Raw genomic sequence first — 56,035 nt, 5'->3', positions numbered from 1 at the left:
CGTGGTCAACGCCGGCGACATCGACCTCGTCATCGTGCGGGAGAACGTCGAAGGTGAGTACAGCACCGTCGGTGGCCGGATCTATCCCGGCGACGCCCGCGAGGCTGCGGTCCAGCAGACGATATTCACCCGCATCGGGGTGGAACGGGTCGCCAGGTTCGCCGGGGAGCTCGCCGCCCGCCGCCGGGGGCTGGTCACCTCCGCGACGAAGTCGAACGGCATCATCCACACCATGCCGTTCTGGGACGAGGTCGTCGAGCAGACTCTACGTGAGGTGCCCGGTGTACGGCTCGACAAGGAGCTTGTCGACGCGCTCGCCGCCAAACTCGTCCGCGACCCGGCGTCGTTCGACGTGATCGTCGCGTCTAACCTGTTCGGCGACATCCTGTCCGATCTCGCCGGTGCCGCCGCTGGTTCGATCGGCATCGCCCCGAGCGCCAACCTCAACCCCGAACGGGCGTTTCCGTCGATGTTCGAACCGGTGCACGGCTCCGCCCCAGACATCGCCGGTCAGGGCGTCGCGAACCCGATCGGGCAGATATGGGCCGGCGCCCTGATGCTGGAACACCTCGGTGAGTCGGCCGCCGCCGCAGAACTCATCGCTGCGTTCGAGGCCTGCCTTGCCGCCGGGGTACGGACCCGGGACCTCGGCGGCACCGCCGACACTCGAGAGTTCACCGATGCCGTCGTTGCTCACCTGCGGGCGCTTCCTGCACCGCTGATTGCGTCCGCCTGACTCGTCCGACCCGCCGGGCGGGGGCTGGTCAGTGGTGGTGCTTGGTCAGCTCGACGAAGGAGCGCCAGGCGGACGGGCCGAAGGCCAGGGTGCCGCCGTCGCGGTCCTTGGTGTCCCGGACCAGCACCCGGCCGGGCAGGTTGTCGGCCACCTCGACGCAGTTGCCGGATGAACCGTTCGACCGCGACGACTTCCGCCATGCTGGTTCATTGATCACTGGATCATCCCTAACATCAGGTCTCGGGTCTGGTCGGCGGACAGCGCCAACTCGTTGACTGCCTCCCAGACTAGTTCCAGTTCGAGTACGTCACCAGCGGTGGTGGCGACGCGTCCTCGCAGCAGATCGTCCAGATAGCCGACCCGCCTCCCGTCGCTCATGGTGGCCAGCGCCAGCGGCCCACCGAGGCCAGCGTGGAGCCCGGCCGACTCGGGGACCGCACGGATCCGGATGTTCGGCCGGTGCCCGAGGTCGACCAGGTGGGCAAGCTGATCCTTCATCACCTCGCGCGGACCGCGACGCAACGCCGTCTCCTCGACCAGGGCCACCAGATCCACCGGGGGATCGCGGTCCAGCACCGCGCGCTGTCGCTCCTGACGGGTCGCGATTACCTCCTCGAACCGGACCCGGTTGGACGGCACGGCAGCGAAGACCTGCCGCATGTACGCCTCGGTCTGCAGCAGCCCAGGGACCAGGGTCGGCTCCCAGGCCCGCAGCAACACCGCGCGTCGCTCGTGATCGACCCAGGAGCGCAGCCACGGCTGGCGGTCCTCTCTGCCCTCCCTCGACAGCTGTTGAAGCTGGTCACCGGAGTTCAGTAATTTGTCGAGATCCTTCGCGGTGTCCTCCTTCGGCACCAGCCGGCCGGTCTCGAAGCTGGCGATGAGCGACTTCGACACGCCTACCGCTTTGGCCAACTGGGTCTGGTTCATGCGCTGAGACAGCCGGAGCCGTCGAAGCTCTCCAGGTAGTTCAGTCATGTTTATAACCTCCAATAACTCGGGCTCATCTTTATCTCTGCGACTTTCATATTGCCCTATGTTCGGGTGGGAGTCCAGGGTGGATTGCGACGGGAAATTGACTCGATGAGTGAGGGGGCGACGGTGGAGGTGGGGGCGCTCCTCGGGGCGGCGCTGCTCGGCTTCTGTGCCGGGCTGTGGTCGTTCAAAGTGAAGTCCAGATGGTGCCCCAGCTGTGGGCGTGCGACCTGGCCGATGGAGCGCGGTGCCGACGGCGTCCAGCGGCCACGCGGCGATGGAAGGCCCGATGGGTAGCCGGCTGCTGCGGACGCCGGAGCCGAAACCAGGGGACGTGCTGTTGATCGGCCAGGAAGCGAGCATGCAGTTCGCCGGCGACCGGAGAATTCGATTTCGGGTCATCTCGGTGGACCGGAAACCGACCTACGACGGTTGGATCTGGCTCACCGGCTACGTCATAGACGAACGCGGATACGCCGCCGAGCGGCGGGAGATCTTCGTGCAACGCGACGGACTCTACCGACTGGCCAAACGGCAGTCGACGTGACAATTGATCAAGGAGAGAAAGATGATCACAGAGATGGTACGGGACTGGTGGCTGCGCTGGCTCGACTGGCGCTCCGGCCGGTCGACGGCGTCCAGGCGACTCGAATACCTGCGCCGCGAACGGCACGGACAACACCAACGCGGCCGTACGACGGCCCGGCACCGCCGGCTCGACGGCAACCGGGGACGCCACTGGTCGGCGGAGGCTACCGTCCTGGTCCCGACGCTGCGCCCACTGATGACGTACGGCCAACAACTCGGCTACCGGCTGCCGCCGCACGGCATGACCTGACCGGCGGCGTACCGCCGGATGATGAGTGGAGGGTGCGGGATGATCAGGGCAGGGCGCGGCTGGTTGCGACGGCGGCGTACCGGGCGGTGCTCGGCTTCGGGGTCCGAGCGAACGTCTCCCGGTCGACGGTGTGCAGGCCGAAGTGGAAGCGGTAGCCGGCGGCCCACTCGAGGTTGTCCAGCAGCGTCCAGTGGCAGTAACCGAGCACCGGTACGCCGTCGTCGCGATCGCGTCGAGCAGACCGGCCAGCGACGGTTCGATGAAGTCCGCCCGCAGGGCGTCGTCGTCCACACCGACGCCGTGCTCGGTCACGAAGACCGGCACCCCGCTGACCTGGTACGCGTACCGCACCGCGCCGCCGAGTGACGTCGGGTCGATCACCGCGCCAGCTGATGGAGCCCGGCCGGATCGTTCGGCGAGGACCGTCGGCGTGACGTGCTCCAGGAACCAGGTGTCGCTGGTGTTGTCGCCCTCGGTCTGGTGACCGGAGGTGGCGACACCGAAAAGGAAGCCGTCCGGGAAGCGTCTCATGGATGGACATTTCCGTGGCCGGCTCAAGATCACATGACGAAAAACTGGGACGCCACCGGCGTGTCGCCCGAATTTTCGTCAAGTGATCATGGAGTCAGGTGAGCTGCTGTACAGCGGACTGGATGGCGCGGTGCACCGTCGGGTACGCGTAGATCATGTGCCGCAGGCTGGTCAACGGCACCTCGCCGTGCACGGCGACGGCGAGTGCGCCGAGCACCTCGCCGCCGGTCGGTCCCGCCGAGGTCGCCCCGACCAGCACGCCCCGACTCGCGTCGGCGACCAGCTTGATGAAACCGTCGTTACCCGGCCCATGGATCCAGCCACGCGACGACTCGGCGACGTCGGTCACCGCCACCGCGACGTTCACGCCCTGCTCGCGGGCCTGGCGCTCGGTCAGGCCCACCGCGCCGATCTCCGGGTCGGTGAAGGTGACCCGGGGGACCGCCCGGTACTCGGCGGCCGGTCCGCCCTGGTCGAGGATGTCGCGCACCGCCACGTCCGCCTGGTACATGGCCAGGTGGGTGAAGGCGCCGTGGCCGGCGACGTCACCGACCGCCCACAGCCCGTCGGCGACCCGCGTCCGCTCGTCGGTGACCCGCATCCGCTCGTCGACCGGCAGGTGCCGGGCCGCCGGGTCCAGTCCGACGGTGTCGAGGCCGAGTCCGCCGAGGTCGCTGCGCCGGCCGGTGGCGACCAGCAGCCGCTGTCCGTTCTCCGGGCCGCCCTGCGACAGGTGCACGGCGAACGTGTCGTCGCGGTGCTCGACCCACTCGGCGCGGCTACCGAGCCGGAGCCGGATCCCGTCGTTACCGAGGGCGCGGGCGGCCAGCGCCGACGACTCCGGCTCCTCCCGGGACAGCAGCCGCTCACTGGGCTCGACGATGGTCACCCGTACGCCGAACCGGGCGAATACCTGGGCCAGCTCCAGCCCGATCGCGCCGCCGCCGAGCACGACCAGCGACTCGGGCAGGTCGGTGACCTCGATCGCTTCCTTGTTGGTCCAGTACGGCGTGCCGGCGAGCCCGTCGATCGGCGGCACCACCGGGACGGTGCCGGTGGCGAGCACCACGCCCCGGCGGGCGGTGAACACCTGCCCGTCGACGTCGACCCGCCCGGGTCCGGTGAGCCGGGCGGTGCCGTGCAGCACCCGTACCCCTTTGCCGGTGAGCCGGTCGACGGCGGCCGTGTCCGACCAGTCGGCGGTGGCCTCGTCGCGGATCCGTCGGGCCACCGGCGTCCAGCCCGGACGGATGTCGGCGGTGCCGGCCAGGCCGTCGATCCGGCGGCCCTCAGCGAGTGCGTTCGCCGCCCGGATCATCATCTTGCTCGGTACGCAGCCCCAGTACGGGCACTCGCCGCCGACCAACCGGCGCTCCACACCGACCACGTCCAGCCCGGCCTGGCTGAGCCGGCCGGCGACCTCCTCACCGGCCACGCCCAACCCGACGACGACGACGTCCACCTGTTGCGGCTCACTCATCCGGCCAGCATGTCACCACCGCCGGCAACCCGCAGACCGGGCGGCCCGCTGACCGGACGCCGACTCAGCGGTCCGACAGTGGCGGCGGGTAGTCCAGGCCGGCGCGGACGGCGAGCGGCAACCGCCACGGCTCATGCACCGCCGCCCCGGCGACACCGGCCAGCTCCGGCACCCACCGCCGGACGTACTCCCCGGCCGGGTCGAAGCGGTGCGCCTGGCGCAGCGGGTTGAAACCCCGGTACGGACGGGTGTCGTTGCCGGTGCCGGCGACCCACTGCCAGTTGCCGGAGTTGTTCGGCAGGTCACCGTCGAGCAACCAGCGATCGAACCAGCCGAGGCCGTCCCGCCAGTCCAGGCCGAGCTCCTTGGTGAGGTACCCGGCGGTGATCAGCCGGGCGCGGTTGTGCATCCAGCCTTGCGCCTGCAGTTGCCGCATGCCGGCGTCGACGATCGGCACCCCGGTGCGGCCGGTCTGCCAGGCGTCGAGGGCGTCGGCGTCGTAGCGCCACTGCTCGGCGGCCCCGCGCCGGTACGCGGTGGTCGCCAGGTCGGGGAAGGCGTTCGCGACCTGGTAGTGGAAGTCCCGCCAGCACAGTTGCCGGACGAACGGACCGGCGCCGTCCCCGGCGGCGGTGGCGACCTCCAGCGGCGACAGACAGCCGAACCGCAGGTAGGGGCTGAGCCGCGAGGTGGCGTCGCCAGCCAGGTCATCGTGGCTGTCGCCGTACCGATCGAGGCGGCTGCTGCCGTACCGGTCGAGGTCACCCAGCCAGTCGTGCAGCCGGCGCCGCCCGGCGGTCTCGCCCCCGGCGGCGGCCTGCGGCGACTCACCGTCCGGCAGGGCCGGCAGCCGTCCGACGGCGGGACCGCCGGGCAGCCGGATCCGCGCCGGACCGGCGCTTTCGGCACGCCAGTCGGCGCCGGCCCAGGCCCGGAAGTACGGCGTGAAGACCTTGTAGTGGTCGCCGTTGGTCGGGGTCAGCGCGCCCGGGTGGACGACGGTCAGCCCGGGAAAGGCGCGGTACGCGATCCGGTGCCGCTCGCATTCGTCGGACAGCCGCCGCTGCCGGTGCCGGGCGTAGTGGCTGACGTCGGCGGAGATGGCGACGCCGTCGGCGTCGACCTCGCGGGCCAGCCGGATCGTCTCGGCCACCGGGTCGCCGCGGCGGATCAGCAGGTCGCCGCCGAGCCCGCGCAGAGTCGCCCGCAGGTCGGCGAGGCTCTGGTGCAGGAACCGGTCGCGGTTGGCCGACCGGCCGGCCAACCGTGGGTCGAGGACAAACAGCGGCACCACCTGTTCGGCGGTGGCGCAGGCGGTAGCCAGCGCCGGCTGGTCGTGCACCCGCAGGTCGCGGGTGAACAGCACGACAGCGGTACGCACGGCGCTACGGTGCGGTCGGCGTGGCGGCGGTCGGCCTTGGGGCTGGCGCCGGCGTCGGCGGTGCGGGGACGTCGACCGGGCCGGGCAGGGTGACCGGGGTGCCGGCCGGGGTGAGCAGGGACCGTAACGCAACAGCGGCCCGGCGACGGTTGGGAACGGTGGCCCGGCGACGGAACACGTCGTAGCCCTGCGCGGCGATTTCGTCGAGGATGCCGCCGTACAGCGCGTACGCGGTGCGGATGCAGGCCTGCGACGCGGGTTCGAGCAGGATGACGCCGGGGGCGGCCGCCGCGTAGTGGCCCCTGGCCCGGCCGACCTCGTAGCGGATCAGCTCGATGATCGGCGGAGTCGCCCGGCGCTGTCGGGCGGCGTCGACCAGGTCGGCCCGGGTGATCCCGAACCGCGCCAGGTCCTCGTCCGGCAGGTAGGTACGGCCACGGTCCAGGTCCTCGGCGACGTCCCGGATGAAGTTGGTGAGCTGGAAGGCGAAGCCGAGCTGCCGGGCCGGCTCCCGGGCGGCGGCCCGGTCGGTGCTGCCCAGGATCGGCAGCATCATGGTGCCGATCACCGCCGCCGAGCCCTCCATGTAGTCGAGCAGGTCGGTGTAACGCGGGTACGAGGTGACCGTCAGGTCCATCGTCATGCTGCGCAGGAACGCGGTGAAGTCCGCCTTGTCCAGGTCGAACACCGCGATGGTGTGCAGCACGGCGGGCAGCAGCGGATCGTCGACCGGGGCACCGTGCAGGCCGGCGAGGAACCGCTGCCCCCACTGGTCGAGTGCGGCTGCCCGGCCGGCGGGTGGCAGTTGGTCGGTGCGGTCGACGATCTCATCCGCGTACCGGGTAAATCCGTATAAAGCATGAACATGCCGGCGTTTCCACTGCGGGAGCAGCCGGGTCGCGAGATAGTAGGTGCGCCCGTGTCGTCGGTGCAGGTCACGGCAGTTCCCGTAGGCAGCGGACAGATCGACGTTCATCGGGCCTCCTCGGCTATCGACGCAAGAATCGACGCAACTTCTGGCCCTAGGGTACGCTCGATCGCGTGGCCAATCACACAGTTGCCGACACCGACCGAAGCGCGTCGGTCGACGAGCCGGCCGGGTCGGCCACCCCCGGCTCGCCCCCGGCCCGCCGCCGTGACCTGCTGACCGCAGCCGTCGACGACACGTTGATCGATTTCCTCTCCGCCGAGATCGACGCGCTCGACCGCATCGATCCGGCGCTGCGCCCGTTCGCCCAGATCGCCCGGGACACCGTGCTCGCCGGCGGCAAACGGCTGCGGCCGGTCTTCGCCCACTGGGGCTGGCGCGGGGTGGCCGGCCCGGACGCGCCGCTGGCTCCGGTGCTGCCGGCGCTGGCCGCGCTGGAGCTGCTGCACGCGTTCGCGCTGGTGCACGACGACGTGATGGACGGCTCCGCGACCCGTCGCGGCCGCCCCACCGCCCACCGCCGGTTGGCCGGGCAGCACCGGGCGGCCGGCCGCGACGGCGACCCCGACCGGTTCGGCGACGGTGCCGCCGTGCTGGTCGGTGACCTCTGTCTGGTCTGGGCCGACCGGCTGCTCGGCCAGGCCGGCGTGCCACCCCGGACCCTGCTGGACGTGCGGCGCCGCTACGACCAGATGCGGGTCGAGACGATCGCCGGGCAGTACCTGGACGTCCTCGGCGAGACCGAGGCCGACACCTGGTCGGTCGACCGGGCGCTGCGGGTGGCCCGGCACAAGACCGCCAGCTACACCGTGCTGCGGCCGCTGCACCTCGGTGCGGCCCTCGCCGGATCCGGCGCCGACCCGGCGATCCACGAGGCATACCGGCGCTACGGCATGAACGTCGGCGAGGCGTTCCAACTGCGCGACGACCTGCTCGGCGTCTTCGGTGACCCGGCCACCACCGGCAAACCCGCCGGCGACGACCTGCGGACCGGCAAGCCGACGGTGCTGCTGCTGATCGCCCGCGAGCTGGCCACCGAGGCCCAACGCGCCGAACTCACCCGGCCGCCGTCCGGCGCCGGACGGGAGTCCGGCCGGGAGATCGATCGACGGGTAGGCCGGCTGGCCGAGATCGTCGTCGAGACCGGCGCCGCCGACCAGGTGGAACAGCTGATCGAGCAACGGGTACGGGACGCGGTCGACGCACTGGGCGACGCCCCGATCGACGCGGCCGCCCGTCGTGTGCTCACCGGCCTGGCGGTGACCGCCACCACTCGGCAGGCATGATGTGAGCGGCGTTCAGAAGAAGGAGGTGGTCGCGGCATGCGTACCGTGACCGGGGCGACCGAACGCGTCGTCGTGGTCGGTGCCGGGCTCGGCGGGCTCGCCTGTGCCCTGCACCTGGCCGGTGCCGGACGGCAGGTCACCCTGCTGGAACGCGAGTCGGTGCCGGGCGGGCGGGCCGGTCGGCTGGCGCTCGACGGCTACGAGTTCGACACCGGGCCGACCGTGCTGACCATGCCCGAACTGATCGCCGAGGCGCTCGGCGCGATCGGCGAGGAGCTCTCCGACTGGTTGGAGCTGATCCCGCTCGACCCGGCCTACCGGGCGTACTATCCGGACGGATCCACCCTGGACGTCGTTACCGACACCGCCCGGATGGCGGCCGAGGTGGCCCGGGTCTGCGGCCCCCGGGAAGCCGACGGCTACCTGCGCTTCGTCGACTACGCGCGGCGGCTGTGGCAGCTGGAGCGGGCCGACTTCATCGACCGCAACCTCGACAGCCCGCCGGACCTGCTCACCGGCAACCTGCTGCGGCTGCTGGCAGCCGGAGCGTTCCGGCGGATGCAGACCAAGATCGGGCAGTTCTTCACCGACCCCCGTACCCAGCGGATCTTCTCGTTCCAGGCGATGTACGCCGGGCTGGCGCCACACGACGCGCTGGCCATCTACACCGTCATCGCCTACCTGGACTCGGTGGCCGGGGTGTCGTTCCCCCGGGGCGGCATGCACGCGGTGCCCCGGGCGCTGGCCGGCGCCGCCGAGAAACACGGCGTACGGATCCGCTACGACACCACGGTGACCCGGGTGGAGACCGCCGGTGGTCGGGCGCGCGCGGTGCTCACCGCGGACGGTGACCGGATTCCCGCCGACGTCGTGGTGCTCAACCCCGACCTGCCGGTCGCCTACGCCGAGCTGCTGCCGCCGGCCCGCCGCCGGCGGCTGCGCTACTCGCCGTCCTGCGTGGTGCTGCACCTCGGCGCCCGGCAGGGCTACCAGCAGATCGCCCACCACAACATCCACTTCGGCCGGCTGTGGAAGGGCACCTTCGACGAAGTCATCCGCCGGGGCGAGCTGATGAGCGACCCCTCGCTGCTGGTCACCAACCCGAGCCGGACCGACCCGTCGGTGGCCCCGCCCGGCGGGCACACCTACTACGTCCTCGCTCCGGTGCCCAACCTGGACAGCGGCCGGCTGGACTGGCGCGGTGACCTGCCACAGCGGTACGCCGACCAGCTGATCGCCACCCTGGCCGAGCGCGGCTACCGGGGCCTGGCTGACGGGATCGAGGTCCGCGAAGTGCTCACCCCGGCCGACTGGGCCGACGCCGGAATGGCCGCCGGGACACCGTTCGCCGCCGCGCACACCCTGTTCCAGACCGGCCCGTTCCGGCCCGGGAACCTGCACACCACCCTGGAGAACGTGGTCTTCGTCGGCTCCGGCACCCAACCGGGGGTCGGCGTGCCGATGGTGCTGATCTCCGGCAAACTGGCCGCCGGTCGGATCACCGGTGCGGGGGGTGCCCGATGACCGGGACGTCGCGGGAAAGCCATCTGGTCGAGTTGGTCGACCGGGCCGGGCGACCGGTCGGATCGGCCACCGTCGCCGCTGCCCACCAGCCGCCGGGCCAACTGCACCGGGCCTTCTCGGTGATCCTGGTCGACCCGGCCGGCCAACTGCTGCTGCAACAGCGGGCTGCGGTGAAGACCCGGTTCCCGCTGCGCTGGGCGAACACCTGCTGCGGCCATCCGCTGCCCGGCCAATCGGTGACCGAGGCGGCCAACCGCCGGCTCGGCGAGGAGGTGGGCGTCGCGCCGGTGCCGTTGACCGAGCTCGGCGTGCACACCTACCAGGCCACCGACCCGGTCACCGGCCGGACCGAGTACGAGTACGACCATGTGCTGCTGGGGGAGCTCGATCCGGCCTCCCCGCTGCGGCCGGATCCGGCGGAGATCGCGCAGCTGCGCTGGATGCCGCCGGATGAGCTGCGGGTCGGCCTGACTGACGACCCGCACGCCTACGCCCCGTGGCTGGCCGGCGTGGTCGACCAGTTGTTCGCGCCGGGCCGGCGGGACCACGACGCGGCTGCGGAGCGGAACGGCGCGAACGCGGAGCGGCACGGCGGGGCTGCGGAGCGGCCAGGTGAGCGATGACGCGCTGAGCGCGGGCAGCGTGGCACGCCGGCTCGGCGTGGCGGTGACCACGCTGCGCACCTGGCACCAGCGGTACGGGCTCGGCCCGACCCGGCACGTCAAGGGGCATCATCGCCGGTACAGCCGGGAGGATCTGGCCCGGCTGGAGGTGATGCGCCGGCTCACCGCCGAAGGCGTGTCCCCGGCCGAGGCGGCGCAGTGGGCACGCGGCAACGCGGCGTCACCCACCGCTGAGCCTGGTCGGGCCGGCGGCGGGCACACCATCGCGGTCGGCACCGCCGGCCCGGCCGCCCGTGGCCTGGCCCGGGCCGCCGTACGCCTGGACGACCTGGCCATGCGGGAGATCATCGAGCGTGGGCTGCGTACCGACGGGGTGATCTCCACCTGGGACCGGGTGGTTCGCCCGGTGCTGGCCGGCGTCGGTGACCGGTACGCGGCCACTGCCGGCTTCGTCGAGGTGGAGCATCTGCTGTCCCGGTGCGTCTCCGCCGCGTTCGCGTCGGTGACCGGGCCGGCCCTGCCGGCCGCGGCGGGTCATTCTGCGGACGGCCCGCATGACGGCGGCGGCCCCGGAGCGCTCCTGGCCTGCACCGACGAGGAGCAGCACTCCCTGCCGCTGGAGGCGCTGGCCGCCGCACTCGTCGAGGTCGGCGTGGTCGCCCGGTTGCTCGGTGCCCGGGTACCGGCGACCGCGCTGGCCGCCGCGGTCGACCGGACGGGGCCGGCCGCCGTCGTGCTCTGGTCGCACACCCCGGCGACCGCAGATCTCGGGCAGCTGCGCGTGGCCCGATCCGGACGGCACCGTCCGGTGCTGGTTCTCGCGGTCGGGCCGGGCTGGCCGGTCACCGAGCTGCCGGACGGGGTCCGGCATTGCGCCGACCTGACCGACGCGGTGACGCTCTGCCGGTCCGCCGACCGAGTCGTCGCCCAGCAGCACGGCCCGTAGCTTTCTGTGGTACTGCCCGTCACAGCCGGCGGTCGGCGGCGCTCAGATCCGATGTGCGGGTTCGAGTTGAGCGGATTGATCGACTAACGTGTGCTTCGCTCGATCTCCGTCCACCCCCTCGCCCGGAGTCGACATGTCGAAACGCACCGTGTCGAAACGTGCCATGGTCGCGGCAGGCTTGGCGGTGTTCGCGCTGCTGGTCGGCAGCGAAAGTATCGCCGCGCTGCGTGGTGCCCGGCAGGCGCCGACTCAGGTGCCGGCCACCGCCGCACTCGGTGTCGCGCCGGACCGCGCTGCTCCCACCCCTGAGCCGGTGCCCTCACCCGGCCCCCGCGACCCGGTGCCGGCACCGACCGCTGAGCCCGCCGACCAGCGATCCTCGGCCACCGAGACCGGCGGCTCACCCGAGGCGTCCGCCCGGCCCGCCGTCGACGAGAGCCTGCTGCAGCGGCGTACCGGTGGCCGGCAGGTGGCGTTGACCTTTGACGACGGCCCGCACCCGAAGTGGACACCGCTGATCCTCGACGAGCTGCGGGCGGCCGGGGCGCGGGCCACCTTCTGCGTCGTCGGTGCCCAGGTACGGCGGTACCCGGCCCTGATCGCCAGGATGGTTCGGGAGGGGCACGCCCTGTGCAACCACACCTGGAGCCACGAGCTCGATCTCGGGTTGCAGCCGCCCGACGAGATCCGGGCCAACCTGCTGCGGACCAACAAGGAGATCCACAAGGTGGTACCCGGCGTGCCGATCGAGCACTTCCGGCACCCCGGCGGCCTGTGGACGCCAAAGGTGGTCACCGTGGTCGAGGAGCTGGGGATGGTCCCGCTGGACTGGGACGTCGACCCGCAGGACTGGCGTAAGCCCACCAAGGAGGAGCTGGTGTCGCAGGTCACCGACGGGGTCCGGCTCGGGTCGATCATCCTGCTGCACGACGGTGGCGGTGACCGGTCGGCCACCGTCGCCGCGCTGCCGGTCGTGGTTAAGGAGCTGAGGCAGCGGTACGGCATCACCCTGCTCGGTGCTAGCCTTTCCCCCTGATCCGTCCGGTTCGCCGATCTGGTTTGGTCCGGGGCATACTCGTCACGTATGCTTTCGCAAGCTTCCGGCGGGGCCGGATGGGAGCACTACCGTCGGAGTCGCGATGTGCGATGATGACGGGGCCGCCCTCATCGTCTAGCGGCCCAGGACGCCGCCCTTTCAAGGCGGTAGCACGGGTTCGAATCCCGTTGGGGGCACCACCGGCCGACCGACCGGCCGGAGCAAGACCGAGGTCCTGTGGAGCAGTCGGAGTGCTCGCCGCCCTGTCAAGGCGGAGGTCGCGGGTTCAAGTCCCGTCAGGACCGCGCAACGCCGATCGCCGTGCGTTTCCCACGCGCGGCGTTTCGTTTTCGGGGCCGACCCGACCGGTCCGGGTGTTCTCACCGGCAGGCGGGTATGATGTCCCGGACACCCGGCCAGGTAGCTCAGTTGGTACGAGCGTCCGACTGAAAATCGGAAGGTCGGCGGTTCGACCCCGCCCCTGGCCACAAAGCCTCTCGCCGGGCTTCAGCAGCGCCCAATCGCCTCCTGCGGTTGGGCGCTTCGCTGTCGGACGACGCGTCGTGGCTCCGTCTGCGCCGGGGACTGCCCTTGACATTCCGCGACGGGCCGTGAGACTGCCGGCATGGCCGAACACGACGGCACCGGCCCCGCCGCGGCGCCCCCGCCCGCCAATTCGCCACCCCGGCGGGTGCGGGTCGTGCTGGGCGAGGTCGGCCGGCGCGGGGACGCCGACCGGCTGCGTACCGACCTGGCTGAGCAGACGCAGATCGGCGAGGCACTGGTGCGCGGCCTGGTCCGGGCACAGTTGGCGTTGGCGATGCGGCTGGCGGTGGTGGTCATGGTCGGCCTCGGGTCGCTGCCGATGCTGTTCGCGATCGCCCCCGGCGTCGCCGAGATCAAGATCGTCGGCGTCAACCTGCCGTGGCTGCTGCTCGGGGTGGCCGCGTTCCCGTTCCTGGTGGCCGTCGGCCTGACCTACGTTCACCTCGCCGAACGCAACGAACAGGACTTCGTCGCGCTGGTCCGCCGGCCGGAACGCTGAGCGGCGCCGATGACCAACCCGTACGTGATCCCGGCGCTGGTCGTGGTCACTCTGGTAACCGTCGCGATTGGCTTCTACGGGCTGAAGCTGGCCCGGACCACGTCCGACTTCCTGGTCGCCTCGCGTACCGTCAGCCCGTCCTGGAACGCGGCGGCGATCAGCGGCGAGTACCTTTCGGCCGCGTCGTTCCTCGGTATCGCCGGCCTGATCCTCAAGTACGGCGTCGACGTGCTCTGGTATCCGGTCGGCTTCGCCGCCGGCTACCTGGCCCTGCTGCTGTTCGTCGCGGCCCCGCTGCGCCGGTCCGGGGCGTTCACCCTGCCGGACTTCTGCGAGATCCGGCTCAGCTCCCGCCGGCTGCGCCGGCTGGCCACCGTCTTCGTGATCTTCATCGGCTGGTTCTACCTGCTGCCCCAGCTGCAGGGCGCCGGGCTGACCCTGGCCACGGTCACCGGCGCGCCCTACCCGCTGGGAGCGTTGCTGGTCGGCGGGGTGGTGACCGCCAACGTGGCGCTCGGCGGCATGCGGGCGGTCACCTTCGTGCAGGCGTTCCAGTACTGGCTCAAGTTGACCGCGCTCGCCGTACCGGCGGTCTTCCTGGCCATGCAGTGGCAGTCCGACGGACGGCCGCCGGTCAGCCCACCGGACGGGTTGACCTTCACTCAGGCGACCACCGTGGTGGTCGAGCGGTCCGCGACGCTCAACTACGCCGACGGGCGGACCGAGCAGGTGACCCCGGGCACCGAGCTGACCTTCGCCGCCGGGGACCGGGTCCCCGAGGTGTCCGGGGCCGAAGCCTATTGGGGCGCCGCCTGGCTGCTGCCCGGTGACCCGGACCGAGGTGACCAGGGGCTGTTCGCCACCTATTCGCTGATCCTGGCTACCTTCCTCGGCACGATGGGGCTTCCGCACGTACTCGTGCGGTTCTACACCAACCCCGATGGTGCCGCCGCCCGCCGGACCACCCTGGTGGTGCTGGCCCTGGTCGGCCTGTTCTACCTCTTCCCCACCCTGTACGGGGTACTCGGTCGGGTTTACACGCCGCAACTGCTGATGACCGGACGCTCGGACGCGGTCGTGGTGCTGCTGCCGGAGGCGGCGCTCGGCGGCGGACTGCTCGGTCAGCTGCTCGCCGCGCTGGTCGCCGCCGGGGCGTTCGCCGCCTTCCTGTCCACCTCGTCCGGGTTGCTGACCAGCGTCGCCGGGGCCGTCTCGACCGACGTGCTGCGGCGCAACTCGGTACGCGGGTTCCGGCTGGCGGCCCTGGTCGCCGGCGCGGTACCGATGGTCCTCGCGCTGAACGTCTCCGGCCTGGACGTATCGCAGGTCGTCGGGCTGGCCTTCGCGGTGGCCGCGTCGAGCTTCTGCCCGCTGCTCGTGCTCGGCATCTGGTGGCGTGGCCTGACCGACGCCGGTGCCGCCGCCGGCATCGTCGCCGGTGGTGGCGCCGCCGTCGGCGCGGTGCTGTGGACCGTGCTGGGTCCGCCACTGACCGGCTGGCCGGCGGTCCTGGTCGCCCAGCCGGCGGCCTGGACGGTGCCGTTGGCGTTCGCGGTGATGATGCTGGTGTCGGTGGTCACCCGGCGGCGGTTGCCGGGTCAGGTGAACGCCCTCATGCTGCGACTGCACGCGCCGGAGAGCCTGCGCCCGTGACATCCTGCGTCGGTGTCGCCGTCGCCGTCGTACCCGGGTAGGAGAGCCGGATCCTCCCTCAGCGGGAGCGTATCCGGGATGCCGGTAGTTACCGTCGGACCATGACAGATGCTGCCCAGCCCGGCGGGCCGGCGCTCGTCCTGCGCGGCCTGGCCAAACGGTTCGACGACAAGGTCGCGGTCGCCGGGGTCGAGCTGGACGTCCCGGTCGGCTCCTTCTACGGCCTGCTCGGCCCGAACGGTGCCGGCAAGACCACCACGTTGTCGATGGCGGTCGGGCTGCTACGGCCGGACGCCGGCCACGCCCACGTCCTCGGCCACGACGTCTGGGCCGACCCGGTGCGGGCGAAGCAACTGCTCGGCGTACTGCCGGACGGGGTGCGGCTGTTCGACCGGCTCACCGGTGCCGAGCTGCTCGCGTACCACGGTCTGCTGCGCGGCATGGACCCGGCGGTGGTCGACCAGCGGGCCGGCGAACTGCTCGACGTGCTGGCGCTCGACGACGCCGGACGCACCCTGGTGGTCGACTATTCGGCGGGCATGAAAAAGAAGATCGGGCTGGCCTGTGCGCTGCTGCACGGACCCCGGCTGCTGGTGCTCGACGAGCCGTTCGAGGCGGTCGACCCGGTCTCCGCCGCGCTGATCCGCGACATCCTGCAGCGGTACGTCGGCGGCGGCGGCACGGTGATCTTCTCCAGCCATGTGATGGCCGTGGTCGAGCGGCTCTGCAGCCACGTGGCGATCCTCGCCGACGGAGTCATCAAGAAGGTCGGCACGTTGGACGAGGTACGGGCCGGGCGGTCGCTGGAAGAGGTCTTCGTCGACGTCGTCGGTGGTCGTACGGCCACCGGGGAGGAACTGGCATGGCTGTGACCGGGCCGGGAACCGGCGGTGCGGTCACCGGGTCGACCGCCGACGCGCCCGCCGTCGCCGGCCGGCGCCCGGTACGGGCCCGGCACTTCGTCCGCCTCAAGCTGCGGGTGATGGGCAACAACCTACGTGGCCAGGGCTGGCGGATCGCGTTGTTCATCGGCGGGATCATCGCCGGGCTGTGGTTCGCCGGCAACGGTTTCCTGATCCTCGCCGCGCCGGGGTTCGTCGACAGCGAACAGGGCATGCTGCTGGCCGCCGGGTTCGGCGGCACCCTGCTGGTGCTCGGCTGGCTGCTGTTGCCACTGGCCTTCTTCGGCGTGGACGAGACGCTCGACCCGGCCCGGTTCGCGCTGCTGCCGCTGCCCCGGCGGACCATGGTCACCGGGCTGCTGGTCACCGGACTGATCGGCGTACCGTCGATCGCCACCGGTCTGGCCACCCTGGGGCTGGTGCTCAGCGCGGCGCTGCTCGGCGGCCCGCTGGCCGGCACGGTCCAACTGGTCGGGGTCGCCGCAGGTCTGCTGCTCTGCGTCCTGGGTAGCCGGGCGATCACCAGCGCGTTCGCCGGCATGCTGCGGTCGCGCCGGGTGCGTGACCTGGCCGCGGTGCTGCTCGCCGTGCTGGCCGCCCTGCTCGGTCCGCTGCAACTGCTGGTCATCGGCGGGCTCGGCAACGCCGACTGGGACCGGCTGGCTGAGGTGGCGGGAATCCTCGGTTGGACTCCACTGGCCGCCCCGTACACGATGGGTTTCGACGTGGTCGCCGGGCGGCTCTGGGCGGTACCGGTGAAGCTGGCGGTCACCGCCGTCGCGTTGGCCGGCCTGTACCGGTGGTGGTCGAGGTCGCTGGAGTCGGCGATGGTCGGCACCGCGAGCGGCGGCCCGGCCAGGTCGGTGGCCGCTGCGTCCGGAACCCCGGTGAGCCAGTTGTTCCCGCGGCTGCTTGCCCGGACCCCCCGCGACCGGTACGGCGCACTGGTCGCCCGGGAGGTGCGCTACTGGTGGCGGGACATGCGGCGGCGGGCAAACCTGATCACCGTCGCCGTGGTCGGGGTGTTCATCCCGGCGCTGATCAACGCCGGCGGTTTCAGCGCCTTCACCTACGATCCGGACGGTTCGGTGGGCACCGGACCGTCCGCGTCGGCGACCAGCGTCAGCATCTCGATGCTCTTCGTCGGCGCGCTCGCCGCCGTGACCCTGGCCAACCAGTTCGGATTCGACGGCAGCGCGTACGCGGCGAACGTGATCGCCGGGGTGCCGGGTCGGCTGGAGCTGCGTGCCCGGGTGGTCGGGTTCTCGGTCTACATCGGGCCGCTGCTGGTGGCGATCTCGGCCGGCTTCGGGTTGTTCCTGCGCGAACCGGGCTGGATCCCGGTCGCCGCCGGGACGCTGTTCGCCGCGTACGGTGCCGGGCTGGCGGTCAACCTGATCGTCTCGGTGGTCGGTGCCTACTCGCTGCCGGAGACGTCGAATCCGTTCGCGCTGAACAGCGGTGCCGGCGTGGCGAAGAGCATGCTGGCGCTGGTGGCGATGGTCGCGTCGGCGGCGGCCGCGGTGCCGATCGTGCTGGCCACCGCGCTGCTCGGCGAGGTCTGGTACTGGTTCGCCCTGCCGGTCGGCGTCGGATACGGCCTGGGTGCGGTGGCCCTGGGCCTGTACATCACCGGTGACCTGCTGGACCGACGGATGCCGGAGCTGGTCGCCACGGTGACGCCGCGCCGGTGACTCCCGACTGGGTCACAATGTTTCACGTGAATCATCCCGAGCCCGGTGCCGAGATCCACTATCGCGACCCGTTCGCCACGGCGAGTGAGGACCGTTCGCCCGCGCGGCGGCTACGTGGCCGGCTGGCCGTCCCGGTAACGCTGTGGACGGCCGGTGGTGGGTCGGCTCCACTCGCCGGATTGACCGTGTCGTCAACGGTGCTGGCCGACGGTGACCCGCCGCGACTGCTCGGGCTGCTCGACGAGGAGTCGCAGCTGTGGGAGGTGCTCCGCGAGTCGGGCAGGTTCGCGATGGTTCCGCTGGGTCCGGCGCATCGGCAGCTCGCGGACCGGTTCGCTGGGCTGATGCCGGCGCCGGGCGGACCGTTCAAGGCAGCGGACTGGCAGTTCACCGAGTACGGCCCGGTCCTGGCGGGGGCAAGCGGGTGGGCGGGCTGCCGGCTCGACGACGCCCGACCGTACGGGTGGGCGATGCTGGTGGAGGCGACTGTCGAGTCGGTCACGGTCGGCGACGAAGGCGACGCCGGGCCGCTGATCCACTACCGCGGCCGGTACCGCGAACTCGGCGAGCCGCGCGGCCGGTAGCTCGGTCCGGGCCGACCCGGGTGGCAACCGCTGGCCGGCCGGGGCGCTACCACTAGGCTCGGGAGCATGCTGCCTGTTCCCCGATTCGGCGACGGCCATCGAGTGTTGGTCACCGGAGGTGCTGGTTTCGTCGGAAGCCACCTCGTCGACCGGTTGGTCGCGCGTGGTTGTGCGGTGGTGGCGGTGGACAACTTCGTCACCGGCTCCAAGGAGAACGTCGCCCACCTCACCGACGAACCTCGGTTCACCCTCGTCGAGGCGGACATTTCGGACGGATTGCCGGATCATCACCCGGCGTTGCGTCAGCGGTTCGACGCGATCATGCACCTTGCCTCGCCAGCCAGCCCGACGGACTTCGCCACGCTGCCGATCGAGATCCTCCGGGTCGGCTCCCTCGCCACGTTGCACCTGCTGGACCGGGCGGTCGCCGACCGGGCCCGGTTCATCATGGCGTCGACCTCCGAGGCGTACGGCGACCCGTTGGTGCACCCGCAACCGGAGACCTACTGGGGCAACGTCAACCCGATCGGGGTGCGCAGCGTCTACGACGAGGCCAAGCGGTTCGCCGAATCGGCGACGATGGCGTACCACCGGTACCGCGGGCTGGACGCCGGCATTGTGCGGATCTTCAATACGTACGGGCCCCGGATGCGGCCGGACGACGGCCGGGCCATCCCCACCTTCATCAGCCAGGCGCTGCGCGGCGAGCCGATCACCGTGCACGGCACCGGCGGGCAGACCAGGTCGATCTGCTACGTGGCGGACCTGGTGACCGGGATCGTCGCACTGCTCGACTCCACCGAGACCGGGCCGATCAACTGCGGCACCGAGCATGAGTTGACCATGCGGGAGCTGGCCGAGCGGATCGTCCAACTGGTGGGCAGCTCGTCGACGATCAACCTGGTCGCCCGATCCTCGGACGACCCGGAGATGCGCCGTCCGGACCTGACCCTGGCCCGCACCAGGCTCGGTTACCAGCCGACGGTCGATCCGCAGGACGGGCTGCGCCGCACCATCGCCTACTTCCGCCAGCGACTCGGCTGATCGGCGGCGACTCGGCTGATCGGCGGCGGCCCGGCAGTCGAGTCATCGGCGGGCGAGCGCCCGGTACGTACGCTGGAGGCATGCCAGCCAGCAACCAGCACGGTGACCGGTCAGTCAGCAGCCGCCCCGGTGGCCGGGCCGTCCCCGGCCGGACGACCGGTCCGGCCGGCACCGCCTACGGGTCCTCGAGCGGCCGGGCGCAGGTGCCGGTCGGCGGTCGTGCCGGCAACCAGTACGGTGGCCCGCCACGCCGGCTGCGGCCCCGCTGGGGGCGCATCGCCCTGGTCGGCGGGGTGGCGTTGGTGGTGCTGGCGCTGCTCGCCAGCGGTGGGCTCTGGGCGTACGCCCGTGGGCTGGACCAGGATCTGGGGCGGACCGATCCGTTCTCGCAGATCACCGAGGGGCGGCCGCCGGCCGCAGTCGACGGCGCGCTGAACATCCTGCTGATCGGCACCGACTCGCGGGATCCGGACGCCCCGGTCGACCAGGCCGGCAAGTGGCGGGCGGACACGATCATCGTGATGCACATCCCGTCGTCACACGACCGTGCCTATCTGGTGTCGATCCCGCGTGACCTGTACGTGCCGGTCCCGTCGGACGCCGCTGCGGCCTGCGAGACCGGCGAACGTGCCAAGATCAACGCCGCGTTCGCCTGGGGCGGGCTGCCGCTGGCGGTACGCACCGTGGAGTGTTTCACCGACGTGCGGATCAAACATGTGATGTCGATCGACTTCGCTGGTTTCGTCGAGGTCACCGACGCGCTCGGCGGGGTCGACCTGACCGTCGAGCAGGACACGACGTCGATCCACAAGCCGTACCGGCAGTTCAGTGAGGGCGTCAATCACATGAACGGCACCGAGGCGCTGGACTGGGTCCGCCAACGCAAACAGTTTCCGGATGGTGACTTCGCGCGTATGCGTCACCAACAAGAGTTCCTCCGCGCACTGATGGACAAGGCTGTGAGTTCCGGCACACTGTCGAACCCGGTCAAACTGAATGCGTTTCTCAAGGCGACGACCCAGGCGGTGACGGTCGACCAGGGCTTCTCCCTGGTCGACATGGCGCTGCAGTTCCGCAAGCTCAGGGGAGAGAACCTGCACTTTCTGACCAGTCCGCACAACGGCAGCGAGACGATCAACGGCGAATCGGTGGTGGTCTCCGACCGGGAGAAAGCGTTGTCGATGTACCGGGCGATGGCGGCCGATCAGATGACCGCCTGGGTCCAGGCCAACGTCACGCCCAGTCCGGGTGCCAGTGACTGACAGCCCTGATCCGGTGACTGAGTGGATATTGCCGGTCGTCACCGGGTGACCGGTCAATCCGACACAAATCTGAAACCCGAGCAGGGTCGATAAGTCGACCAAGTTTCCGTACAGTGGGCTCGCCCTATTGTCACGCCCCCCAGGAGCAGGCATGCCGGTTCAGACCCGCCGACGTTCGACGTCGACCGAGTCGGGGAACCCGCTCGCCACCCGCGGCGCGGCCGGACGTCGGTCGAGCGGCCGGTCGGGTCCGGGCTCCGGCCGCAGCGGCTCGGGCCGGCGGCCCCGCCGCAAGGACCCGGTCTGGGCTCGCACGATGGTCGTGCTGGGTGCGCTGCTGATGATGCTCAGCGGCACCACGATCGTCGGCAGCAAGTGGCTGATCGCCCAGGCGACCAGCGGGATCGAGCAGTCGGACCTGCTCGGCGTCGCCGGCAAGACCGACGCTGAGGGCGGCGACAGCCTCGAAGGCCCGATCGACATGTTGCTGCTCGGCATCGACCACCGGGCCAGCTGGGCGGAGTCGGACACCCGGGCCGACACGATCATTATCCTGCACATCCCCGCTACTCACGACCAGGCCTACCTGATCTCCGTCCCCCGGGACACCGAGGTCGAGATCCCGCCGTTCGACAAGAGCGGGTGGCCGGGCGGGGTCGGCAAGGCCACCGAGGCGTTCTTCCACGGCGCACAGAACGGTGCCGGGCACAAGGGCGGTGCCCAGCTGATGGCAGAAACGATCAAGAACCTCACCGGGGTCAGCTTCGACGGCGCCGCGATCATCAATTTCAGCGGCTTCAAGTCGGTCATCGACAGCCTCGGCAGCGTCCGGCTCTGCGTCGATGAGGACACCCCGTCGATCCACATGACCCTGGTCGACGGCCAGCCGATGTGGAACTCCGACGCCGACAAGGTCAGCGGGGAGAAGCAGCAGGTCGTGCACAAGAAGGGCTGCCGCGAGATGCAGGGCTGGGAGGCGCTGGACTTCTCCCGGCAGCGATACGGGCTGGACAACGGCGACTACGACCGGCAGAAGAACCAGCAGAAGCTGATCAAGGCCATGGCCAAGAAGGCGATGTCCAACGGGGTGATGACCAACCCGCTCAAGCTGAACGAGCTGATCGACGCGGCCGGCAAGGCGTTCGTGCTGGACACCGGCAAGGTGCCGCTGCCGGACTTCGTCTTCACCCTGCGTGGGGTGGCCGCCAACGACCTGGTCATGCTGCGGACCAACGGTGGCAGCTTCAACGGCAACGACGCCGGCCGGGAGAACATCGATCCGCTCAGCCAGGAGATGTTCCAGGCGGTCAAGAACGACAACCTCGCCGAGTTCATCCTCGCCAACCCGTCGGTACTGGCGGGCCAGGAATAGGCTGTTCGGCATGCATGGGCCATCGATCCCCACCGTTGACGTCCCCGACGTATCCGCCGACGCGTACCTGCTGGACGTCCGCGAGCCCGAGGAATGGGCGGCCGGGCACGCGCCGGGCGCCCACCACCTGCCGATGATGGAGATCCCGCACCGGTTGGCCGACGTCCCGCAGGAGGGCGACGTGGTGGTGGTGTGCCGGTCCGGCGGCCGGTCCGGGCAGGTCGTCGCCTACCTCAACCAGCACGGCTGGGACAACGTCCGCAACCTCACCGGCGGCATGCAGGACTGGGCGGCGCACTCCCGACCGATGGTGAGCGAGTCCGGCGAAGCGCCCCGGGTCCTCTGATCGGCGGCGCGGCGCTGGCGGCCCGGCACTGCCCAAATCCGCCGGCACCGGGCAGACTCGAAGCATGCCGGAACGCCCCGACTATCCGAGTCTGATCGCTGGACACACCGTCGTCCTCGATATGATCAACAGCGGTGAGTCGGGGCTGCCGATCCTGCACCACCTGCTGCGACTCGCGCAGCGTGCGCTCGGCGCCGCCGGGACCTCGTTCGCCGAGTACGGACCACACAGGGGTCGGATCATCGCCGCCACCGGTGCCGCCGAATGGTCGGTCGGCCGACCCGTCGACCTCGACGAACCCGCCACCGCCCGGCTGCTCACCGGACCGCGGACCGTCGAGTTCCCGGTGACGGCGCTCGCCGCCGGCCCGGCCGACCAGATCGCCGGCCGAGGCCTGCATCGGATGCTGATCGCGCGCGCCGAGATCGGCGGGGTGCTGATCGGCAGCCTGCACGCCTACTACCCGGATCCGGACCGGAGCGCCGGCCCTGACCATCACACGCTGATCGCCTACCTGGCGTCCTGCATCGCCAACATGTACGGCGACCAGACCGGGCTGCCGGTGCACGGCGACGGGCCAGTGGTCGCCGCGCTCGCCGACGGACTGGCCATCGTCGATGACGAATCCTGCGTGCGGCTGTGGAACCCGGCGGCTGAGCGACTCACCGGCAGCACCGCACAGGACCGGCTGCACCGACCGATCCCGTTCCCGGTGCCGCCCCCCGGACAGGTCGTGGACCATCAGCAGCCGGACGGCCGGTGGCTGCGGATCACCTCCGGGGAGCTACCGGGCTTCGCCGCCTCCCGGGTGGTCACCTTCCGGGACATCACCGACCAGCACCACCGCGACCACGACGTCGACCTGTTCATCGCGGTCACCAGCCACGAGCTACGCACCCCGGTCACCGTGATCAAAGGGTACGCGGAGACCCTCAGTGATCACTGGGAGTCGTTGACCGACCGGGACCGACGGGAGGCCGCCCGGGTGCTCGGGCAGCGGGCCACCGAACTGGCCCGGCTGGTCGACCGGCTACTCTCCGCCGCCAATGACTCGGGACCGGCAGCCGGCACGCCGTCCGCCCCGTTCGATCTGGTCGAGGCACTGCGGGCCACTGTCGAGAATCTGCCCGCCGGACTGCGTCAGCGGCTCACCGTCGAGCTGCCCGACGACCTGCCGAAAGCGGTCGGAGACCGGGCGAGCCTGATCACCGTACTCACCGAACTTGCCACCAATGCCGACAAGTACTCGCCATCGGGCAGCCCGATCGAGGTCACCGCCATCGCCGACGAACGCTCGGTGGCCTTGCGGATTAGTGATCGCGGCATCGGGGTACGTCCGGAACACGTGGAACGAGCGTTCGATCGGTTCTGGCAGGGCGAGTCGGGCGACCAGCGCCGTTACCCCGGCGCCGGACTCGGCCTGTACCTGGTCCGACAGATCGTCGAGCGCCAACACGGCTGGGTGTCCCTGCGGCCCCGTGACGGCGGAGGTACGGTCGCCGAGGTGCGGCTGCCCCGCAGTTGAGAGGAGGCGGCGTGACCTCGGCACTGGCGGGACGGGTGTGGAGCATGCTGGTACCGCACCATGCCAGCGGTGCCCGGTTCGCCCGTCACCAGCTCGCCCGGACGTTGGCCGACCGGATCCGCCCCGACTTCCTGTCCGACGTGATGACGGTCGTGGCCGAACTGGTCGGCAACGCCGTACGGCACGCCCGGCCGCTTCCGGACGGAACGATCCGGGTGACCTGGCAACTGACCCCGCGCCGGCACAGCCGCACGGTCCTGCTGCGGGTGACCGACGGCGGGTCCGAGGACGTTCCGCAGGCCCGGACCGCCCCGTCGGATGCGCTCAACGGCCGTGGCCTGGGCATCGTCGCCGCCCTGGCTCGCCGGTGGGGGGTAGAGCCCGCCGGCTCCGGCCGTTGCGTCTGGGCAGAGATCGGCGAGCCGGATTCGGGCTGAGCCGGGCCGGGGGCAGATTCCAGCGGTCGCAGACCCGGGGGCCGGGCGGATCCCCCGGTGGCGGGCCGGTTCCTCTAGGCTGTCTGGCCGTGGGCAAGCGCCGAAAGCAGGACCGGGCCGCCAGCGGCGGCAAGCGGGAGAAGATCCGCGACGTATTCGTGCCCCGGCCGTTCGCCGGGCTGGCCGACGAGCCGGACTGGGTCGCGCTGCGCGAACTCGTCCCAGCGGCCACCGCGCCGTTGATCCTCGAAGCCGAGCTGGCCGGCAAGTACGCCGACCGGACGGTGACGCTGGCCACCGTGCTGCCGATGGCGGCCCCGGCCGTCGTCCGAGCCGACGGCCAGGTCATGATCGGGCTGCAGCGGCACGCCCAGTCCGGGGACGTCTCTCGCGACCTGGCGGCGGCGTTGCTGGCCGCGCTGGAGACCGAGCCGGGCGACACGGTGCCGGTGCCGCCGCTGCCCGGCCCCGGCCCCCGGCTGCAGGACGTGCTCGCCGACGGGGCGCTGACGGTCCAGGTGCACGACAGCTTCGCGTTCTGGGTGGAGCCCGAAACGGCCGCCAACCCGGCGGTGCAGGCCTCCCTGGAACGGGCCGACGCGTCCATCTATCCGACGACCCGGATGGCGGCGGCGCCCGCCGCGTACTGGTGCCGGGTGGGGGAGCGGGCGCACGTGCGCTGGGTACTGCCCGGAGACGAGGACCGGACGCTGGACACGCTGGCCCGGCTGAGCGCCGCCGGTGACCTGCCGATCGGGCCGCAGACCCGGTTCGCCGGGATGTTCCGGGCACACGGGCTGCTGGTGCCGGTGTGGGACCTGCCGTCCGGGCCGGAGGCCGCCGAGTGGGAGCAGCCGTTGGCCGAGTTCGCCGAGCGGCTCGCGGCGGCGGCCAGCGTCACCGATCCGCTCGACGCCGCCGCCCGCCGGTCCCGGCAGGGGCTGCTGGGCCGGCAGCTCACGCTGCGCTGACCCGGCGGCCGGTCAGTCGGGCCGGAGCGGATCCCGGACCAGGGGTGCCGACATGCACCGTGGGCCGCCCCGGCCGGACCCGAGTTCGGCGCTGGGGATCGTCACCACCTCGATCCCGGCCCGGCGCAGCTGCGTGTTGGTCGCCGTGTTCCGCTCGTACGCCACACACACCCCGGGAGCCAGCGCCAGGGTGTTGTTTCCGTCGTCCCACTGCTCCCGTTCCGCGGTGACCGGGTCCAGCCCGGTGCCGACCAGCCGGAGCCGGTCGATGTCCATCGCGTCGGCGGCAGCCCGCAGGAACGGCGCGGGTCCAGCGACCTGCAGGTCGCCCGAGGCGGTACGGATCACCGTGTACGCGGCGAGCTCCTCGGCCATCGGCGGGTACATCAGCACCGCGTCCACGTCAACCAGCGTGCAGATGGTGTCCAGGTGCATGGTCGCCCGTCGTTGGGTGATCGGCACCACCAGGACGGTGTGGGCCAGCCCGTCGCCGAGCACCCGCCGGGCCAGTCGCTCCACCCCGGCGGGTGTGGTCCGTTCGCCGACGCCGACGGCCAGCACGCCAGGGGCGAGCAGCAGCACGTCGCCGCCTTCGACGTGTTCCTGGTCCGGCCGGTGGATCAGCTCGGTCCCGGCGAACCGCGGGTGGTGCCGGTAGATCAGGTCGGTGAGCCGGCCCTCCCGGCGGCGGGCAGGCATCGCCAGGCTGGTCACCGCCACCCGGTCGCGGATCCAGACCGATGAATCGCGAGTGAACAGCAGATTGGGCAGCGGGTCGATGATGAAGTCGTGCTCGCGCAGCAGGGCATGCACCAGCCCGGCCGGCCGGTCGTCGCGGCGGGAAAGTTCGCCACGGGCCAGGCCGGCGACGAGCACCCGGGCCAGTCCGGCCGGGTCGAGGTAGGCGAGCTGCTCGGCGACCCGGTCGCGCAGGGTTTCGCCCAACCGGCGGCCGGCCAGTACGGTCGCCACGGCCTCGGCGCGGGCCGGGGCGGCGGCGAGCGTCTCAGTGAGCAGTTGTTCGAGGTAGAGCACCTCGACACCGCGCTCGCGCAGCACGGCGGCGAACGTGTCGTGCTCGGCCTGGGCGCCGGCGACCCAGGGGATCGCGTCGAAGAGCAGGGCACCGGTGTTGCGGGGGGTCAGCCGGGCCAGCTCGCTGCCCGGACGGTGCAGCATGACCACCCGGAGGTGGCCTACCTCACTGTCGACGTAGTGCGTCACACTCGCAGCCTATGGCAGTCGTTTGGCACCATCTGTTGAAAGAGTCGTGGGGTGAATAGGGCATTCATCCCTACTCACTCCGGCCTGGTGTCTTGCTTTAGTACCGGTGTCGCCACGTACGGTAGTTGGTAGTCCATCGTCCAGGGGACCTTTGCCGGAGGTCGTGATGACTGTCTTCCATGAGCGCCGCGTGCTGCCCGCCCAGCGGGCGCTGCCCCGACCGGATGAACGGGCGATGGAGGAGTCCGCACCTGGCACGTTGGAGGCCATCCGGCCGTCGCCGATGGAGTGGGCCCGACGCCGTCGGGCCGAGCGTGGCGCCAAGCGGATCGAGGCGGCCGGTGCCCGTGCGCTGAACCGTCTTGATCAGCTCGGCCCGTCCTGGCACGTGGTGAACTGGCCGCGTACCGACAGCCCGGACCGGGTGCTTGGGCTGGAGACCGCCGGCCGCGAGGAACGTGCCGGGTTCCTGGCCATCGGGCCCAGCGGGCTCTTCGCGGTCACCGTCGTCGACCACGGCCGCAGCCGGGTCCTGGTCGCCGGTGACGTGGTGCAGATCAACGGCAAGCGACCGACGTACGTCGCCGAGGCCCGCCGGGACGCCAAGCGGGCGAGCAAGGCGATGTCCGCCGCGGTCGGGCACACCATCCCGGTCGCTCCGGTGCTCACCTTCGTCGGTTCCGGGGTGATCAGCGTGTACGGGCTGCCCAAGGAGTGCATGGTCACCACCCATCGGGAGCTGGATCGGCTGCTCATCGCCGGGGGCACCCGGATCAGTTCGGCCACCGCCGAGAAGCTGTACCAGGTGGCCCGGCACCCGGAGACCTGGCTGAACGCTCCGTACCGCTCGGCGACCGACTACCGGTGGTACGGGGCCGGCCGTTCAGCCGCTGACAAGCCGACCAGCCGGCGGTAGCCTTCGGGGCGAAGGCGCTGACGACCTCACTACGGCGTACGTCCCGCTGCCGACCAGCTTATGACGACTGCACCCGTTCACCCCGGTCTGTCCGATCCTGAGCCTGCTCGGCATCAGTCGACGGACCCGGCAGAGACCGGATAGCGTTGCTGTTGTCCGGTTGAGTCAGGGGAGGCGCGGGTGGCGCACGTCGAGCTCTCGATCTCGGAACCGCTGGTCCCTCAGGCCCGCGAGCCGATCGAGCCGATGCGCGTGGACAACTTTCAGCTGTGGGCGGCCACCGCCGCTACCGCGCTGGAGCCGTGTCTCGTCCTGCGCCAGGACCTGACCGTCGCCGCGATCTCCCGGTCCTGCTGCGACTTGCTGGGCCTCGGCGAACCCGGCCGGGTCGAAGGCCGGCCGCTGCTGGCCGGCCTGCGGCTGGTCGACTTCACCGCGCAACGCGGCGAGCTCGACGAGACCGAGATCGACAAGATCCCGCCGCTGCTCGCGCTCAGCTCCGGGCGGCTCGCCCGCGGCCTGCTGCGAGTCGACAGTGACGCGGCCACTGCCCAGGGCGACGGCACGGTGGACGCGATCGCCACCCCGGTGTGGACCGGCAAGAAGGTGACCGGGTCGCTGACCTTCTTCGCACCGATCACCACCGCGTACTCGGCCGGATGACCGGCCCGCCGGTCGACGCCTCTGCCGTACGCTGCCCTCATGCTCGACCTGGACTTGCTGCCAGCGGAGTACGCCGTCTGCCGCCTACCGGCCGGGTCCTCGCTGCCGGCCGAATACCTGGCCGGCCCCACCGCCGGGGTCGTCTCGGTCACCTGGACCGAGGACGAGGTGTCGGTGATCTGCCGCACCGACCGGGTGCCGCCCGGTGCCAAAGTCGAGACGCCGTGGCGCTGCCTGCGGGTGGTCGGCCCACTGGACCTCGCGCTGACCGGGGTCCTCGCGTCGCTCGTCGGTCCGCTGGCTGAAGCCCGGGTCAACATCGTGGCATTCTCGACCTTCGACACGGACTATCTGCTGGTGCCGACCGTCCGGCTGTCCGAAGCTCTGGCCACGCTGACCGGCAGCGGCCACCGGGTCGCCGGCGCAGCCGTACCATGAGTTGGTGCTGTCCGCACGTCGACGGTCCCGGGCCGGCAGCCGGCACCCCGGCCGGCGCGCCGGCTTCGGACTGCTGCTGATCAGCGCGGCACTGCTCGGCGTATCGATGGTCGCCGGTTGCGGTCGGCCGCCCGGGGTCGACGCCTCAACGGCGGACGCGGCGCCGGCGCCGGCACTGACCGGCACATCGCCGCCGACCGCACCGCCAGGTACGCCCACGCCGACGCCGGCCAACCCGCCGTCGGCCACCCCGAGCAGCTCCCCGACGGCCGACGGCTTCCCGGTGGCCGTCGCCGTCGACTGCGCCGGGCGGCCCACCGCCGCCCAGGTGGTGGCGCTGCTGCGCCGCACCGACGGGCTGCTACCAGCCGGCGCCCAGGTCAGCGTGCCGGTGGCACCCCGGTGCGCCGGCAGTTGGCAGTACACGGTGGTGCAGATCCCGTCCCGGGAGCCGTTGCAGGTGGTCACCGAAGGGTCGCCGACCTCGTTCACGTTGGTCACCGCCGGTACGGACGTCTGCGTCATCCCGGTCCGGGTCGTCGCGCCGGCCGGGATCCGTACCCTCGCCTGCGAGTCGGTGCCGATCCCGCCGACCACTCCGTAAGCTGGCCGGCATGTCCGTCCCTGCGCCGACCCGATTCGCCTTCCTCGGCCCCGAGGGCACCTTCGCTGAGCAGGCCCTGCTGACCATCCCGGCGGCCCGGCAGGGCGAGCGGGTCGTGGCCCGCAGCGTGCCGGAGGCGCTCGACGCGGTCCGGGCCGGCAACGTCGACGCGGCCCTGGTGCCGCTGGAGAACTCGGTCGGCGGAGCGGTCGGCGTCACCTTCGACGAGTTGACCAACGGCAAGCCGCTCGTGATCACCCAGGAGGTGGTGCTGCCGGTCGACTTCGTGCTGGCCGCACCCGCCGGCACCACGTTGGAACAGGTCCGCACCGTCGCCGCCCACCCGCAGGCGTCCACCCAGTGCCGGTCCTGGCTCCGCCGGCAGGTGCCGAACGCCGCCGTGGTCGACGTACTGTCCAACGGCGCGGCGGCCGTCGGCGCGGCGGCCGGTGAATACGACGCGGCGATCTGCGCGCCGATCGGCGCCAGCGGCCACCGACTGACCGTGCTGGCCGACAAGATCGCCGACCACGTTGACGCGGTGACCCGGTTCGTCCTGGTCCGGCGCCCCGGACCGCCGCCGGCCCCGACCGGCGACGACATCACCACCCTGGCGGTCTACATCGCCCACGACCGGGTCGGCGCCCTGCTCGCGGTGCTGATGGAGCTGGCCGTCCGGGAGGTCAATCTCACCCGGATCGAGTCCCGGCCGACCGGGGAGGCACTCGGCCGGTACGCCTTCTTCCTGGACTGCTCCGGGCACGTCGCCGACGACCGGCTCGGCGACGCGCTGCGCGGGCTCCGCCGGGTCTGCGCCGACGTACGGTTCCTCGGCTCCTACCCGCGGCACGACTGGCCGCCGGCGGCCGGCGCCCGCACCACGGGCGGGCCGGCCGGCCGGCACGACGACGAGTACGCGCAGGCAGCCGCCTGGCTGGCCCGGATCCGCGCCGGCCAACTGGACTGAGCCGACCGGACACCGCCAACGGGGTCAGTCACCCGGCGCGTCCCGCGCGTCGGTCGGGCTACTGGGGGACCTGGCCGGCGCCGCGCACCGGCGGCTCCTCGGACGGCTGGACGATCACGAAGCCCTGGCCGGCGAAGCTCATCGTGAACGCCTCCCCGGTACGCCGGCCGAGCAGCGTACCGATGCCCAACTGTTCGGCCCGGTGGTAGCCGGTCTGCAGGCTGGCCGACCAGCAGACGGCGGCCTGCGGGTCGACGTAGGTCGGCTGGTCGACGGAGAGCACGACCGGAGTGCCCTTGGTGGTGATGGCCAGCCGTCCCTGCCCGGTGAAGACACAGTTGAACAGGCCGGAGGAGGAGGCGAAGCCCATTCCCTGGACCATCCGGATGTCGTACTGCAGCGTGGAGTCGAAGGCCAGCACGCTGGAGCCGTTGATGGACAGCGCGTCGCCCGGCTCCAGATCGATCAGGTGCACGTCGGCGGCCTCGTTGGCGAGGAACACGTCACCCTGGCCGGTCAGCTTCATCAGCGGTACGCCTTCGCCGGTGAGCTTCTGCTTGATGAAGTTGCCGAGACCGCCGGAGCCGAGCGCCTGGAACTGCACGTGGCCCTGGTAGGCGACCATCGAACCGGTCCGGGCCATCGCTTCGCCGTTGAGCTCGATCTTCAGCAGTTTGGAGTTCTGCAGCCGCAGCCCGGGCTGGGCGGACTCCTTCTCCAGGTGATCGGCGGAGAACAGGGCACTGCGCATGGGTTCCTCCTGGTCAGGTTGATCGACCGAAGGGTAGGTAACCCGCGCAACCGCACGTCATCGCCCGGCCGGACCATCCTTGGTCAACCCCAGCCCAGATCGTGTAGCCGTTCGTCGTCAATGCCGAAATGATGGGCGATCTCGTGCACCACGGTGATCGCGATCTCGTCGACCACGTCGGCCTCGGTCGCGCAGATCCGCAGGATCGGGTGCCGGAAGATGAGAATCCGGTCCGGCAGTACGCCGGCGTAGTCCCAGCCCCGACTGGTGAGGGCGTGTCCCTCGTACAGACCGAGCAGCTCCGGCTCGCCCGGCGGGGTCTCGTCCTCGACCAGGATCACCACGTTGCTCATCAGCCGCAGCAGCTCCGCTGGGACCTCGTCCAGCGCCTCCCCGACCAACTCCTCGAAGCGCTCGCGGCTCATGTCGACCGGCATCGGTCCATTCTGCCGCACACCGGCTCCCCGGGGCGTTTTCCGGGCCTGCCGGGTATCGATCACCGGGCTTGCTTCGGTATCGATCCCGGGCTCGTCCAGACACCGGCGAACGTGAGATCGGTCGACGGCGCCGGACAAGCCCAGGATCGTCAGGGTGGCGTCGTGGGCGGGCGGTCAGACGGAGAGGCTGGCGTTCAGGGTGATCTCGGCACCCGGCGACAGCAGGCGGGAGATCGGGCAGTTCGCCTTCGCCGCCTCGGCCAGCTTCTGGAAGGTCTCCGGGTCGACACCGGGTACCTCGCCCACCGTCTCCAGGTCGATCCGGGTGACGGTCATCCCGGCGTCCGTCTTGTCCAGGTGCACACTTGCGGTGGTCTGCACCGACGTCGGGGTGAACCCGGCGTCCGCCAGACCCTTCGAGAACGCCATCGAGAAGCAGCCGGCGTGGGCGGCACCGATCAGCTCCTCGGGGTTGGTGCCCTCGCCCTCATCGAAGCGGGACCGGAACGAGTAGTTTCCTTCGTACCCGCCTTTCCCGGTGCGGATAGTGCCAGAACCCTCGGTCAGATTGCCCTGCCAGCGGGCAGATGCGGTACGGATAGGCATGGGCATGACGCTAGCTCACCCCGATGCCCGACGCGACGATGCCCGTGCAAGGTCACCGAGGAGGCTCGGACCCGATGCCCGACGACGGCCGCCGTACCGGCGCGGAACCCGCCCTGCCCCGCCCGCCGGCCGACCAGCCGGCGGTGATCGAGCTCGGCGGCGACGACACCCCGCTGGCCGACGGCCCAGGTCCTGGGTCCGAACCGAGCCCTGGCCCCGGCAGGTGGACCGTCGTCGCTGAGCGGCTGTCCGGCGCGACCGCCGCGACCGTCGACCGGGCCCGTGCCGCTGCCGTAACCCGGTTCGGCTCGGCTGGCCGCGGCAACCTGCCGAGCCTGCTGCTCGCCGCCGTCGGGGTGCTCGCCGCAGCCGGCTCGCTCGGCGGCGTGTGGCTGACCTTCGAGATCCCCGGAATCGACGTCGGAAACGGCGGTCCCTATGCCGCCGCCGTGCGGCTCGCCGAACTCGGTGCTTTCGGCACCGGGTACCTGCTCGGTCTGCTGGCGTTGCTGGTCTGTGCGGCCCTGACACTGTTCGGCTCCCACCGCAACCGCCCCGACACCCGGATCGCCGGGCTGACCATCGGTGCCGGGCTGGTCGCCCTGCTGGTCACGGTGATGCTGAACGGCGACGAGCTGATCCGATCGTCGTTGCAGGTTCCCGCCGAGATGGAGGTGCTGGTCAGCCGTGGTACGGCGGTGACCGCCGGCCTGGTCGGCGTCGGCGCGTTGCTGCTGGCGCTGTACCTGGCCGGGCGGACCGCGGCCGGCCGTAGCGGGACCACTGGGAGTGGCGGTGCCGACATCGAAGGCGGTGTCGACCATGGTCGGGGGCTCGACGGGAGCGAACGACCCGCGACCGGCGACCCGGCGGGTCCGGCGCCCGCCCCGACCGACCTGCCGTGGCGTCGGCCGCGGGACACCGCTCCGGAACCGGGCGGGGGTGCACCCGCCGATTTGACGGTCGGGCCGACCGCCCCGTTCGTCCGGCCGGACAACCCGCCGCACCAGACACCCCACTGGTGAGGACGCACCGCTGGCGAGCCGGCCGAAAACCTGCGCGCGGGCCGACGCGGTGGGCCGGTATCGTTGACTTCCGTGATCGATCTCCGACTGCTCCGTGACGACCCGGACCTCTTCCGTGCCAGCCAGCGTGCCCGCGGCGAGTCCGAGTCCCGGGTGGACGATCTGATCGCCGCCGACGAGACGCGCCGCGCGGCGGTGCAGGCCTTCGAGGCGCTGCGCGCCGAGCAGAAGCAGCTCGGCAAGCGACTGCCCCGGGCGGAACCGGCTGAGAAGGCCGAGCTGCTGACCCGTACCAAGGAGTTGTCGGCCCAGGTGAAGGCGGCCGAGACCGCCGCCACCGAGGCCGAGCAGACGCTGCGCCGGGCGCAGTTGGCCTTCCCCAACCTGATTGAGGTCGGCGCGCCAGCCGGCGGCGAGGACGACTACGTCGTCCTGCGGGAGGTCGGTGAGCGCCCCGACATCGACGCACCCCGCGACCACCTGGCGCTCGGTGAAGCGCTCGGCGCGATCGACGTCGAACGAGGCGCGAAGGTCTCCGGCAGCCGCTTCTACTACCTGACCGGCGTCGGCGCGCTGCTGCAGCTCGGTCTGCTGCAGCTGGCCATCGCCCAGGCCGTCGAGTACGGCCTCACCCCGACGATTACCCCGGTGCTGGTCAAGCCGGAGTCGATGGAAGGCACCGGCTTCCTCGGCGAGCACGCCAGCGAGATCTACCGGCTCGAAGCCGACGACCTGTACCTGGTCGGCACCAGCGAGGTGCCGCTGGCGGCATACCACTCGAACGAGATCCTGACCCTCGATGGGCCGGTGCGCTACGCCGGCTGGTCGTCGTGCTTCCGGCGGGAAGCCGGCTCGTACGGCCGGGACGTGCGTGGCATCTTGCGGGTGCACCAGTTCGACAAGGTGGAGATGTTCTCCTTCTGCCCGCCGGAGCAGGCCCATGACGAGCACCTGCGGCTGCTCGCCTGGGAGGAGGAGATGCTGGCGAAGGTGGAGATCCCCTACCGGGTGATCGACGTCGCCGCCGGCGACCTCGGCACCAGCGCGGCCCGCAAGTACGACTGCGAGGCGTGGGTGCCGTCGCAGGGCCGCTACCGCGAGGTCACCTCCACGTCGAACTGCACCACCTTCCAGGCCCGCCGGCTGAACATCCGCTACCGCGACGCTGACGGTCGTAGCCAGCCGGTGGCCACCCTCAACGGCACCCTGGCGACGACCCGGTGGCTGATCCCGATCCTGGAGAACCACCAGCAGCCGGACGGCTCGGTACGGGTGCCGAAGGCACTGCAGCCGTACCTCGGCGGCCGCGACGTCCTGGAACCCCTGGCCACCGCCTGACGTCCCGCCCTGCCAAGGGAGCGACGGGTGCGGCGTTCACCAGTCGAGGTGCCGTTCCGGCATTTGCCGGTCGACCAGTCCGACGTCAGGTACCGGCACGGCCCCGACTCGCTACGCCAACCACCTGGTGTCCCGGCTGGCCGGACCATCGAGTCGACCGGACAGACAGCGCCATCTACCCGGGTACGGTGCGCAAGTTCTGGGTGCACCTGCCGGCGCATTCACAGCCGACACAGCCGGCGGCGTTGTTGGTGTTCCAGGATGGCTGGTGGTACCTGGATCCGGCCGGCGGGGTGCGGGGCGCGATCGTGCCGGACAACCTGATCCAGCACGGCGACATCCCGCCCACGGTCGGCGTCTTCGTCGACCCCGGGGTCATCACTGACGATGGTGCTGGCGTTGACGGTGCTGGTACTGGCACTGGCGGCGGTGGAGGCACCGCGTTCGGGCCGGTCCGGCGGTACCTGATCATGCTCTGACGTCGGACACCGATGCCTGGTCAGTGTGCACGCGGTCGTCGCTTGGAAGTCATGGTCAGGTCACGGTATGCGAGGTACGGTTGCTGCCCCGTCGACCGAGGAGATCATCGACCACGGAGATCGTCGACCACGGGGGGATCAAGGAGGACAGCATGCCGCGCCCCGGTCTACCCAAGTTGATCGCGACCGACCTCGACGGCACTCTGGTCCGCAGCGACGAGACCGTCTCCGCGTACACCCATGAGGTGCTCGACCGTGCCCGCGACCTCGGTATCCCGGTCGTCGGGGCGACCGGCCGCGGACCAAGGCTGATGGAGTTGACCCGCAACGACATCCGAGCCGCCGACTACTTGGTGATGGCCAGCGGCGGGCGGGTGGTCGACCAGAGCGACCCGACCGGCGTACGGGTGCTGCGCGACGAGCGGCTGCCCGCCGACGTGCTGGCCCAGCTGATCACCGAGTTGGAGGCGGCAGTCGGTCCGCTGATCGTAATGGTCGAAGCGTCCGACGAGCACGAGGCGCCGCTGTGGGGCGACTTCGACCCGCAGTGGCGCTACCCGGAGCGGTTCGAGGCTCGTACCCGGGAGCAGTGCCTGGCCACCGACGTGATCAAGGCGTTCGCCCGGACGCCGTCGCACGACGTGGACGCGCTGCTCGCCGCCGCGGTGCAGGTCGTCCCACCGACGCTGGCGACGGTCACCCAGGCCGGGCTGGGCTTCATCGAGATCTCTCCGCCCGGTGTCGACAAGGCCAGCGGTCTGGCGGTCGTCGCGGAGTCGCTCGGCGTCGACCCGGCGGACGTGCTGGTCTTCGGCGACATGCCCAACGACCTGCCGATGTTCGCCTGGGCCGGGTGGTCGCGGGTGGCGGTGTCGAACGCCCATCCGGCAGTACGCCGTGCCGCCGATGAGGTTACACTGCGTAATGATGATGACGGCGTAGCGATTTACCTCGACCGGCTACTGTCCGGAGATGGAAGTGCATCCACGTCTGGTCGCCACCGACCTCGACGGGACACTGCTGCGGCCCGATAAGTCGCTCAGTGCCCGGACCGCCGCCGCGCTCGACGAGTTCCAGCTGCGCGGCGGGCAGGTGGTGCTGGTCACCGGCCGGCCGGTGCGCTGGCTGTCGGCCGTCTACGAACAGCTACAGGCCCCGGTGCCGGCGGTCTGTGCCAACGGTGCCGTGGTCTACGAGCCGCGTACCGACACCGTGCTGCGCGCCGACCCGCTCGCCCCGGAGATCATGGCCGAGGTCGCCCGGCGACTGCGCGCCGAAGTCCCGGATGTGGTCTTCGCCGTCGAGGTGGAGGATGGCCGGTTGATGCGGCACGGCACCGACTGGCCGGCGCACTGGAACAGCGATCACCCCACCGCCCGGCAGGTCACCGACTCGACGGAGCTGCTCACCGCGCCGGCGGTGAAACTGCTGGCCCGCAGCAGCCACGATGACCCGGAAGTGTTCGTCCGGATCGTCGCCGGAGCGCTCGCCGGGCTGGCCGAGGCCACCCACTCGTCGAAGTCCGGGTTGGTGGAGATCTCAGCTGCCGGGGTCACCAAGGCGGCCGGGCTGGCCTGGCTCTGCGCCCGTTGGCAGATCGGCGCCGCCGACGTGGTCGCCTTCGGCGACATGCCGAACGACGTCCCGATGCTGACCTGGGCCGGGCAGGCGGTCGCGGTGGCGAACGCCCACCCGACGGTGCAGGAGATCGCGGACGCGGTGACGGCGTCGAACGCCGACGACGGGGTGGCTGCCTACCTGGAGCAGTTGCTGGCGCAGAGTCAGAGGTACTGGCCGGTGCGGGTGCTGCCGCCCTCGCCCGGCTGACCGGCCTGACCCGGCATGCCAGGGATCATCCCACCTGGGCCGACCGGCAGTGCCGGCCGCCCGCCGGAACGCATCTGCTCAAGCTGCAGCCGGGCTGCCATCTGCTGGGCCATCAGCGCCGCCTGGATGCCGTGGAACAGCCCTTCCAGCCAGCCGACCAACTGGGCCTGGGCGACTCGCAGTTCACTCTCACTCGGGGTGGCGCCGTCCTCGAACGGCAGCGAGATCCGGGCCAGCTCCTCGCGCAGCTCCGGTGCCAGGCCGTCCTCCAGCTCGGTGATGGAACGCCGGTGGATCTCGCGCAGCCGCTGCCGGCTCGCCTCGTCGAGCGGGGCGGCGCGGACCTCCTCCAGCAACTGTTTGATCATGCTGCCGATCCGCATCACCTTGGCCGGCTGCTCGATCAACTGCGACGGGTCTTCCGGGTCGACCGGCTCGTCGCCGGCACCGGTGGCCCCGCTGGTGTCGCCGGGGGCACCGGTGCCGGCACCGCCGGCGTTCACCGTGCCGACCGGTCGCCCGTCCGGGCCGACCACCACCACCGCGCCGGGCCGGCCAGCCGCCGGGCCGGACTCGTTGGTCTCTTCCGGGGAGCCTGACGTCTCGGTCATAGGCTCCATCTTGACGCAGCACCAGGGCCGGCCGCTCGCCGGTCCCCCGATCACGCCGCCCGTAGGTCCCCCCCCGATCACGCCGCCCGTCGGCGGCGTGAACCGGCAGATCACCTAGCATTGACTGGACGCAGCCGAGCGGGTAGAACGCCGAGTGGACTGTTGACCAGCTCGCCACCGTCGGCGTACTCCACCTGCGCGACCGACCGTCGTATCCATGGGAGAGGACCACCCCTGTGCCTCACATCGACCGCCGGCAAGCCCTGAAGCTGCTGGCCGCGCTCGGCGCCACCGGGCTGGCCAGTGCCTGCAGCGTCGGCGCGGGTGACGACTCGAACGACGACGACGGCCTGGTCAGCGACCGGCCAGTACGCATCGGCCTGATCGTCCCGCAGACCGGCGGTTACAAACCGATCGGCGACGAGATGCTCAACGGCTTCCAGCTCTACCTGGACACCCACCAGCAGCGGCTGGGTGGCCGCCCGGTCGACCTGGTGATCGCCGACGAGGGGGAGACCCCCGAGTCCGGGCGGGCGGCGGTCGACTCGCTGCTCCAGCAGCAGGTGCTGGCGCTCACCGGGGTGGCCAACTCGGCGGTGATGCTCGCCATCCGGGACGCCGTGGAAGAGGCCCGGGTGCCGTTGATCGGCTCGAACGCCTCGCCACGCAGCCTGCAGAGCGTCGTCTACATCTGGCGTACCTCGTACGTCGCCGACGAGCCCGGCCTCGCCCTCGGCGGTTACCTGGCCCGAGAGGTGTCCGCCAACGGCGAGGTGGCGATCGTCGCCGCCGACCAGCCCGCCGGCCGCGACGTGGTGCAGGGGTTCCGGGAAAGCTTCGGCGCCAGCGACGGGCGGATTTCCGGGGCGGTCATCTGGGCCAATGCCACCCCGAATCCAGGTCGGGACACCTTCGTCGAGCCGATCCAGGAGGTGATCCTCCGGGATCCGGAGGCGGTCTACTGCCACTTCACCGGCTCGGCGGCGGTCGAGTTCATCCGGCAATTGCGCGACGCCGGCTTCGAAGGTCCGATCTACGGTCCGGGTTTCCTCACCGAAGGCAACGTCATCGACCAGTTGGGTGAAGAGGCGAGCGGTATCGTCACCGCTCTCAACTACTCGGCCGACCTGGACAATTCGGCCAACCTGCAGTTCGCCACCGGTTACCGCAAGCGGTACGGGGCGTCGCCGACCACGTACGCGATGTCGTCCTACGACGCGGCCCAGGTGCTGGACAAGGCGATCCGGTCCGCCGGACCGAGTTTCTCGTCCCAGGAGCTGAACCTGGCGCTCGGCCGGGTGGGGCAGATCGACAGCCCGCGTGGGCCGTGGCAGTTCAACCAGCCGCGTACGCCGCAGCAGAAGTGGTACCTGCGTGAGGTGCTGCGCGACGGCCCAGTGCTGTCGAACGTGCTGATCACCGAGCTCGCCACGCTGGGCTGAGCGCCAGGCACGCGCTGGGCTGAGCTGGAGCCGTGGTCAGCCGCGTAGTTCGGCGACGCAACACTTCACGCTGCCGCCGCCCTTGTGCAGCTCGGTGAACTCGACCGGCAGCGGCTGGTAGCCGGCGGTAGCCAGCTTGTCGGCCATCCCGGTCGCCTCGCTGTTGACCACCACGTGCCGGCCGTCGCTGATCAGATTCAGCCCGAAAGCCAGCGCGTCGGACCGGTCGGCGATCACCGCCCCGGGGAACAACTGCCGGAGCACCCGCTGTGACGCGGGGGAGAAGGCCTGCGGGTAGTAGACGACAGTCTCGTCGTCGAGGGCGGCCAGCGCGGTGTCCAGGTGGTAGAAGTGCGGGTCGACCAGGCGCAACGACACGACCGGCCGGCTCAGCGTCTCCTGGAGCCGGCGGTGCGCGTCCGGGTCGGTACGGAACCCGTAGCCGGCGAGGATCGTGCCGCCGTACGCTCCCGGCAGGTAGGTGAAGTCGCCTTCGCCCTCGTTGGCCTCGGTGGGCCGCACGTACCGCCAGCCGAGCTCCTCGTAGAACTCCCGATGCGCGATGGCCTCCGCGGCCCGCTGCGGGTAGGTGAACCGGGCACCGAAAACGGTGCGGTCGACCGAGAATGCACCGTTCGCGGCGAACACCATGTCGGGCAGGTCGGCGCGGGCCGGCAGCAGCCGGACCTGGTGCCCGATACCGGTCAGCGTCTCGCGTAACCCTTCCCATTGTTTGACGGCGAGTTCGGTGTCCACCGGCAACTGCGGGTTCATCCACGGATTGATCGCGTACTCGACTGCGAAGTGCTCCGGCGGACACATCAGGTACGTCCGGGGCTGCCCGGCGGCAGCGCGCACGTGGGTCACGGGTACCAAGAGTAGGTATGCTGTCACACAGTAAAAAGTCTTGATCGTTGCGCCTGAAGGACTAAACGTTGCAGATCGACGCCGTGGACCAGCGAATCATTGCGTCGCTGGTGGCCAACGCCCGTTCGTCCTACGCGGACATCGGCGCCCGGGTGTCGTTGTCCGCCCCGGCGGTCAAACGCCGGGTCGACCGGCTGCGGGCGGCCGGGGTGATTCGCGGCTTCACCGCCGTCGTCGACCCGTCCGCCGTCGGCTGGACCACCGAGGCGTTCATCGAACTGTTCTGCACCGGGCGGACCACACCGGCCCAGATCGCGGCGGCCACCCGCCAGCACCCGGAGGTGGTCGGGGCGTACACGGTAAGTGGTGAGGCAGACGCCCTGGTGCACCTGCGGGCAGCCGACATCGCGCATCTGGAACAGGCCCTCGAACGGCTGCGGGCCGAGTCGTTCGTCACCGCCACGAAGAGCATGATCGTGCTCTCCCGGCTGGTCGACGCACCGCCGCCGGTCGCCGTGCCCGACCCGCTGGCCTGACCGGCAAGTGCCTGACCGGTTCAGAGGTACATGCCGGTGCGGTGGTCCCCGGTGTCGCCCCGGGACGGCTTGTCCCCGTCGCCAAAGAACCGCTTGCCACCGAACTCGCCATGCAACCGGTCGTCCAACTCGTCGGCGAGACCGGTCATCACCTGCACCGCGAGCATCAGATGGGTGGGCTGGAAGTTGCGGCCGAACACCGGTACGGACGCCCACACCGTGTCGTTGGTGCAGTACAGCCGCCCGATCGGCATCCGGTTGGTCAACTCGGACAGCTTCACGTACAACTGCTCGGTCGGCTCCACCTCGGTCAGGATCGGCGAGAAGACGTCCACCAGCGGCGGATTGTCCCGGATCCGGACGAAGACCATCGCCGAGCCGGCCCGGATCCCGATGTCGCCGTCAGCGTCCACATGCAGATGCTCCGGGGTGCTGCGCATCATCGTCGCGACCACCGTACGAACCCGCTCGTCGAGCGGCAGCGCGTCACCCGGACCGTCGTCACCGTCCCCCGGCACCGGGTCGCCGGTCGGCAGCCCGAGATGGTCGTCGAGGGACGCCGCCGGTCGGGCGGTGCCGAGCGGCTCGACCTCGATCGGCGAGTCGCTGTCGTCGCCCACCGAGTAGACGACGAAGGCCGGATGCGGGGCCCCGTAGACCTGGCGCAGCGTATGGGTGATCACGGAGGCCAGCCGAGCGACGTCCTTGGTCGTCGTGGCCAGCCCGAAGTTGTCACCGCAACCCGGCACCACTCCGGGCGGCGACCAGCCGAGCGCGACCAGTTCGGCGACGGCGTCCCGGTCCATCCGGTAGTCCGGCGGCAGTGTGGCGTTGCTCACCGCCGACGCGGTCAACCGGTCCTGCAGGCCGATCGAGACATCCACCGAGTAGATCGCGTCGCCGGTGCCGGACGCTGTCGGATCGAGCGTGAGCTCCACCTGTGCGCCGGCCGGCAGCGTCGGCAGCATGGCGGCCAGCGCGGCGGCGAAGTCCCGCCACGCCTGGGTCACCTTCTCCCGCAGGTCGGCCGTGCTCGGCTCGTCGAGCAGGAGCGGCTCGTGCGCCGCCGGCTGACTCCCGGACGCCTGATCCCCTGATGCCGGCACCTGCTCCCCCACGATGATCAACTCAGTCCCGTTGTGCGCACACCCTACCCAGACGAGCCACCACACCGGCTAGCCCCGGTTGCCGTCGGATAACCGGCACTGGCCGATCGCAGTTCGCCGTACCGCCGTTGGCCTGCGCCTTTTGGACGTAGCCGGCGGATCGCAGCACGTGAGAGGGTGGCAGCATGGCCCGTTCCGCCCCCCCGAGACGACGCCGGCGACCGCGACCTGCGGGTCGACCAGCCGGCGACCAGCGCGGCCGGACTGCCGGGCGTCACCCACGCGCTGCGCGTCGGCGTCGCTCAGATGGGCGTACGCCGTACCGCGCTCACCCTGGCGCGGGTCAACCAGCCCGGCGGCTTCGACTGCCCCGGCTGCGCCTGGCCGGAGCCGGCCGCGCAGCGCCGCGCGCACGCCGAGTTCTGCGAAAACGGTGCCAAGGCGGTCGCCGAGGAGGCGACCCTGCGCCGGGTCACCCCGGAGTTCTTCGCCGAGCACCCGATCAGCGAGCTGGCCACCCGATCCGACCACTGGCTCGGCCAGCAGGGCCGGCTCACCCACCCGGTGATCCGCCGACCCGGCGCCGACCACTACACCCCGATCGGCTGGGACGACGCGTTCCGGCTGATCGGCGACGAACTGCGGGGCCTCGACTCGCCGGACCAAGCCGCGTTCTACACCTCCGGCCGCACCTCAAACGAGGCCGCCTTCCTCTACCAACTGTTCGCCCGGTCGCTGGGCACCAACAACCTGCCGGACTGCTCCAACATGTGCCACGAGTCGTCCGGGGTGGCGCTACTCAGCACCATCGGCATCGGCAAGGGCTCGGTGACCCTGGCCGACCTGCACCGGGCGAAACTGATCGTCGTCGTCGGGCAGAACCCGGGCACCAACCACCCCCGGATGCTGTCCGCGCTGGAGCGGGCCAAACGGGACGGCGCCACCATCGTCGCCGTCAACCCACTGCCTGAAGCCGGGCTGATGCGGTTCCGCAACCCGCAGCGCCCCGGCGGTCTGATCGGGGCCGGCACCCCGCTGGCCGACCACTTCCTGCAGATCCGCATCGGCGGCGATCTGGCGCTGTTCCAGGCGATCGGCGCGCTGCTGGTCGAAGCCGACGCCGTCGACACCGACTTCGTCGACAGCCACACCAGCGGGTACGCCGAGTACCGCGCCGCCCGCGCCGGGCTCGACTGGTCGGCGGTGACCGCCGCCACCGGGCTGTACAAGGCACAGATCGTCGAGGTGGCGAAGCTGTTCGCCGCCTCCGACGCGACCATCGTCTGCTGGGCGATGGGGCTGACCCAGCGGCAGGACTCCGTCGACGCGATCCGCGAGATCGTCAACGTGCAACTGCTGCGCGGCATGATCGGCAAGCCCGGGGCCGGTCTCTGCCCGGTGCGCGGGCACTCCAACGTGCAGGGTGACCGCACCATGGGCATCTGGCACGAGCCGCCGGCCTGGCTGCCGGCGCTCGGCCGGCGACTCGGCGTACCGATGCCGACCGCGACCGGGCTGGACACGGTCGGCGCGATCCGGGCGATGCGCGACGGCGAGGTAGGCGTCTTCATGGCCCTCGGCGGCAACTTCGCCGCTGCCAGCCCGGACACCGACGTGACGGTCGCCGCCCTGGCGTCGTGCGCGTTGACCGTGCACGTGTCGACCAAACTGAACCGCTCGCACACGGTGCCCGGCGCGACCTCGCTGATCCTGCCCTGCCTGGGCCGCACCGAACGGGACCGGCAGGCCGGCGGCGACCAGTTCGTCACCGTCGAGGACTCGATGTCGGCGGTGCACGCCTCCCGGGGCCGGCTCGCCCCCGCCTCCGACCAACTGCTCTCCGAGGTGGCGATCGTCGCCCGGCTGGCCCGCGCCACGCTGCCCGACTCGCCGGTGCCGTGGGAGGCGTACCAGGCCGACTACCGGACGATCCGGGCGACCATCGCCGAGACGGTGCCGGGCTTCGCCGACTTCGAACGCCGGGTCGCCGAGCCGGACGGATTCGTGCTGCCGCACCCGCCCCGGGACCGGCGGACCTTCGCCACCGCGTCCGGCAAGGCCGCGTTCACGGTCAGCCCGCTGACCGTGATCGAGGTGCCGCCGGGCCGGCTGCTGCTGCAGACCATGCGCAGCCACGACCAGTACAACACCACGATCTACGGGCTCGACGACCGCTACCGCGGCATCCGGGGCGGGCGCCGGGTGGTCTTCGTCCACCCGGACGACCTGACCGCACTCGGCTTCACCGACGGCGACCAGGTCGACCTGGTGTCGGAGTGGTCGGATCAGGTCGAGCGCCGGGCCAGCGCCTTCCGGGTGGTGAGTTACCCGACGGCGCGCGGCTGCGCGGCCGCGTACTTCCCGGAGGCGAACGTGCTGGTGCCGCTGGATTCCACCGCCGCAGGGTCGAACACCCCGACGTCCAAGCAGATCGTCATCCGCCTGGAGCCGGCCTGACCTCGCCGGCACCGTAGGCACGAGCCAGGGCGGCCAGCCGGGCACCGGCCTCGACCGGGTCAACGCCACGGCCGACGGCCAACCCCAACAGGTACGCGGTGACCGGCGCACCCGGGCGCAGCACGTTGTGCGCCACGTCGCGGGCCAGGTCCAGCACCACCGGCACCGGCACCTCGCCGGGGTCGAGCCCGAGTTCGGCGGCGGCTGACGCCACCCAGCTCGTCATCGTGTCGCTCATCGCACCCACTCCCGTGCCTGCCGGACATCCTGGTCGGTGTCGCAATCGAACCACGGTGCCGCGCCGGTGCCGGACCAGGTCACCTCGGCGACGGAAAGGCCGCCGAACAGCGCCCGCATCGACGCCCCGACAAGGCCGTCGCCGCGCTGCGCGGCGAGCCGGTCAACCGCCGCACGCAGCCGCTCGGTACGCCACACACCGCAGAGCAGTTGCCGCCGGCCGGTGGCGTCGACGTAGAGCGCCCCGTCGACACCACCCGCCCGTACGGTCCGCGTCAGCAGGTCCACCGCATCGGCGGTGAGCAGCGGCAGGTCGCCGGCGAGCAGCGCGACCAGGCCGGCCGGCTCCGCGAACGCGGCGGGACCGGTGCGGCCGGCGGCCTCGGCGAGTGCGGCGAGGCCGGCGGCCGTGGCGGCGACCGGACCGGCCCCGGGCGGCTCCTCGCGTACCGCCAGGACACCCGGCGGCGGGTCGGCCAGCGGGCCGACGACGACGCGCGGGTCGGCGCCCGCGACGGCGGCCAGCACCCGGTCCCGCATGGCTACCCCACCCACCGGTACGTCCGGTTTGTCGACGCTGCCCATCCGTCGGGCCGCGCCACCGGCCAGCACCACCGCCGCGAATCCGGTCACGTCGCCGACGGTACCGCGAGGTGAAACCCGTCGGTGCGGTTGACATCGAAGCCGGCCGGCGGGAAACATCCAGCCCTCGATGATCGTTGCCGGTGGTATGGATGATTCCGGGGTGAGCGGACCCGACACCGGCAGTGAGACGTGCCACGCCGGCCCGGCCCCGGGCCGGCGTGGCACGGTCCGGGTGGAACCGGGCCAGAAACGGGTCCGGGTGTACCTGCACGGCGAGGTGGTGGCCGACACGACCGCCCCGCTACTGGTCTGGGAGAAGCCCTACTACCCGACCTACTACCTGCCGGCGGCGGACGTCCGCGCGACACTCGTCGCGACCGGTGCCACCGATCGGTCGCCGAGCCGTGGCACCGCCGAGATCCTCGACGTCGTCACCGGGGACGGCCGGACCGCCGCCGGAGCCGCCCGCCGCTACCCCGACTCACCGTTGCCGCAGCTACGCGACGCGGTACGCCTGGACTGGGCGGCGATGGACGAGTGGTTGGAGGAGGACGAGCCGGTCTACACGCACCCGCGTGACCCGTACACCCGGGTCGACATTCTGGCCAGCAGCCGGCGGGTGCGGGTGGAGCTGGACGGGGTGACGCTGGCCGACTCCGGCTCCTCCCGGATCCTGTTCGAGACCGGGCTGCCGCCGCGCTACTACCTGCCCCTGACCGACCTGCGGCGGGACCTTCTGGTGCCGTCGCAGACCCGCACCCACTGCCCGTACAAAGGGACCGCCGAGTACTGGTCGGTGCGGCTCGGCGAGCGGACGTACGACGACCTGGTCTGGATCTACCGCGCGCCGTTGCCGGAGAGCCAGAAGATCGCCGGTCTGGCCTGCTTCTACAGCGAAAAGGTCGACCTGTACGTCGACGGCGTCGCCCAGCAACGGCCGCGTACGCAGTTCAGCTGAAGCCGGCGCGACACCCCGCCGGCCGTACGTGCGGTGCGTGTCGTCCGGTGGTCACCTTCCCCTGCTAACTTCTGCCCGTGGCGCAGGCAGACGGATCAACCACAACGGACGGGTCCGGGACGCTCGACGGATCCGGGGCAGTCCGGCAGCCGGCGGGCGTCGTCCCACGAGTCGTCCGCAACGACTGGTCGTCGGTGGCCGTACCCGATCTGGACAGCTGGCGGCCCACGATGACGGTGAGCGTCGTCATCCCGGCCTTCAACTGCCAACCCACGCTGGATCTGACCCTGGCGTCGTTGAGCCGGCAGACGTACCCGGCAGACCTGCTCGAGGTCGTCGTGGCCGACGACGGCTCGGACCCGCCGTTGACCCTGCCCGAGTTCCGGCCGACCCGGACGAAGATCGTCCGGGTCGGTGCCGGCGGCGAGGCCGGTTGGGGGCGGGCCGCCGCCCTGCGCTGCGGCGTCGCGCACAGCACCGGCGAGATCCTGCACTGGCTGGACGCCGACATGATCGCCTTTCCCGAGCATGTGGCGGCCCAGGTCCGCTGGCAGCATGTGCTGCCGTACGCGGTCACCCTCGGCTACAAGCGCTTCGTCGACCCGGACGGCGACGGGCGGTGGCCGTCGGCGGAGACGGTCGCGCGGACGCTGGCTCGCGGCGCGGCAGCGGACCTGTTCGGTGGCAACCCCGGTGAGCCGCACAGCTACGTCGAGCGGTACGTCAACCAGACCGACCAGCTGCGCATCGCCGACCATCACGCGTTCAAGATCCACGTCGGCGCGACCGCCGCGCTACGCCGCGACCTGTACCAGCGGGCCGGCGGGTTCGACGCGCAGCTGCGGCTGGGCGAGGACACCGAGTTCGGCTACCGGCTCGCCCAGGCGGGTGCCGTGTTCGTGCCGGAGCCGGCCGCGCGGAGCTGGCACCTGGGGCGCACCCACGTGATGCGCGCCCGCAGAGAGATCGCCCGCTGGAACCGCCCGTTCTTCGCCGACCGGATCCCGTACCCACGCAGCTGGCGCAAGGTGGGCGGGACATCCTGGTCGGTCCCGCTCGTCGAGGTGGTCACGGCAGTCGGTGACCAGCCGCTGGAACGGGTACGGGCGGCCGTCGACTCGGTGCTGCGCGGCAGCGAACACGACATCCGGGTCACTCTGGTCGGCCCATGGGATCAGCTCGACGACGCGCGGGTACGGGTGCTCACCGACCCGCTGCGCGACCTGCGACTGATCGCCGCGACCTACCGGGGTGAACCACGCGTCCGGCTGGCCACCGAGCGGCCCGGCAGCGTCTTTCCCGCGCCGTACCTGCTGGACCTGCCGGCCGCGTACGGTCTGGCACCGGACGCCCTGCGACGCCTGATCGACGTCGCCGACCGCCACCAGGCCGGTGTGGTCCGGGTTGACGTCGGCGAGCCCGGAGCGGACCCGGCGCGGGAGGCCGGCGTACGGCTGTGGCGGACTGCGGCGCTCAGCCGGGCGCGCTGGGTGCGCTCCGCCGACGAGCCGCTGTTCGACGCGGTGACCTCGGTGTACGGGCACCGCGACGTGCCTGCCGAGGAGGTCGGCGTCGTGGACCTCACCGGGTTCGAGTTGGCCGACCTGGCGAACGGCATGCCCCGGCCGTCCCGGCGTCGCCGGGCATCCGCCGCGCTGGTGCCGACCACGGTCGAGGTGGCCGGCGTACGGTCGCTGGCCAAGGCGACGGTGGTGGTCGCCTGGATGGCGGGCCGGCGGGTACGGGCTCAGTGGGCCGGGTCGGTGGTGCGGCGCAGAGCCGGCCACAGCGGGTAGCGGTAGCGGGGCAGCAACGGCATCGACACCGTGGTCGAGATCAGCCGTTGGCCCCGGGCCTGCTGGTCGATCCAGCGATCGTCCAGTTTCAGCGACACCTCGCCGGCGCGGAACCGGCTCGGGTTGCCGGAGACCGTGTGGTTGGGCCGCAGTCGCACGGTACGTCGGTCGACGAACGGCCCGCCGGCCGGCGGCGAGACGACCTCCTCCGGCAGGCCGACGAAGCGGAGCAGACCTTTGACGGTGCCCCGGGGCTCGATCATGAAGTCCTCGTACCGCAACCGTCGGTGCCGGCCGGGAAAGGCGCGGGCGGTCCGCTCGATCAGCAGGTTCCAGCCGAGCCACAGCCGGCTGCTTTCGGCCGGGCTGTGGTGGTGGGTCAGGCCGGGGGTCGAGGCATCGTGGTGGGAGGTCGTCCGGGACCAGGAGTACGCCACCGCTCGCGGGTCGCGCACCACGTGCAGCAGGTACGGCTGCACGCCGGCGACACCCGACAGCATCGCGGCGTCGGCGGGCGACTTGGACGAGTCGATGATCAACGTGGCCCCGGTGACGTCCGCGACGGCACGGTAGAGCGAGGCCATCAGCCGTCGGTAGCGCTCGACGTCGGGGCCGGGCCGGGCGCGCAGGAGGGCGGGCGTGTGGCGGACCCGCAGCGCGCGCCGCTGCAGCGCGTACACCTCGGCGGCCGACGGCGGGTCGTTCCCGTACGCGGCGCGGAGGATCTCCTGCCAGAGCGGGCATTCGGGGACCGGGACGCCGCAGCCGCACGGCCGGCGCTGCTGCAGCCCGCGTAGCCAGAGGTAGGTGAGCTCACCGACGGTGAAGACCGACTCGTACGAGTTGAGAATGTTGTCCAAGATGGTGGTGCCGCTGCGTCCCCACGCCGCGATGAACAGAACCTTGGTCACACCGCTCCCTCCACAGGCTGCGGCCGGAGTCTAGCCAGGGTGCGGTGCCGATCCGGTCCACTCCTCGGGCCTCGACAAGCCAGGCGCCGGGGCCGGATGCCGGGTCGGCGCCGGTGCGTCGTCCGATCGCCGAGGGTGTTCCCGACCCGTACGGATGATGACTACCCAGATTTCACCCAACGGTCGCTCACGGTCGCCATCGTCAGGCGTGATGTCCGATACCCCAGCCGTCAGTGTGGTCATCCCGACCCGCAACCGCCCGGACCTCGTGACCCGCGCCGCTCGCAGCGCCTTGGCGCAGAGCGTCGAGGAGATCGAGGTGATCGTCGTGGTTGACGGGCCCGACGCGGCGACCCGGTCCGCGCTCGACGCGGTCGCCGACGCCCGGCTGCGGGTGGTCGAGCTGCCGGCCAGCGGCGGCGCGCCGGCGGCCCGCAACGCCGGGGTACGGCAGGCCCGCGCGCCCTGGGTGGCGCTGCTCGACGACGACGACGAATGGCTGCCGCACAAGCTTGCCGCCCAGCTCGACGTGGCCCGCGTGGCGTGCGCGCCGCTGCCGATCGTCGCCAGCCGGCTGGTCAACCGGACCCCACGGGCCGAGTTCGTGATCCCCCGGCGGCTACCGGATCCGGGTGAGCCGCCGAGCGAGTACTTCACCGTCCGGCGCGGACTGTTCCACGGCGACGGCTTCATCCAGACGTCGACGATCATGGCCCCGACCGAGCTGTTCCGCCGGGTGCCGTTCGATCCGACGGTGCCCCGGATGCAGGAGCTCGACTGGTCGCTGCGCGCGCTGAGCCACGACGACGTGGCGCTCACCTTCGCCGACGAGCCGCTGGTCATCTGGCATCAGGATGAGAACCGGCCACGAATCAGCCTGGACTCGCCGTGGCAGGCACAGTTCGACTGGCTGCGGCGCAGCCGTCCGCTGATGACGCCCCGCGCGTACGCCGCGCTCACAATGAGCGTGATCAGCTCGATGGCGGCACCGACCCGCAGTGGCAAGGTCTTCGCGACACTGCTGCGTGAGGCGCGCCGGCATGGGCAGCCGGGTACGTTGGACTACCTCACGTTCACCCAGATCTGGCTGATCCCGCCGGACCTACGCCGTACCGTGCGGGACATGATCCTCAAGCGCCACCGCCAGGCGCAGCCCGAGCAGCCGGCGGGCACCGAAACGGATGCGCTTCAGCGGTAGGTCCGCTTCACCACCGGCTTCGCCCGTTCCGCAGGCCCAGGGTGATGCGCCAGAGGGCCGCCTTCGCAAGGGCTCCGCGCCAGCGGCCGGCATCGTCGCGATCCAATGATCCTCGGTCAGGTCCGGCTGCACATCGACCATCGCGTTCCTCCCGTTGCCGGCGCTGAGCGCGCGCGGCACTGTGTGCGTATGGTCGACACGGGCCTTGGGTCCGGGGTTCGCCTGATTGACTGTGACGCGGATCGGGGCGACGGCCGAGCCAGCTGGGTCAGCGTACGGTGATGACCAGTTTGCCCGTGGTGTGTCCGGTCTCTCCCAGGGCGTGAGCCCGGGCGCCTTCGGCGAGGGGGAAGGTGCCGGAGACGTGCGCGCGGAGTTTTCCTCGGTCAGCGAGTCGGGCGACAGCGCGGATCCCGGCCTGGTCGTGCTCAACGAGCAGGATGACGGCGCGGACCTGCGCCTTCTCTGCCGCGGCCTGGGTATCTTCAGCACCCGGCACCAGGGACACCAGGATCCCGCCGGGACGGAGCACTCCCACCGAACGGGTCGCGGTTTCCCCGCCTAGGGCGTCGAGAACCACGTCGTACCGCTGTTCGATGTCGGTGAAGTCCTCGGTGGCGTAGTCGATGCAGGCATCCACGCCGATCTCGCGCAGGAAGCCATGTTTGGCGGCACTCGCGGTCCCGGTGACATGCGCGCCGCACTCCTTGGCGATCTGCACCGCGAGATGACCGACACCGCCGGCTGCGGCGTGGATCAGCACCCGTTGCCCGGCCCGCAGGGCCGCAGTGTCGACGAGAGCCTGCCAGGCGGTGAGCGCGGCCAGCGGCAGAGCGGCCGCCTGGACATGATCGATCCCGGCGGGCTTGGCCGCGAAGGCGCGGGTGGGACCGGTCACGTACTCCGCGTGGGAACCGGCGCCGTAGGGGTAAGGCAGCATGCCGAACACCTTGTCACCGGGCCGGAACAGGGTGACGCCGACGCCTGTCTCCACCACAGTGCCGGAGACGTCCCACCCCAGGGTCATCGGCGGTGGCGGCAGGAAAACGTGGTGAGCACGGTGTTTGAAGTCCGTGGGGTTGAGTCCGGCCGCGTGCACAGCGACAAGGATCTCTCCCGGGCCGGGCGCGGGCCGCGCAAGCTCGGTCAGCCGCAGGACCTCAGGGCCACCAAGGGCGGTCTGGTGCAGGGCGAGCATCACCGGGGTACCCGTGGAGCCGGGGTGTTCAGCTGTGTCCGTCGAAGTCATGTCCTCATCCTGGCCGGACGCCGGACCTGCGACGATGGCAAGAAGGTCGCCTTCCGATATGTTCCTGCCATGACCACCGACTCTGCCGTCCGCCGCGTTTCCTGCGCCAGCAGCACTCGGCTCCCCCGCGCCGCGCCGTCCCGGGCCCGTGACCTCGCCGACCGCGCGACCGAGCTCGACCGCCGGATGCGCCGCCCGCAGCCGGACGCCCACAAGGTCGTCGTCCTCGTCCTCGACGGCGTCTACCCCTTTGAACTCGGCATCCCGCACCGAATCCTGGGATCGGCCGGTGGCCGCTATGAGGTGTTGTCCGCGAGCGTGGACGGACAGCCCGTACGTACCGACGCGGACCTGACCGTCACCCCCGGACACGGTCCCGAGGTACTGCCCGAGGCGGACACCCTCGTCATCCCCCCGTACGCGATCTACCCGGCCTCGGCCGCCGCCCCGGACCCGTTGGCCGTCGCAGCCCTGTCCCGCGTGCGCCCCGGCACCCGTCTGGTGTCCATCTGCACCGGGGCCTTCCTGCTGGCCGCGGCTGGTCTGCTGGACGGGCGGCGGGCCACCACCCACTGGGCGCTGGCCGACTACTTTCAGGAGCTGTTCCCGCAGGTCGAGCTCGATGCCGGCGTACTGTTCGTCGACCACGGTGACGTGCTCACCTCGGCCGGGGCAGCGAGCGGGGTCGACGTCTGCCTGCACCTGGTGCGCCAGGACCACGGCAGCGAGGTGGCCAACCAGGTTGCCCGTCAGTGCGTCATGCCGCCGTACCGGGACGGTGGGCAGGCGCAGTACATCGAACAGCCCGTGCCGCCGGCGAGTGCGACCGGCACCGGGCCGACACGTGACTGGGCGCTGCAGCGCCTCGAATCGCCGCTGTCGCTGGACGAACTGGCCGCCCACGCGGCGATGAGCACCCGTACCTTCGCCCGGCGCTTTCAAGAAGAGACCGGCATGAGTCCTGGTCGCTGGCTGACCCAGCAGCGGCTGCGGCGGGCGCGGCACCTGCTGGAGTCCAGCGATCTGTTGGTGGATCGAGTCGCCCACGAGGTTGGCTTCGCCACCGCGACCTCGCTGCGTCGACACCTGGCGGCGGAGGCGGGGGTCGCCCCGTCGACCTACCGGCGTACCTTCCGCGCGTCGGAGCCGGCTCCGGGCGCGACCGGGTAAAACCACAGGCAGCAGACCGGCCGGCGCAGAGCCAGCAGCCAGGCCGGGGCCTTCTGACAGTCCCGTGCGAGGACGCTCGCGGCGATCTGTCCGTCACGGATCACGTCGGCCAGCGTTTTCGACGACCAGGCCGCGGCAGCGGCTGCTGGCTGGTCACCGGTGACCAGCACGCCTTGTCACCCGTCAGCGGTCGTCCGCCGGATGGGCATCCTTTGGACGCACCAGCGGCTGTCGGGTGTTCGTGGCGGGGTGCTGCCGAGGAGTGCTTCGGTTGCGGCTTGGCTTCACTGAACGCAAAGGTGTTTTCGTCCAGATTTCGCGCTGACAATCCAGCCGGAGCGGTGCCGTTTCGGCAGGTCAGCGGGGACATCGCGCATGGTAGTCGCCTGATCGGCAGCCACTGGTGGCAGGAATCCTGTATCCACGGTCAAATCGGGTCGCTGGCATCCGAGCACTCAAGGAGCACCAACGACCTGTGCTGTGGGGCTCGAATTTTCGGTTCGGCCGTCTGAGGAGCGGCCCTGTGCGAGTTCGAGCCCGGGTGTAACCGTCATGCTCGTCGGCTATGAGCGCGTCGTTGGTGTACCTGCTGCTTCGCCAGGTCCTGCGGATGTTGTCCCAGCTCGCCCGTGACGATAGGGCCAAGGATGTGGAGATCCTGGTGCGCCGATCCTCGGCGGGCTGATCAACGAGTATTCCCAGGCAGCGTAGCCGAACCGGCTTTGCGAGCCCACAGGCTCCGCGCGGCACCGATCTGGGCGGCCGTGTGCCACCGTGGCAGGTGACCCGCAGCCTCAATACACGCGACCGCCCAACTGCGCGCCACGATCCGGACGCAGGAGAGACAGCCCACCATCGGCCGCTGGTACACCGAGGATCAGAACCTGCGACATGAACCCCGCGATGTTTCGCCCAGGCATGTTGACCACCCCGACAACGAAGGTGTCCAGCAGGTCCTCTGGCCGGTACTCGCGGGCGGCCTGCATGCTCGACCACCGTTCGCCGATCTCTGGTCCGAAGTCGACGAGTACTTTGTAGCTGGGCGTCCGGGCCCGAGGAAACTCCTCGACCTTGATGATCCGCCCGGCCCGCAGGTCGACCTTGGTGAAGTCGGAGTAGTCGATCATGCCACTATATTGCATCAGAGCCCTCGATCATAGGTACGGTGGTGTCACTATCCGGCCCGCGGCCATAAGCAGCCGCCGGCGCCTGTCCGGTTCCGTCAGCAGCCGGAGATCCTCCAACGGATCGCCGTCGACCGCGATGAGGTCGGCGAAGGCGCCCGGAGCGACCACTCCCAGCGTGCCTTCCGCGCCGAGCATCGCCGCGGCAGTCGAGGTGGCCGAGCGGATGATGTCCAACGGCTTCAGCACTTCATTTCGCAGACGCATTTCGTCGAGTTGGTGGCGCTGCATCTCGCCGAGCAGGTCGGTCCCGAAGACGATGTTAACGCCGCCCCGGTGAGCGGTCTCCAAAGCTCGTAGCCCCGAGTCGAGCACATCGTAGACCTTACGGTGAATCGGCTCGGGGATACCGGTGACTCTCCCTTCCCGGGCGATCGCATCGTAGGTGATCAGCGTGGGCACCAGAAACGCGCCGGTGGCCCGGAACAGCCCGATGCTGCTGGCATCGAGCAGATTACCATGTTCGATGCTGCGGACACCGCTTTGAAGGCCGCGATTGATCGCCTCAGGCGTGTAAGCGTGCCCGGCGACGTATCGCCCCGCCGCTCGGGCTTCTTCGACGATAGCGATGATCTCGTCCAAGGCGAACTGCGTGCTGTCGATCCGATCGGTCGGTGATACCACCCCGCCGCCGAGCATGATCTTGATATGGTGGGCACCCTTGCGGATTTCATCGCGGGCCGCGCGTCGACACTCGGGGACACCATCACACACGCGGCCGAAGTCGGGGCAACAATAGGCGACGGATCCGACATCCCGGCCCGGCCGCCGTACGTCCCCGTGACCGCCGGTCTGGGACAGCGCCTTGCCGCCATAGAGCAGACGAGGGCCGGCGATGAGCCCTTGCGCGACGGCCTCGGCAAGGCCGTAATCGGCCCCACCGCAATCGCGCACCGTGGTGAATCCTCTTGCCAGCATGTGCCGTAGCGCCTCGGCCGCGTACGCCCCCACGTAGTAGGGGGACAGGTTCGGCAGGACGGAGAGGTCTGCCCTGGCCGCCGTCACGTGCACGTGCCCGTCGATGAGGCCCGGTAGCAGGGTTGCCCCGCGCAGGTCGATGACCGGTGCCTCGCTGTAGGCCACGTCCGCGCCACCGATCTCGGCGATCGTCCCGTCTAGCACCAGGACGCGGCGGTCAGGGGTGAGCCTGCCTGTCGCCGCGTCCAGTACGGTCGCGTTGAGTAGCAGCCAGGTCCTTGCGTCACCTGGTCCCGGCATGAAGGTTGCCCCCCGTCGGCGTCGTGTCCCCCGAAGCCGGCGAGACCACCGGCCCGTCGGCACTGATGTCCTCCAGCACCCGTCCTCGCGTGGATGCCCCGAAGATCAGGACGACCAGTACGCCAGCGGCCAGCGCGCCCATGGTGATCAGGAAGACGCCGTCGAAGCCGAGGACCGGGTAGGTAGTGCCGATCAGGATCGGCGCCGAGATTCCGCCGAGGCGGCCGATCGCCGAGGCGGTGCCCATGCCTCGCGCTCGGATCGCCGTCGGGTACAACTCCGGCGTGTACGCATAGATCGCCGCGTATACGCCGTTCATAAAGAACGAGAGCATCCCGCCGAAGATCATCACCTGCGCGGAAGCCTCCGACCCGGAGAGCAGGTAAGCGGCCACCGCGCCGCCACCCAGGTAGGCGGCAATCGTCCACTTCCGATCGACGAGGTCGGTGAGAAGTGCCGCCGAATAGTATCCGGGAATCTGTGCCATATAGATTGCAATCGAGTATGTGAAACTCTTGGTGATCGTGAGACCATCTTGGTAGAGCAGGGTCGGCATGAACGTGAAGAAGCCATAGAAGGAGAAGGTGATTACGATCCAGAGCACCCACAGGACGGCGGTCCGGCCGGCCAATCCGCCTTGCCACAACCCAGCGATACCGGGACGGGGCAAGACAGTTTTCGCCGGCTGGTCGGCGGCGGCGACGGGCTCGGCCGACAACAGCAGATCGGCCGGCGGGGCTGAGCGATACCGCGCCTTCCTTTCAATTTCCTCGACCACGGCACGAGCCTCGGCCATCTTGCCTTTTGCAATTAGGAAACGAGGAGATTCCGGCACCGAACGGCGCCACCACAGCAGCAGAATGATGGGTATTGCGGCGACTACATGTAGCACCCGCCACCCTTCCGGTCCCATCGGAACGATAAATCGGGCCAGAATAGCGGCGGCGACGTAACCGAAAGAGAAAAAGCCAGCCAGTGCGCCGATGAATCGGCCGCGCAGCCGGCCGGGGATAAATTCAGATAGGAAGGCCGGAATGATCACCGATTCGGCTCCGGTGCCGACGCCGGCGATCAGCCTGGCGACGAAGAAGGACTCCCACGACGGTGCGAAGGCCGCAGCCAGAGTGGCCAGGCAGAAGATGGCCAGTGCCCAGAGGTTTATTCACAGGCGATCCTGTAGAAATGCAGCCCGATGGCACAGGAGATCGTTTCTGTGAAGGTCGCGAGCGGTCTGCGGTAGTCGGTGTGCAGGATTCTCCAGGTCTTCAGGTTCGCGATGACCTGTTCGACGACCCAGCGGATCTTGTTGACCTGCCTGTTGTATTCCTTCTGCCACTCTGTGAGCTCGCCGCCCTTGGGCTTCTTGTACGGAGTGATCATGCCGTTGCCGACGTATCCTTTGTCGCCGATCCAGTCTCCAGGGTTCAGGCTGGCGAGAACACCGGTGTCGTTGATCGCGTACGAGTCGTGGTGGTTGCCGGTGACAGGATCGGAGACCCAGGCGAGCGCGCCGTCGAGGGTGCAGGCGACCTGGACGCTCATGCCCGTGGTCTTGTGCTTGCCAGAGTACAGACAGCGGTCCGTGCGCCATGACCAGCAGGGGAACAGAGTGCCGTCGACGATGTACTGGACGGTCGGGTCGAGCTCGTCGGCGGTCGGCGCGAACCCCGCCAGCACGCGGTCGAGGACCGGGGTGATGCCGGTGACCGCCCGTGAGATCGTCGACTGGGAGACACCGTGCGCCTCGGCGATCTCCGCTTGGACGCGGTTGCGCCGCATGTAGGTCAACGTGACCACGAGGGCACGGTAGAGGCCGAGGATCGGTGGCCACGGTTCCATGCCCAGGTTCCGGCATTCGGCGCGGACCAGCACGCAGAGGTCGCGGATCTGATCGGTCGTGAAGCCGGTGGTATGATACATGTTCGGCGGTCCGCTTTTCTTTGGTTGTTGTGTGGTAACTCCATCCTATGGGAGGGCGGGCCGTCTCGTTTATCGGGGGGGTCCACTGTGGGCTATCGGGGCCCTGCTGAATAAGCCTCCTGGATCAACCAGGTCGTGCGACACGCAAGTCGCATGAGTACAGCGACACTCATCGAAGGGGGTGCGGCGTGACGTC

57 protein-coding genes, 3 tRNA genes and 1 pseudogene (1 of these 61 cut by a window edge) are annotated in these 56,035 nt (G+C 70.8%); 40 read left to right on the top strand and 21 right to left on the bottom strand.

All coding sequences use genetic code 11. From position 1 onward, the window contains the following. A protein-coding gene (locus ACFHWU_RS02695) for a tartrate dehydrogenase (protein ID WP_416589733.1) crosses the window boundary here: on the top strand, positions 1–736 show its 3' portion. The gene continues 347 nt to the left of window position 1, outside the view; the window shows 736 of its 1,083 coding nt (coding positions 348–1,083); its start codon lies off the left edge, out of view; its stop codon occupies positions 734–736. Positions 737–764: 28 nt separating this feature from the next. On the opposite strand, the gene ACFHWU_RS02690 is transcribed toward ACFHWU_RS02695, so the two are convergent. Beyond that, positions 765–950, bottom strand: coding sequence for a DUF397 domain-containing protein (locus ACFHWU_RS02690; RefSeq protein WP_416569552.1), 186 nt, complete (start codon positions 948–950; stop codon positions 765–767). Continuing rightward, entirely contained in the window at positions 950–1,714 is a 765-nt protein-coding gene (locus tag ACFHWU_RS02685; RefSeq protein WP_416589732.1) for a helix-turn-helix domain-containing protein, read from the bottom strand. Before ACFHWU_RS02685 ends, ACFHWU_RS02690 begins: the two co-directional genes overlap by 1 nt. 244 nt (positions 1,715–1,958) lie before the next feature. On the opposite strand from ACFHWU_RS02685, the gene ACFHWU_RS02680 reads away from it, so the two are divergent. Then, positions 1,959–2,258, top strand: coding sequence for a hypothetical protein (locus ACFHWU_RS02680; RefSeq protein WP_416569201.1), 300 nt, complete (start codon positions 1,959–1,961; stop codon positions 2,256–2,258). A 21-nt stretch (positions 2,259–2,279) separates the two neighbouring features. Then, positions 2,280–2,549, top strand: a complete 270-nt coding sequence (locus ACFHWU_RS02675; protein ID WP_416550800.1) for a hypothetical protein — start codon at positions 2,280–2,282, stop codon at positions 2,547–2,549. Positions 2,550–2,592: 43 nt separating this feature from the next. On the opposite strand, the gene ACFHWU_RS02670 is transcribed toward ACFHWU_RS02675, so the two are convergent. From ACFHWU_RS02670 to ACFHWU_RS02655, 4 genes are all read right to left on the bottom strand, one after another. After that, positions 2,593–3,090, bottom strand: a complete 498-nt coding sequence (locus ACFHWU_RS02670; RefSeq protein WP_416589731.1) for a family 1 glycosylhydrolase — start codon at positions 3,088–3,090, stop codon at positions 2,593–2,595. 84 nt (positions 3,091–3,174) lie between these two features. Next, a complete protein-coding gene (locus tag ACFHWU_RS02665; protein ID WP_416569203.1) occupies positions 3,175–4,560 on the bottom strand; it encodes a dihydrolipoyl dehydrogenase family protein in 1,386 nt (461 codons plus the stop codon). 64 nt (positions 4,561–4,624) lie between these two features. Further along, positions 4,625–5,941 carry a cryptochrome/photolyase family protein gene (locus ACFHWU_RS02660; RefSeq protein WP_416589730.1) on the bottom strand — a complete coding sequence of 439 codons (1,317 nt, stop codon included), beginning with the start codon at positions 5,939–5,941 and terminating at the stop codon, positions 4,625–4,627. Between the two features lie 4 nt (positions 5,942–5,945). Further along, positions 5,946–6,917: a phytoene/squalene synthase family protein gene (locus ACFHWU_RS02655; RefSeq protein WP_416589729.1), complete on the bottom strand. Its 972-nt coding sequence runs from the start codon at positions 6,915–6,917 to the stop codon at positions 5,946–5,948. A gap of 65 nt (positions 6,918–6,982) precedes the next feature. Here ACFHWU_RS02655 and ACFHWU_RS02650 point away from each other — a divergent pair, with 65 nt between their 5' ends. The 20 genes from ACFHWU_RS02650 to ACFHWU_RS02555 all read left to right on the top strand — a co-directional run bounded on the left by ACFHWU_RS02650 (position 6,983) and on the right by ACFHWU_RS02555 (position 25,119). Continuing rightward, a complete protein-coding gene (locus ACFHWU_RS02650) occupies positions 6,983–8,155 on the top strand; it encodes a polyprenyl synthetase family protein (protein WP_416589728.1) in 1,173 nt (390 codons plus the stop codon). 36 nt (positions 8,156–8,191) lie between these two features. Beyond that, positions 8,192–9,679: a phytoene desaturase family protein gene (gene crtI, locus ACFHWU_RS02645; protein WP_416589727.1), complete on the top strand. Its 1,488-nt coding sequence runs from the start codon at positions 8,192–8,194 to the stop codon at positions 9,677–9,679. Beyond that, positions 9,676–10,302 (top strand): isopentenyl-diphosphate Delta-isomerase, encoded by a 627-nt coding sequence (gene idi / locus ACFHWU_RS02640; protein ID WP_416550793.1) that lies wholly within the window; start codon positions 9,676–9,678, stop codon positions 10,300–10,302. The genes crtI and idi overlap by 4 nt, the downstream gene beginning before the upstream one ends. Continuing rightward, positions 10,292–11,248, top strand: a complete 957-nt coding sequence (locus tag ACFHWU_RS02635; protein WP_416589726.1) for a MerR family transcriptional regulator — start codon at positions 10,292–10,294, stop codon at positions 11,246–11,248. The genes idi and ACFHWU_RS02635 overlap by 11 nt, the downstream gene beginning before the upstream one ends. Before the next feature lie 133 nt (positions 11,249–11,381). Continuing rightward, complete coding sequence (locus tag ACFHWU_RS02630; protein ID WP_416550791.1) at positions 11,382–12,284, top strand: polysaccharide deacetylase family protein; 903 nt, start codon at positions 11,382–11,384, stop codon at positions 12,282–12,284. Between the two features lie 124 nt (positions 12,285–12,408). Further along, positions 12,409–12,484, top strand: a tRNA-Glu gene (locus ACFHWU_RS02625). A 31-nt stretch (positions 12,485–12,515) separates the two neighbouring features. Continuing rightward, positions 12,516–12,589, top strand: a tRNA-Asp gene (locus tag ACFHWU_RS02620). Positions 12,590–12,698: 109 nt separating this feature from the next. Next, positions 12,699–12,772 (top strand) — tRNA-Phe (locus ACFHWU_RS02615). A 137-nt stretch (positions 12,773–12,909) separates the two neighbouring features. Next, positions 12,910–13,329: a hypothetical protein gene (locus ACFHWU_RS02610; RefSeq protein ID WP_416550790.1), complete on the top strand. Its 420-nt coding sequence runs from the start codon at positions 12,910–12,912 to the stop codon at positions 13,327–13,329. 9 nt (positions 13,330–13,338) lie between these two features. After that, positions 13,339–14,982, top strand: coding sequence for a cation acetate symporter (locus tag ACFHWU_RS02605; protein WP_416550789.1), 1,644 nt, complete (start codon positions 13,339–13,341; stop codon positions 14,980–14,982). 101 nt (positions 14,983–15,083) lie between these two features. After that, entirely contained in the window at positions 15,084–15,854 is a 771-nt protein-coding gene (locus ACFHWU_RS02600) for an ABC transporter ATP-binding protein (protein WP_416550788.1), read from the top strand. Then, positions 15,845–17,578: an ABC transporter permease gene (locus tag ACFHWU_RS02595; RefSeq protein WP_416589725.1), complete on the top strand. Its 1,734-nt coding sequence runs from the start codon at positions 15,845–15,847 to the stop codon at positions 17,576–17,578. The genes ACFHWU_RS02600 and ACFHWU_RS02595 overlap by 10 nt, the downstream gene beginning before the upstream one ends. A 17-nt stretch (positions 17,579–17,595) precedes the next feature. After that, on the top strand, positions 17,596–18,162 hold the full coding sequence (locus tag ACFHWU_RS02590) for a flavin reductase family protein (protein WP_416550786.1): 567 nt from the start codon (positions 17,596–17,598) through the stop codon (positions 18,160–18,162). A 66-nt stretch (positions 18,163–18,228) separates the two neighbouring features. Then, a complete protein-coding gene (locus tag ACFHWU_RS02585; protein ID WP_416550785.1) occupies positions 18,229–19,206 on the top strand; it encodes an NAD-dependent epimerase/dehydratase family protein in 978 nt (325 codons plus the stop codon). After that, a complete protein-coding gene (locus tag ACFHWU_RS02580) occupies positions 19,203–20,468 on the top strand; it encodes an LCP family protein (RefSeq protein ID WP_416551085.1) in 1,266 nt (421 codons plus the stop codon). The genes ACFHWU_RS02585 and ACFHWU_RS02580 overlap by 4 nt, the downstream gene beginning before the upstream one ends. A gap of 151 nt (positions 20,469–20,619) precedes the next feature. Continuing rightward, complete coding sequence (locus ACFHWU_RS02575) at positions 20,620–21,840, top strand: LCP family protein (RefSeq protein ID WP_416550784.1); 1,221 nt, start codon at positions 20,620–20,622, stop codon at positions 21,838–21,840. Between the two features lie 10 nt (positions 21,841–21,850). Next, positions 21,851–22,186: a rhodanese-like domain-containing protein gene (locus tag ACFHWU_RS02570; RefSeq protein WP_416589724.1), complete on the top strand. Its 336-nt coding sequence runs from the start codon at positions 21,851–21,853 to the stop codon at positions 22,184–22,186. Positions 22,187–22,250: 64 nt separating this feature from the next. Continuing rightward, entirely contained in the window at positions 22,251–23,711 is a 1,461-nt protein-coding gene (locus tag ACFHWU_RS02565) for an ATP-binding protein (protein WP_416569206.1), read from the top strand. An 11-nt stretch (positions 23,712–23,722) separates the two neighbouring features. Further along, entirely contained in the window at positions 23,723–24,148 is a 426-nt protein-coding gene (locus ACFHWU_RS02560) for an ATP-binding protein (RefSeq protein WP_416589723.1), read from the top strand. 89 nt (positions 24,149–24,237) lie between these two features. Then, on the top strand, positions 24,238–25,119 hold the full coding sequence (locus tag ACFHWU_RS02555) for a DUF5926 family protein (RefSeq protein WP_416550780.1): 882 nt from the start codon (positions 24,238–24,240) through the stop codon (positions 25,117–25,119). A 12-nt stretch (positions 25,120–25,131) separates the two neighbouring features. Here ACFHWU_RS02555 and ACFHWU_RS02550 read toward each other — a convergent pair whose 3' ends face one another. Continuing rightward, the gene (locus tag ACFHWU_RS02550) at positions 25,132–26,343 is read right to left on the bottom strand and encodes an arginine deiminase (protein ID WP_416589722.1); all 1,212 of its coding nucleotides are present in this window, start codon (positions 26,341–26,343) and stop codon (positions 25,132–25,134) included. A gap of 166 nt (positions 26,344–26,509) precedes the next feature. Between ACFHWU_RS02550 and ACFHWU_RS02545 the strand changes: the two genes are divergently transcribed. The 5 genes from ACFHWU_RS02545 (at position 26,510) to pheA (ending at position 29,931) form a co-directional block, all read left to right on the top strand. Then, on the top strand, positions 26,510–27,259 hold the full coding sequence (locus ACFHWU_RS02545) for a hypothetical protein (protein WP_416550778.1): 750 nt from the start codon (positions 26,510–26,512) through the stop codon (positions 27,257–27,259). A gap of 180 nt (positions 27,260–27,439) precedes the next feature. After that, positions 27,440–27,922: a hypothetical protein gene (locus ACFHWU_RS02540; RefSeq protein WP_416550777.1), complete on the top strand. Its 483-nt coding sequence runs from the start codon at positions 27,440–27,442 to the stop codon at positions 27,920–27,922. A gap of 39 nt (positions 27,923–27,961) precedes the next feature. Next, complete coding sequence (locus ACFHWU_RS02535) at positions 27,962–28,360, top strand: ACT domain-containing protein (RefSeq protein WP_416550776.1); 399 nt, start codon at positions 27,962–27,964, stop codon at positions 28,358–28,360. A gap of 4 nt (positions 28,361–28,364) precedes the next feature. After that, entirely contained in the window at positions 28,365–28,964 is a 600-nt protein-coding gene (locus ACFHWU_RS02530; RefSeq protein ID WP_416550775.1) for a hypothetical protein, read from the top strand. Between the two features lie 10 nt (positions 28,965–28,974). Further along, positions 28,975–29,931 carry a prephenate dehydratase gene (gene pheA / locus ACFHWU_RS02525; protein ID WP_416550774.1) on the top strand — a complete coding sequence of 319 codons (957 nt, stop codon included), beginning with the start codon at positions 28,975–28,977 and terminating at the stop codon, positions 29,929–29,931. A 58-nt stretch (positions 29,932–29,989) separates the two neighbouring features. On the opposite strand, the gene ACFHWU_RS02520 is transcribed toward pheA, so the two are convergent. From ACFHWU_RS02520 to ACFHWU_RS02510, 3 genes are all read right to left on the bottom strand, one after another. Then, positions 29,990–30,682 (bottom strand): AIM24 family protein, encoded by a 693-nt coding sequence (locus ACFHWU_RS02520; RefSeq protein WP_416550773.1) that lies wholly within the window; start codon positions 30,680–30,682, stop codon positions 29,990–29,992. Between the two features lie 83 nt (positions 30,683–30,765). After that, positions 30,766–31,119 carry a metallopeptidase family protein gene (locus tag ACFHWU_RS02515; RefSeq protein WP_278173063.1) on the bottom strand — a complete coding sequence of 118 codons (354 nt, stop codon included), beginning with the start codon at positions 31,117–31,119 and terminating at the stop codon, positions 30,766–30,768. Positions 31,120–31,293: 174 nt separating this feature from the next. Further along, a complete protein-coding gene (locus ACFHWU_RS02510; protein ID WP_416550772.1) occupies positions 31,294–31,725 on the bottom strand; it encodes an OsmC family protein in 432 nt (143 codons plus the stop codon). A 74-nt stretch (positions 31,726–31,799) separates the two neighbouring features. Between ACFHWU_RS02510 and ACFHWU_RS02505 the strand changes: the two genes are divergently transcribed. The 5 genes and pseudogenes from ACFHWU_RS02505 (at position 31,800) to ACFHWU_RS02485 (ending at position 36,394) form a co-directional block, all read left to right on the top strand. Beyond that, entirely contained in the window at positions 31,800–32,750 is a 951-nt protein-coding gene (locus ACFHWU_RS02505; RefSeq protein ID WP_416550771.1) for a hypothetical protein, read from the top strand. A gap of 72 nt (positions 32,751–32,822) precedes the next feature. Continuing rightward, the gene (gene serS, locus ACFHWU_RS02500; RefSeq protein WP_416550770.1) at positions 32,823–34,088 is read left to right on the top strand and encodes a serine--tRNA ligase; all 1,266 of its coding nucleotides are present in this window, start codon (positions 32,823–32,825) and stop codon (positions 34,086–34,088) included. Between the two features lie 188 nt (positions 34,089–34,276). After that, the gene (locus tag ACFHWU_RS02495; RefSeq protein ID WP_416550769.1) at positions 34,277–34,567 is read left to right on the top strand and encodes a hypothetical protein; all 291 of its coding nucleotides are present in this window, start codon (positions 34,277–34,279) and stop codon (positions 34,565–34,567) included. A gap of 152 nt (positions 34,568–34,719) precedes the next feature. Beyond that, positions 34,720–35,535 (top strand): annotated as a pseudogene (locus ACFHWU_RS02490) (HAD family hydrolase); the annotation flags it as partial. 4 nt (positions 35,536–35,539) lie between these two features. After that, positions 35,540–36,394, top strand: coding sequence for an HAD family hydrolase (locus tag ACFHWU_RS02485; RefSeq protein ID WP_416550768.1), 855 nt, complete (start codon positions 35,540–35,542; stop codon positions 36,392–36,394). On the opposite strand, the gene ACFHWU_RS02480 is transcribed toward ACFHWU_RS02485, so the two are convergent. Further along, complete coding sequence (locus ACFHWU_RS02480; protein WP_416550767.1) at positions 36,349–37,014, bottom strand: bacterial proteasome activator family protein; 666 nt, start codon at positions 37,012–37,014, stop codon at positions 36,349–36,351. The genes ACFHWU_RS02485 and ACFHWU_RS02480 overlap by 46 nt on opposite strands. A gap of 227 nt (positions 37,015–37,241) precedes the next feature. Between ACFHWU_RS02480 and ACFHWU_RS02475 the strand changes: the two genes are divergently transcribed. Beyond that, positions 37,242–38,447, top strand: a complete 1,206-nt coding sequence (locus ACFHWU_RS02475) for an ABC transporter substrate-binding protein (protein WP_416550766.1) — start codon at positions 37,242–37,244, stop codon at positions 38,445–38,447. A 36-nt stretch (positions 38,448–38,483) separates the two neighbouring features. Here ACFHWU_RS02475 and ddaH read toward each other — a convergent pair whose 3' ends face one another. Next, positions 38,484–39,314: a dimethylargininase gene (gene ddaH / locus ACFHWU_RS02470; RefSeq protein WP_416550764.1), complete on the bottom strand. Its 831-nt coding sequence runs from the start codon at positions 39,312–39,314 to the stop codon at positions 38,484–38,486. Between the two features lie 68 nt (positions 39,315–39,382). Here ddaH and ACFHWU_RS02465 point away from each other — a divergent pair, with 68 nt between their 5' ends. Continuing rightward, positions 39,383–39,850 carry an Lrp/AsnC family transcriptional regulator gene (locus tag ACFHWU_RS02465; RefSeq protein ID WP_416550763.1) on the top strand — a complete coding sequence of 156 codons (468 nt, stop codon included), beginning with the start codon at positions 39,383–39,385 and terminating at the stop codon, positions 39,848–39,850. Between the two features lie 20 nt (positions 39,851–39,870). Here ACFHWU_RS02465 and ACFHWU_RS02460 read toward each other — a convergent pair whose 3' ends face one another. After that, the gene (locus ACFHWU_RS02460; protein ID WP_416550761.1) at positions 39,871–40,956 is read right to left on the bottom strand and encodes a T3SS (YopN, CesT) and YbjN peptide-binding chaperone 1; all 1,086 of its coding nucleotides are present in this window, start codon (positions 40,954–40,956) and stop codon (positions 39,871–39,873) included. A 177-nt stretch (positions 40,957–41,133) separates the two neighbouring features. Here ACFHWU_RS02460 and ACFHWU_RS02455 point away from each other — a divergent pair, with 177 nt between their 5' ends. Continuing rightward, entirely contained in the window at positions 41,134–43,413 is a 2,280-nt protein-coding gene (locus ACFHWU_RS02455; RefSeq protein WP_416589721.1) for an FdhF/YdeP family oxidoreductase, read from the top strand. Here the strand turns inward: ACFHWU_RS02455 and ACFHWU_RS02450 are convergent. Next, entirely contained in the window at positions 43,391–43,651 is a 261-nt protein-coding gene (locus ACFHWU_RS02450; protein ID WP_416589720.1) for a DUF6457 domain-containing protein, read from the bottom strand. The genes ACFHWU_RS02455 and ACFHWU_RS02450 overlap by 23 nt on opposite strands. Further along, positions 43,648–44,283 carry a molybdenum cofactor guanylyltransferase gene (mobA, locus tag ACFHWU_RS02445; RefSeq protein ID WP_416589719.1) on the bottom strand — a complete coding sequence of 212 codons (636 nt, stop codon included), beginning with the start codon at positions 44,281–44,283 and terminating at the stop codon, positions 43,648–43,650. Before mobA ends, ACFHWU_RS02450 begins: the two co-directional genes overlap by 4 nt. 112 nt (positions 44,284–44,395) lie before the next feature. Between mobA and ACFHWU_RS02440 the strand changes: the two genes are divergently transcribed. Further along, complete coding sequence (locus ACFHWU_RS02440) at positions 44,396–45,193, top strand: DUF427 domain-containing protein (RefSeq protein WP_416589718.1); 798 nt, start codon at positions 44,396–44,398, stop codon at positions 45,191–45,193. Between the two features lie 77 nt (positions 45,194–45,270). Beyond that, positions 45,271–46,989 carry a glycosyltransferase gene (locus tag ACFHWU_RS02435; protein ID WP_416589717.1) on the top strand — a complete coding sequence of 573 codons (1,719 nt, stop codon included), beginning with the start codon at positions 45,271–45,273 and terminating at the stop codon, positions 46,987–46,989. Here the strand turns inward: ACFHWU_RS02435 and ACFHWU_RS02430 are convergent. Continuing rightward, positions 46,941–47,900, bottom strand: coding sequence for a sulfotransferase family protein (locus ACFHWU_RS02430; protein WP_416589716.1), 960 nt, complete (start codon positions 47,898–47,900; stop codon positions 46,941–46,943). The genes ACFHWU_RS02435 and ACFHWU_RS02430 overlap by 49 nt on opposite strands. A gap of 211 nt (positions 47,901–48,111) precedes the next feature. Between ACFHWU_RS02430 and ACFHWU_RS02425 the strand changes: the two genes are divergently transcribed. Then, on the top strand, positions 48,112–49,098 hold the full coding sequence (locus tag ACFHWU_RS02425) for a glycosyltransferase family 2 protein (RefSeq protein ID WP_416589715.1): 987 nt from the start codon (positions 48,112–48,114) through the stop codon (positions 49,096–49,098). Between the two features lie 268 nt (positions 49,099–49,366). On the opposite strand, the gene ACFHWU_RS02420 is transcribed toward ACFHWU_RS02425, so the two are convergent. Next, on the bottom strand, positions 49,367–50,347 hold the full coding sequence (locus ACFHWU_RS02420; protein ID WP_416589714.1) for an NADP-dependent oxidoreductase: 981 nt from the start codon (positions 50,345–50,347) through the stop codon (positions 49,367–49,369). A 69-nt stretch (positions 50,348–50,416) separates the two neighbouring features. Here ACFHWU_RS02420 and ACFHWU_RS02415 point away from each other — a divergent pair, with 69 nt between their 5' ends. Beyond that, a complete protein-coding gene (locus tag ACFHWU_RS02415) occupies positions 50,417–51,517 on the top strand; it encodes a GlxA family transcriptional regulator (RefSeq protein ID WP_416589713.1) in 1,101 nt (366 codons plus the stop codon). A gap of 794 nt (positions 51,518–52,311) precedes the next feature. Here ACFHWU_RS02415 and ACFHWU_RS02410 read toward each other — a convergent pair. The 4 genes from ACFHWU_RS02410 to ACFHWU_RS02395 all read right to left on the bottom strand — a co-directional run bounded on the left by ACFHWU_RS02410 (position 52,312) and on the right by ACFHWU_RS02395 (position 55,839). Beyond that, positions 52,312–52,644, bottom strand: a complete 333-nt coding sequence (locus ACFHWU_RS02410) for a tRNA-binding protein (protein ID WP_416589712.1) — start codon at positions 52,642–52,644, stop codon at positions 52,312–52,314. Positions 52,645–52,671: 27 nt separating this feature from the next. Then, complete coding sequence (locus ACFHWU_RS02405) at positions 52,672–53,784, bottom strand: metal-dependent hydrolase family protein (protein ID WP_416589711.1); 1,113 nt, start codon at positions 53,782–53,784, stop codon at positions 52,672–52,674. A gap of 118 nt (positions 53,785–53,902) precedes the next feature. After that, complete coding sequence (locus tag ACFHWU_RS02400) at positions 53,903–55,066, bottom strand: MFS transporter (protein ID WP_416589835.1); 1,164 nt, start codon at positions 55,064–55,066, stop codon at positions 53,903–53,905. Positions 55,067–55,077: 11 nt separating this feature from the next. Continuing rightward, positions 55,078–55,839: a transposase family protein gene (locus ACFHWU_RS02395; RefSeq protein ID WP_416589710.1), complete on the bottom strand. Its 762-nt coding sequence runs from the start codon at positions 55,837–55,839 to the stop codon at positions 55,078–55,080. Between the last annotated feature and the right edge of the window lie 196 nt (positions 55,840–56,035).

Source organism: Micromonospora sp. LOL_015 (assembly GCF_048060275.1).
Classification (GTDB): Bacteria; Actinomycetota; Actinomycetes; order Mycobacteriales; family Micromonosporaceae; genus Micromonospora_E.
This window is presented reverse-complemented; position numbering and strand designations above follow the sequence as displayed.

Excerpts from the sequence above, each read along its gene's own strand:
- ACFHWU_RS02410 (WP_416589712.1), bottom strand. The coding sequence starts at position 52,644 with ATGATCGACTACTCCGACTTCACCAAGGTCGACCTGCGGGCCGGGCGG.
- ACFHWU_RS02570 (WP_416589724.1), top strand. The coding sequence starts at position 21,851 with ATGCATGGGCCATCGATCCCCACCGTTGACGTCCCCGACGTATCCGCC.
- ACFHWU_RS02655 (WP_416589729.1), bottom strand. The coding sequence starts at position 6,917 with ATGAACGTCGATCTGTCCGCTGCCTACGGGAACTGCCGTGACCTGCAC.
- idi (WP_416550793.1), top strand. The coding sequence starts at position 9,676 with ATGACCGGGACGTCGCGGGAAAGCCATCTGGTCGAGTTGGTCGACCGG.
- ACFHWU_RS02585 (WP_416550785.1), top strand. The coding sequence starts at position 18,229 with ATGCTGCCTGTTCCCCGATTCGGCGACGGCCATCGAGTGTTGGTCACC.
- ACFHWU_RS02600 (WP_416550788.1), top strand. The coding sequence starts at position 15,084 with ATGACAGATGCTGCCCAGCCCGGCGGGCCGGCGCTCGTCCTGCGCGGC.
- ACFHWU_RS02520 (WP_416550773.1), bottom strand. The coding sequence starts at position 30,682 with ATGCGCAGTGCCCTGTTCTCCGCCGATCACCTGGAGAAGGAGTCCGCC.
- ACFHWU_RS02685 (WP_416589732.1), bottom strand. The coding sequence starts at position 1,714 with ATGACTGAACTACCTGGAGAGCTTCGACGGCTCCGGCTGTCTCAGCGC.
- ACFHWU_RS02565 (WP_416569206.1), top strand. The coding sequence starts at position 22,251 with ATGCCGGAACGCCCCGACTATCCGAGTCTGATCGCTGGACACACCGTC.
- pheA (WP_416550774.1), top strand. The coding sequence starts at position 28,975 with ATGTCCGTCCCTGCGCCGACCCGATTCGCCTTCCTCGGCCCCGAGGGC.
- ACFHWU_RS02610 (WP_416550790.1), top strand. The coding sequence starts at position 12,910 with ATGGCCGAACACGACGGCACCGGCCCCGCCGCGGCGCCCCCGCCCGCC.
- crtI (WP_416589727.1), top strand. The coding sequence starts at position 8,192 with ATGCGTACCGTGACCGGGGCGACCGAACGCGTCGTCGTGGTCGGTGCC.
- ACFHWU_RS02605 (WP_416550789.1), top strand. The coding sequence starts at position 13,339 with ATGACCAACCCGTACGTGATCCCGGCGCTGGTCGTGGTCACTCTGGTA.
- ACFHWU_RS02535 (WP_416550776.1), top strand. The coding sequence starts at position 27,962 with ATGCTCGACCTGGACTTGCTGCCAGCGGAGTACGCCGTCTGCCGCCTA.
- ACFHWU_RS02670 (WP_416589731.1), bottom strand. The coding sequence starts at position 3,090 with ATGTCCATCCATGAGACGCTTCCCGGACGGCTTCCTTTTCGGTGTCGC.
- ACFHWU_RS02510 (WP_416550772.1), bottom strand. The coding sequence starts at position 31,725 with ATGCCTATCCGTACCGCATCTGCCCGCTGGCAGGGCAATCTGACCGAG.
- ACFHWU_RS02665 (WP_416569203.1), bottom strand. The coding sequence starts at position 4,560 with ATGAGTGAGCCGCAACAGGTGGACGTCGTCGTCGTCGGGTTGGGCGTG.
- ACFHWU_RS02420 (WP_416589714.1), bottom strand. The coding sequence starts at position 50,347 with ATGACTTCGACGGACACAGCTGAACACCCCGGCTCCACGGGTACCCCG.
- ACFHWU_RS02675 (WP_416550800.1), top strand. The coding sequence starts at position 2,280 with ATGATCACAGAGATGGTACGGGACTGGTGGCTGCGCTGGCTCGACTGG.
- ACFHWU_RS02415 (WP_416589713.1), top strand. The coding sequence starts at position 50,417 with ATGACCACCGACTCTGCCGTCCGCCGCGTTTCCTGCGCCAGCAGCACT.
- ACFHWU_RS02590 (WP_416550786.1), top strand. The coding sequence starts at position 17,596 with ATGTTTCACGTGAATCATCCCGAGCCCGGTGCCGAGATCCACTATCGC.
- ACFHWU_RS02595 (WP_416589725.1), top strand. The coding sequence starts at position 15,845 with ATGGCTGTGACCGGGCCGGGAACCGGCGGTGCGGTCACCGGGTCGACC.
- ACFHWU_RS02425 (WP_416589715.1), top strand. The coding sequence starts at position 48,112 with ATGTCCGATACCCCAGCCGTCAGTGTGGTCATCCCGACCCGCAACCGC.
- ACFHWU_RS02485 (WP_416550768.1), top strand. The coding sequence starts at position 35,540 with ATGGAAGTGCATCCACGTCTGGTCGCCACCGACCTCGACGGGACACTG.
- ACFHWU_RS02630 (WP_416550791.1), top strand. The coding sequence starts at position 11,382 with ATGTCGAAACGCACCGTGTCGAAACGTGCCATGGTCGCGGCAGGCTTG.
- ACFHWU_RS02505 (WP_416550771.1), top strand. The coding sequence starts at position 31,800 with ATGCCCGACGACGGCCGCCGTACCGGCGCGGAACCCGCCCTGCCCCGC.
- ACFHWU_RS02545 (WP_416550778.1), top strand. The coding sequence starts at position 26,510 with ATGACTGTCTTCCATGAGCGCCGCGTGCTGCCCGCCCAGCGGGCGCTG.
- ACFHWU_RS02575 (WP_416550784.1), top strand. The coding sequence starts at position 20,620 with ATGCCGGTTCAGACCCGCCGACGTTCGACGTCGACCGAGTCGGGGAAC.
- ACFHWU_RS02395 (WP_416589710.1), bottom strand. The coding sequence starts at position 55,839 with ATGTATCATACCACCGGCTTCACGACCGATCAGATCCGCGACCTCTGC.
- ACFHWU_RS02450 (WP_416589720.1), bottom strand. The coding sequence starts at position 43,651 with ATGAGCGACACGATGACGAGCTGGGTGGCGTCAGCCGCCGCCGAACTC.
- ACFHWU_RS02515 (WP_278173063.1), bottom strand. The coding sequence starts at position 31,119 with ATGCCGGTCGACATGAGCCGCGAGCGCTTCGAGGAGTTGGTCGGGGAG.
- ACFHWU_RS02480 (WP_416550767.1), bottom strand. The coding sequence starts at position 37,014 with ATGGAGCCTATGACCGAGACGTCAGGCTCCCCGGAAGAGACCAACGAG.